This window comes from Geodermatophilus sp. URMC 63 (genome assembly GCF_053502565.1).
Genome location: NZ_CP199956.1, coordinates 4,250,723 through 4,306,681 on the forward strand (window position 1 = coordinate 4,250,723; position 55,959 = coordinate 4,306,681).

Here is a 55,959-nt window from a genome sequence, read left to right on the forward strand (position 1 = left end):
CTGGGCCACCAGGACCGGCTCCTCCCCCTCGCCGCCCCCGGGGAGCCCCGGAAGGGCCCCCAGCGCGGCGCCGCACAGCGGAGGGTCGACGGTGACGCCCTCGGGGAGGCTCCCCGACCACCCGGACAGGCCGGCGGTCCCCAGCTGCTCGAGGGTGACGCCCACGACGGTCGCGTCCGCGCCGAAGGCCGAGGCCGGCAGCAGTGCGTTCCGCAGGTCGTCGGTGCTCGCCGTGGCTGATGCCGTGCCCGATGCCGTGCCCGATGCCGTGCCCGATGCCGTGCCCGATGCCGTGGCGGACCCGGTGGCGGCCGCCGGGCTGACCGGGCTGGCGGCGTCCTCCGCGCCGGCGCAGCCGGCCGTCAGCAGCGCACCGGCCCCCAGGGCCGCCACCCACGCCGTCGGGACCAGTCCCCGCCACACCCTCGCCGTCATGGCGCCGATGCTCCTCCGCGCCCCCTGGTCCGTCGACCCGGCCGCGGGCCGGAACCCGGAGGGGCGCCCACGCGTTGCGAGACGGTCCGCCGCTCGCCGTCGCACCGGAGGTGCCGTCGTGCCGACCCTCTCGCTGTCCCTCCCCTCCCCCCTCGACCAGGCCGCGCGGCTGGTCGCCCTCGGCCTGCACGAGCGCGCGGGACTCCCCGCGGCCGAGCTGCAGGAGGCCGCCGCCGCGGCCGGCGACGGGCTGCTGGTGCTGGCGCCGGACGTCGTCCCCGCGTCGGCGCTGGTGCCGTTCGTGCGGTGGCGGGACCGGCCGGCGTTCGTCGTGGTGGACCTGACCGACCTCGACGACTTCGCACCCGTCACCGACGCCGTCCCTCCGCCGGCCCCGGCCTACCTGCTGCGCGACCCCGACCGCGGCGACGACTACCGCGGCTGCTCGCCGGAGGAGGCCCTGCCGCGGATCCGCGCGGCCGGCCGGACGCCGTTGACGGTGGCCGAGGGCCTGACCTGGCTGCTGCAGTGCCCGGACCTGCTGGAGCGGGGCGCCTGCACGATGACCGTCGGCTCGCGGCTGCGACGGGCCGACGGGTCACTGGACGCCCGCACGCCGGCGCTGTGGATCAGCAACGGCACCGGCCGCGACGGCCGGGAGCGCCGGGACAGCCCCAAGGTGGGCTGGTGCTGGGCGGGCAACCGGCACACCTGGCTCGGCATCGCCTCGGCGTCCGGCCGGGGGCCGCTGTCCTGACGCGCGAGATCTGCACACTCGCGCCCTTCCGGGGGCGGAAGGCCACGCGTGTGCAGATCTCGCGGGGACTAGGCGGAGGCGCCCACCACGTCGGCGGCGGTGCCGAGGTCGTCGGGGGCGCCCTCGCCGGGGTCGGGCACGTGGGTCTGCGGGGCGTGCGCGGGCTCGGGCTCGGCGAAGGCCTCCGGCGGCGGGCAGGAGCAGACCAGGTTGCGGTCGCCGTAGGCCTGGTCGACGCGCCGCACCGGCGCCAGGTAGCCGCGGGTGGTCAGCCCCGGCACCGGGAACACCGCGGCGCTGCGCGGGTAGGGGCGGTCCCAGTTCCCGGCCAGCATCTTCAGCGTGTGCGGGGCGTTGCGCAGCGGGTTGTCCTCGCGGTCGTACTCCCCGGAGGCCACCTGCTCGATCTCGCCGCGGATGGCCACCATCGCCTCGACGAAGCGGTCGAGCTCGGCCCGGTCCTCGCTCTCGGTGGGCTCGACCATCAGCGTGCCGGCCACCGGGAAGCTCATCGTCGGGGCGTGGAACCCGAAGTCCACGAGCCGCTTGGCGATGTCGTCGTTGGTGATCCCGGTGGTCTTGGTGAGCGGACGGATGTCGAGGATGCACTCGTGGGCGACCAGCCCGCCGGCGCCGGTGTAGAGCACCGGGTAGTGCTCGCGCAGCCGGGCGGCCAGGTAGTTGGCGCCCAGCACCGCGTGCTCGGTGGCCCGCTGCAGCCCGTCGGGGCCCATCAGCCGCAGGTAGGCCCACGAGATCGGCAGGATGCCCGCCGACCCCCACGGCGCGCCGGAGACGGCCGGGCCCTGCCCGCCGGTGTCGGCCAGGGGGTGCCCGGGCAGGAACGGCACCAGGTGCTCGCGGACGCCGATCGGGCCGACGCCGGGGCCGCCGCCGCCGTGCGGGATGCAGAACGTCTTGTGCAGGTTGAGGTGGCTGACGTCGGAGCCGAACCGGCCCGGGCGGGCCAGCCCCACCATCGCGTTGAGGTTGGCGCCGTCGACGTAGACCTGCCCGCCGGCGTCGTGCACCGCGGCGCAGATGTCGCGGATGTCGGTCTCGAACACCCCGTGCGTCGACGGGTAGGTGATCATGATCGCGGCCAGCCGCTCGGCGTGCTGCTCGATCTTCGCCCGCAGGTCGGCGACGTCGACGTTGCCCGCCTCGTCGCAGGCCACCACGACCACGCGCATGCCGGCCATGACGGCGCTGGCGGCGTTGGTGCCGTGCGCCGAGGACGGGATAAGGCAGACGTCGCGGTGGGACTCGCCGCGGGAGCGGTGCCAGCCGCGGATGGCCAGCAGCCCGGCGAACTCGCCCTGCGAGCCGGCGTTGGGCTGCACGCTGACCGCCGCGTACCCGGTGATCTCGGCCAGCCAGGTGCACAGCTCGTCGATCAGCTGCCGGTAGCCGCGGGCCCGCCCAGCCGGGGCGAAGGGGTGCAGCCCGGCGAACTCCGGCCAGGAGATCGCGGCCATCTCCACGGCGGAGTTGAGCTTCATGGTGCACGAGCCCAGCGGGATCATCGTGCGGTCCAGCGCCAGGTCCTTGTCCGACAGCGACCGCAGATAGCGCATCATCGCCGTCTCCGACCGGTGCGCGGAGAAGACCGGGTGGGTCAGGTAGGGCGTGCGCCGGCGCAGCCCGTCGGGCAGCGCGTCGGGGCCGTCGTCGTCGAGGGCCGCGTCGTCGGGGGCGACGCCGAACGCCGCGGCCACCTGCCGCAGCACCTCCGGCGTCGTCGTCTCGTCGCAGGCCACGGCCACCGTGTCGGCGTCGACCCGGCGCAGGTCGATCCGCCGCGCCGCCGCGGCGGCCACCACCTCGTCGGCGCGGCCGGGCACCCGGGCCTGCACGGTGTCGAAGAACGCCTCGTGGACGACGTCGACCCCGCCGGCGCGCAGCCACCCGGCCAGCGCCAGGGCGCTGCGGTGCACCCGGGCGGCGATCGCGGCCAGCCCCTCGGGCCCGTGGTAGACGGCGTAGGCGCCGGCCATGACGGCGAGCAGCACCTGCGCGGTGCAGATGTTGCTGGTCGCCTTCTCCCGGCGGATGTGCTGCTCGCGGGTCTGCAGGGCCAGCCGGTAGGCGACGTCGCCGTCGGCGTCCACCGACACCCCGACCAGCCGGCCGGGCAGCTGGCGGGCCAGGCCTTCGCGCACCGACAGGTAGCCGGCGTGCGGGCCGCCGTAGCCCAGCGGGACGCCGAAGCGCTGGGTGCTGCCGCAGGCGACGTCGGCGCTCCACTCCCCCGGCGCCTCGAGCAGGGTCAGCGCCAGCACGTCGGCGGCCACGACCACCGCCGCGCCCGCGGCGTGCGCGGCCCGCGCCAGCGCCCGGTGGTCGCGGACCGCGCCGCTGGCGCCCGGGTAGGACAGCAGGACGCCGAACGCGCCGGCCTCGGGCAGGTCGGCCGGCCAGCCGGCGGACAGGTCGGTGACGTGCAGGCCGATGCCCAGCGGCTCGGCGCGGGTCTCGAGCACCGCGAGGGTCTGCGGCAGCGTGTCGGCGTCGACGACGAAGACGGCGCCGGGCTTCGCGCGCCCGGCGCGGCGCACCAGCGTCATCGCCTCGGCGGCGGCGGTGGCCTCGTCGAGCATGGAGGCGCCGGCGACGGGCAGGCCGGTGAGGTCGGCGACCATCGTCTGGAAGTTGATCAGCGCCTCGAGCCGGCCCTGGCTGATCTCGGGCTGGTAGGGCGTGTAGGCGGTGTACCAGGCGGGGTTCTCCAGGACGTTGCGCTGGATGACCGCCGGGGTGACCGTGCCGGAGTAACCCAGGCCGATCATCGGGACGCTGACCTCGTTGGTCGCGGCCCGCTCGCGCAGCTCGGCGAGGACGGCGGCCTCGCCGGCGGCCGGCGGCAGGCGCAGGGTGTCGCGGTCGCGGACGGTCTCGGGGACGGTGGCGTCGACCAGCGACGACAGCGAGTCGTACCCGATGGTCTCCAGCATCGCGGCGGTCTCGGCCGCGCGCGGGCCGATGTGCCGGGCCGCGAAGGAGCCCGCGGGGTCCAGGGAGGTCAGCGACGGGAGGGGGCCTGCAGCAGCGTCCGCCATTACCGCGACGCTACCAGCGGCCCGCCAGCCACCCGCGCGACCAGGGAGGTCACCGACGGGGGGCGTCGGGGCACCTCCCGGCGCCCCGCCGTGCGGGACGCCCCTGCCGGGCTCAGGCGGTCGCGGCCCGGCGGCGGCGGCGCATCGACAGCTCGTCCTCGGCGGTGTGCAGCGGCGCGCCGTCGAGGCGTTCGGCGGGCAGCTCGGCCAGCTCGCCGGAGAGCTCGCGCAGCGCGCCGGAGACGGCGATGCCGAACACGCCCTGCCCGCCGGCCAGCAGGTCGACGACCTCCTCGGCCGAGGTGCACTCGTAGACCGTCGCGCCGTCGGAGAACAGCGTGACGTTGGCGAGGTCCTTGATCCCGCGGTTGCGCAGGTGGTCGACGGCCTTGCGGATGTTCTGCAGCGAGACCCCGGTGTCGAGCAGCCGCTTGACCACCTTCAGCACCAGGATGTCGCGGAACGAGTACAGCCGCTGGGTGCCCGACCCGGTCGCACTGCGGACCGAGGGGGCGACCAGGCCGGTGCGGGCCCAGTAGTCCAACTGGCGGTAGGTGATCCCGGCGGCGGCACACGCCGTGGGGCCGCGGTACCCGACCAGGTCGCTGTCGACCTCGTCGTAGTCCGTCGCACCCACGGCGGCGTCGCTGAAGAGCTGACCCTGGGAGCCCTCGCTCTGGTCGCTCACGTCAGCGTCCTCCTTCGCGTCCCGCCACGGGCGCGGCGGTCGTCCGGCGTCGTCTGCGTGGACCCCACGAGCAACACCGTCGTTGCCCGCGACCGTAAGCCGGGCCCCCAGGGCGGTCAACTGACGCGGGCGGCGTGTCGCCCCACTCACCCCGAGGAGGTGGTATCGGCGGTCCCGGGAGCGGTGTGCACCCGAGGCGGTGCAGGTGGGGACGCGTGTGACGGACGGGGCGCGTGGGACCCCACCCGTCCCGGGGACCGCGTCCCGGGACGGCGGCGCGCCGCGGCGCTCAGGCCCCGCCGGACCCGGACCCGGCGCCGAAGTCCTCGGGGGAGATCTGGTCGAGGAACTCGCGGAACTTCTCCACCTCGTCCTCCTGCTCGTCGGGGATCTCGATCCCGACCTCGTCGAGCAGGTCCTCCGCGCCGTAGATCGGCGCACCGGTGCGCACGGCGAGGGCGACGGCGTCCGAGGGGCGGGCGCTGACCACCCGGTCGTCACCGAAGACGAGCTCGGCGATGTAGATGCCGTCGCGCATCTCGGTGATGTTGACCGCCTCGAGCTCGGCACCCAGGGCCCGGACCACCTCGCGCAGCAGGTCGTGCGTCATCGGACGGGCAGGACGGACCCCCTGCTGCTCGAAGGCGATGGCCGCCGCCTCGACCGCACCGATCCAGATGGGCAGGTAGCGCTCGCCCTGCGTCTCCTTGAGCAGCAGGATCGGCTGGTTACCGGGCAGCTCGACCCGGACCCCGACGACTCTGAGTTCCTGCACGGTGTTGCTCCCTCAGCTGCGGCGGTACGGGTGGAGGCCGGCGCGGGCCGACGGTGTGGCCGGTCCGACGGCACGTCCACCGTACGCCGCAGTCACGGGCGCAGGAGGTCCCGGAGGCGTGCTTCCAGCAGGGCCCGGTGCAGCTGCGCCGACAGCGCCGAGAGCTCCGCGAGCTTCTCCGTCGCGCGCGCCCGGGCGTCCTCCGACCGCGACCGCAGGACCGGCGCGACGAGCTGCTCGACCAGGCCCGCTTCCCGCTCCGCCCCGGTCCGGAAGGCCCGCAGGTGGCGCGGCTCGAAGCCGTGCCGGGCCAGGCCCGCGGCGGCCTGCGCGATCGGCAGGTCACCGACCGGGTGACGGCCGTCGGCGTCGGGCACCAGCAGGCCGAACTGCACGCAGTCGGCCAGCTGCTCCGGCGCCATGCCCGCGGCGCGCGCGAACTCCTCCGGCGTCAGCGGAGGGACGACGTCGACCGCCGCCTCCCGCTCCGCGGGGTCCGGCCCCGCGGGCGGGCGCTCCTCGGCCGCCGGCGGCAGCGCGGGGCCGGTGCCGGGCACCGGCAGCCCGCGGTCGAGCGCGTCGAGGTGCTCCTTGATGACGCGCAGCGGCAGGTAGTGGTCCCGCTGCGCGGTCAGCACGTAGCGCAGGCGGTCGACGTCGGCCCGGGAGAACTTCCGGTACCCCGACGGCGTCCGCTGCGGGTGGACCAGGTCCTCGCTCTCCAGGTACCGGATCTTGCTGATCGTCACGTCCGGGAAGTCGTCGCGGAGAGCGGCCAGCACCGCGCCGATGGTCAGGCGGGGGGTGTGGACGCCGGCGGCGTCGTCCCCGGACGCGCTGGCACGCGCTCCGGGCACCGGCTCAGCGGGCGGCGGGCTCGCCGGTGCGGGGGCCGGTCAGGTAGACGAGGCGGAACTTGCCGATCTGCACCTCGTCGCCGCCGGCCAGCGTGGCCACGTCGACCGGCTCGCGGTTGACGTAGGTGCCGTTGAGGCTGCCCACGTCGTGCACCGAGAAGCCCCCGCCCTCGCGGTGGAACTCCACGTGCCGGCGGCTGACGGTCACGTCGTCGAGGAAGATGTCGCTGTCGGGGTGGCGACCGGCGGTGGTGACGTCCTGGTCGAGCAGGAAGCGGCTGCCGGCGTTGGGGCCGCGCTTGACCACCAGCAGGGCCGATCCGGCCGGGAGGGACTCCACCGCGCCCAGCTGCGCGTCGGTGGCCGGCTCGGCGACCTCGGGGACCTCACCGGAGTCCTCACCGCCGACCTTGGGGATGACGCTGGTCGACTCGCCGACCCGCTCCTGGGAGAGGGCGGCGCCGCACTGCGCGCAGAAGCGACTGCCCTCGGGGTTGTCGTGGCCACAACGAGTGCAGTGCACGTCTGTCTCCTCCGGTGCAGGGGGCACCGCCGCGGGCGAGGGGATGCCGCGGGCGGCCGGCGGACGACGGACCGGTCAGTCCGTCGCGGGTCGGCCGCCGTGCGGGGCACGGCGGGCCGTTGGTCATGGAACCAGCGGTCGTCCCGAGGGTCAACCGGACGTCGAGGCGGCGTCCCAGCTGTCCCACGGAGCTGGCCGGGGCCGGTTCCCGGGGCAGCATAGGCACCGCCCCGGGGGAGTCGGGGGACCCGGGGGCGGTCAGGACGCGTCGACCAGCGCCTGGTAGGAGGCGGCGTCGAGCAGGCCGGCGGTGGGGTCGCCGTCGTCCCCGGACGACACGGTGACCTCGACCAGCCAGCCGGCACCGTAGGGGTCGGCGTTGACCGTCTCGGGCGTGTCGGTGAGGGCCTCGTTGACCGCCGAGACGACCCCGGCGACCGGCGAGTAGACGTCGGAGACCGACTTGGTCGACTCCACCTCGCCGATCGGGTTGCCGGGGCCCACCTCCTCCCCGACCGCGGGCAGCTGCACGAAGACGATGTCGCCCAGCGCGTCCTGCGCGTGGTCGGTGATGCCCACGCGGACGACGGTCCCCGTGTCCCCGCTCCCCTGCACGAGGGCCCACTCGTGCTGCTCGGTGTAGCGGCGGTCGTCCGGGGTGGTCGTCATGCGGCGGTCTCCAGGGGGTGCCACGGCCTCCCTGCTGGGGCCCGCCGCGAGCCTGCGAGCGGTGAGGGGGCAGGGAGGTCCTTCGTCAGTCGGTCTGCGGCTGAGCGTATTGAGGCTCGTCCAGGGGCCGCAACGCGTCGACGACGACCCGGTCGCGCTGCTCGATGTCGACGGTGCCGCCCTGCCGGCCGACCCGGTCGACGACGCCGCCGGGGATGCTCATCGCCGTCTGCAGGTCCTGCGGCGAGCCGATGACCACGACGTCGTAGGGCGCGCTCACCGCCCGGCCGTCGACCCGCAGGGCGCCGGGGTCGCCGGTGACGGCGGTGGAGACGCCCACGCGGACGCCGTCGATCTGCATCGTCTCCGCGCCGGCCCCGCGCAGCTCCTGGACCGCGTCGAGCAGATCGGCGACCCGCACCCGCCCCTGTGGGTCGCGGATGGTCATCACCAGGCCCGGCCCCTCGGCCGCGACCGTGCCGTTGAGGACGGCGAGGGCGTCGGCGCGGTCGGCGGCCTCCTCGAGCGCGGCGGCCGAGCGGCTGTCGGTGTTGGACAGGTCGCGCAGGGCGGCGCGCTGGTCGGTGATCTGCTGGCGCAGCTGGTCCTCGCGGGCGTCCAGCGAGTCGAGGATGCCGACCAGCTCCTCCTCGCGGGCCCCCTCGAGGGCGCCGCCGGTGCCGGTGGCGCGCACCTGCACGGCGATGGCGAAGCCGAGCAGCAGCGTGAGGACGGCGATCAGCGCGGCGGCCACCCGGCGCTGCCGCCGGGGAGCCGCGGGCGGGGCGGCCGCGGCGTCGGCGGTCTGCTCCGCGGTCTGCTCCGCGGTGGGCTCCTCCGCGGTGGGCTCCTCGTCCGCGCGCACCTCCGCGGCGGGCTCCTCCGCGGCGGGCTCCTCAGGGGCGGGCGCCTCCGGGGCGGGGCCGGTGTCCTCGGCGTCCGGTCCGGGACGCGGGTCGGTGCTCATGCCCGGAACAGGTGCCGGCGGATGGCCGCGGCGTTGCCGAAGATGCGGATGCCCAGGACGACGACGACCGCCGTCGACAGCTGTGCGCCCACCCCGAGCTGGTCGCCGAGGAAGACGATCAGCCCGGCGACGACGACGTTCGACACGAACGACACGACGAACACCTTCGCGTCGAAGATCCGGTCGAGCCGGGCGCGTACGCCGCCGAAGACCGCGTCGAGGGCGGCGACCACCGCGATCGGCAGGTAGGGCTGCAGCCACACCGGCACGGTGGGGTCGAAGACCAGGCCGAGGGCGATGCCGACGGCCAGGCCGATGACGGGCAGCACGGCTCAGCCCCCCGTCGCCGTGGCGGCGGCCTCCGCCGGCTGGCCGGCGAAGGGGACGGCGGATCGCAGCTCGGGGACTCTCCCGGCGGGCACGGACAGCTCGTCCTCCTGGGCGAAGTCGAAGCGCAGGCCGAAGGACTCCGAGATGGCGGCCAGGGCGCCGACCTCGGGGCTGGCCAGGAACCGCGACCGGAGCTCGTCCGGGTCGCCGATGGCGCTGATCTCGTAGGGGTTGGCGACCGGCCGGAAGTCGACCAGCACCGCCTCCCCGGCGAAGCGGATGGCCGTGGTGGGCCCCAGCCGCTGGCCGTCGATGGCGATCGCCTCCGCGCCGGAGGCCCACAGTGCGTTGACCACCAGCTGCAGGTCGCCGTCCTGGACCCGGCCGCGGGAGTCCTGCTCGGCGGTGCCGCCCACCGGGTCGGCGTCGGCCTCGGCCTCGGCGTTGGCCAGCGTGACCAGCAGGCCGGGACCGGTCACCGCGACCAGCCCGGCGGCCTGCTCGGCGGCGTCGAGGTCCTCGATCGCGCGCTGTCCCTCGCTGCTGGCGGCCAGCGCCGCGTCCCGCGCGTCGGCCGTCTGCGCGCGCAGCGCCTCGAGCTCGGCGGCCAGCGCGTCGGTGCTGTCGGACTGTGCCTCGATCTCCCCGACCAGCGCCGCGCGGACCTCCTCGCGCCCCTGCGCGCCGGAGGCGGCCTGGTCGTAGGTGACGGCGGCGAGCAGGCCGGCCCCGACCATGGTCAGCGCGACGGCCGCGGACGCCAGCCGGGCGCGCCGGCCGGGACGGGGCGGCTCGCCGGCGGCGGCACGAGCGGCGCGCGCCTCGGCGGCGCGGGCGTAGGCGGGGTCGAGGGTCTCGGCGAGCACCTGGTCGAGCAGCGAGGCGCCCATCGAGCGCGGGCCGCCGGTCCCGCGGGGAGCCGGCCGGGTGGCGGTCACGGCGCGGGGCGGGCCGCGGTCGGCAGCGGAGCGGTCCGCTCGGCCCGCACCAGCCCGAGCACCTGGACGACGTAGAGGACGCCGGCCAGCACGTACAGCGCGCTGCCCCAGACGGTCAGCGCCCACGCGACCGGCGCGACGACGGCGACCCAGGCGCCGCCGCCGTCGGCCAGCAGCAGCAGCGGGAAGGCGTAGAGGAGGATGAAGGTGGCCGCCTTGCCCAGGTAGTGCACCTGCAGCGGCGGGTAGCCGTGCCGGCGCAGCACCAGCAGCATGACGGCGAGCACCAGCTCCCGGCCGACCAGGACCGCCACCAGCCACAGCGGCACCACGTCGCGCAGCACGAAGGCGACCAGCGTCGAGACGATGTAGAGGCGGTCAGCGGCCGGGTCGAGCAGCGCACCCAGCCGGCTGGACTGGCCCAGCACGCGGGCGAGCTTGCCGTCGGCCCAGTCGGTGACCCCCGAGGCCATGAGGACGACGACCGCCCAGCCGTCGGCCTGCGGGCCCAGCAGCAGCCACAGGAACAGCGGGACACCGAGCAGCCGCAGCGCCGACAGCGCGTTGGGCACCGTCCACACGCGGTTGGGCAGCTCGTTGCGGTCGGTGACCCGGGGCGTGCCGGTCGGCGGTCGCCCCGGGGACGCCGGGACGGCGGCCGAGCGCCCCTGCGACGACGTCACTGCTCCTCCACCCCGCTGCACACCGTGCCCGAGGCTAGTCGACGGACCCCGCCGCCCCCCGCGACTCGTCCGCTCGTGGTGGGGCGGCGGGTCCGTGGACTAGGCGGGCACGGCGACCAGGGAGGCGGGCGCCGGCTCGTGGCCCAGCGGACGCCGGGTGAACGAGCCGGTGCCGTGGCTGACCGAGCGCAGCGCCCCTGCATAGCCGAGCAGCTCCACCTCGGGCACCTCCGCCCGGACGGTGGTGCGGTCCCGGTCGGGATCGGCGTCGCTGCCGGTGACCCGGGCGCGGCGGCCGGACAGGTCGCTCATCACCGCGCCGACGTGCTCGCCGGGGACGACGACGGCCACCTCGCACCAGGGCTCGAGCACCTTCGTGCCGGCCGCGGCCGCCAGCTCCCGCACCGCCAGCGCCCCGGCGGACTGGAAGGCGGCGTCGGAGGAGTCGACCGAGTGCGCCTTGCCGTCGACGAGCACGAACCGGACGTCGACCAGCGGCCGGTCGTCGTGGACACCCTTGGCGGCCTGTGCGCGGATGCCCTTCTCCACGCTGCCGTGGTACTGGGAGGGGACCGCGCCGCCGATGACGCGCTGCTCGAAGGTGATGCCCGACCCCGGCTCGCCGGGCTCGGCCTCCACCACGACGACGGCGTACTGCCCGTGGCCGCCGGACTGCTTGACCAGCCGCCCGGTGGCCCGGGCCGGCCCGGCGAAGGTCTCGACCATCGGCACGCGCACCGGCACCGTCGACACCGCCACGCCGTGCCGGGTGCGCAGCCGCTCGAGCAGCACCTCGCCGTGGGCCTCCCCCACGCACCACAGCAGCAGCTGGCCGGTGTCGCGGGAGCGCTCCACGCGCAGCGTCGGGTCCTCGGCGGCCAGCCGGGACAACGCCGGGCCCAGGCGGTCCTCGTCGCTGCGGGAGGCGGCCTCGACCGCGACCGGGTGCTGCGGGACGGGGAGCTCCCACGGCGGGACCAGCCGCGGGTCGCCGGGTGAGGACAGCGTGTCACCGGTCTCGGCCGAGGTCAGCCGGGCCACCGCGCAGACGTCGCCGGCCGGGGCGGACGACACCGGCCGCAGCGCCGCGCCCAGCGGGGAGGACACCGCGCCCACCCGCTCGTCGGCGTCGTGGTCGGGGTGGCCGCGCTCGGCGCCGCCGTGCCCGGACACGTGCACCGGGGCGTCGGGGGTGAGGGTGCCGGAGAAGACCCGCAGCAGGGAGACGCGCCCGAGGTAGGGGTCGGTCGTCGTCTTGACCACCTCGGCCACCAGCGGGCCGTCGGGGTCGCAGCGGAGCGCCGGCGCCGGGGACCCGTCGGGCCGGGTGACCGGCGGGCAGCCGTGCTCGCACGGGCAGGGGAAGCCGTTGACCAGCAGGTAGAGCAGCGCGTCGAGGCCGATGCCCTGCAGCGGGGCCGCGCACAGCACGGGGTGGAAGTGGCCCCGGGCGACCGCGGTCTCCAGGTCGCTCATCAGATCGGCCTGGACCAGCTCGTCGCCGGCGAGGTAGCGCTCCATCAGCGCCTCGTCCTCGCTCTCGCCGATGATGCCCTCGATCAGCTCGCTGCGGAGGCGGTCGGCGTCGGGGGCCTGGGCGCCGGGCTGGAGCAGGTTGACCACGCCCGAGACGGCGCCGTCGGCTCTCCGCTCGACCAGGTGCACCGGGTAGACGCCCGCGCCCAACATCGTCTGGCAGAGCCGGACGGTCTCCTCGGCGTCGGCGCGGGCCCGGTCGAGCTGGGTGACCACGACCGCGCGGGGCATGCCGACCGCGGCGCACTCCTCCCACAGCTGCACGGTGGAGGCGTCCACGCCGCCGACGGCCGAGACGACGAACAGCGCGGCGTCGGCGGCCCGCAGCCCGGCCCGCAGCTCGCCGACGAAGTCGGGGCTGCCCGGGGTGTCCAGCAGGGTGATGCGGGTGCCGTCGTGCTCGACGGTGGCCACCCCGAGGGTGACCGAGCGCTGCTGGCGGACCTCGACGTCGTCGTTGTCGAGGCAGGTGGTGCCGTCCTCGACCCGCCCGGCGCGCGGCAGGGCGCCGGTGGCCACGAGCAGCGCCTCGGCGAGGGTGGTCTTGCCGGCGCCGGCGTGGCCGACCAGCGCCACGTTGCGCACCCGGGCGGGCTCGCGCGGAGCCGGCGCCGGGACGGTGTCCCTAGCCACGGGAGCCGCCCGGCCGCTCGTCCCCGGCCGGGCGGCCGGGCACCCCGCTCGGCGGATCGGTCCTGTCGACTGCTGGGTCGGGCACGGCGGCCTCCCGGGTCGGTCACGGGATGTGTCTCGGGTCACACCCTGCCCCCCGCCGCGCGGGCCCGGCAAGACCCCCGCTCGTGCGTCGCGACCGGGAACGGAAGCGGACGGCGGCAGCACCGGCGGTGGCGCCGCGGTGGCCGCACCGCCGGACGCGGCCGCGTGGTCCAGAGGGCGGTCACACTGGGCCGGTGACGAGCGCAGGCAGCGGCCACGCGGCCGGCCGGGACCAGGACGGCGACCGCGCGCACGCCGTCCCCCGGGAGGCCGCCGACGGGCCGCCGCCGTGGGTGGCCGCCTGCGGGACGCCGGTCGCCGTCGTCCAGGGCGCGTGGGCCGGGCCCCGCGGGCTCGGCTCAGCCCTCCCCTGCCCGGAGTGCCGGCGGCTCGTGCCCGCCTGAGCGGCCGCGCGGACCCGGGGGCGGCGGGGTGCCGTCCTCCCCCACCGCAGCACGTCCTCCCGCACCGCAGCGCGTCCTCCCCCACGGTGGGCAGTGAGGGAGGACGCGCCACGATCAGGTCACCTGATCCTGGCCGCCGGCGCCGGGGCGGGGTCCTCCTCGTCGTCGCCGTCGAACTCGGCCACCGTGGCGCCCGGCAGCCGGACGGTGACGACGGTCCGGCCGGGCACGCTCTCGACGCCGACCGTGCCGCCGTGCCCACCGACGACCGCCTGCACGATCGCCAGCCCCAGGCCGGTGCTGCCGCCGGCCCGCGAGCGCGAGGAGTCGCCGCGGGCGAAGCGCTCGAACACCCCGCCCAGCAGGTCGGCGGGGATGCCGGGCCCGTCGTCGGCGACCTCGAGCACCGCCGAGCCGTCCTCGGTGCGCAGCCGCGTGGTGGCGGTCGTGCCCGGCGGCGTGTGCGTGCGGACGTTGGCCAGCAGGTTGGCCAGCACCTGGTGCAGCCGGGCGGCGTCGCCGGGGACGAGGACCGCCGCACCGGGCAGGTCGACCCGCCAGCGGTGCCCCGGGCCGGCGGCGTGGGCGTCGCTGACGACGTCCATCACCAGGCCGGTCAGGTCGACGGTGCCGGTGACCAGCTCGCGGCCGGCGTCGAGGCGGGCGAGCAGCAGCAGGTCGTCGACCAGCCCGGACATGCGCACCGCCTCGGACTCCACCCGGCGCAGCGAGGCGTCGACGTCCTCGGGCAGGCCGCCGCGGCGGCGCACCAGCTCGGTGTAGCCGCGGATCGAGGTGACCGGGGTGCGCAGCTCGTGGCTGGCGTCGGCGACGAACCGGCGCAGCCGCGTCTCCGAGGCCTGGCGGGCGGTGATGGCCGACTCCACCGAGTCGAGCAGCCGGTTGAGCGCCGCCCCGACCCGGCCGACCTCGGTGCGCGGGTCGGTGTCGCCCGGCGGCACCCGGTCGGGCAGCCGGACCTCGCCGGTGGACAGCGGCAGCGCGGCCACCCGGCCGGCGGTGGCCGCGACCCGGTGCAGCGGCCGCAGGGTGCGGCCGATCACCGCAGCCCCGACGGCGCCGGCGGCCAGCAGCCCGAGCAGCCCGGCCGCGACCTCCACGGCGACCAGCCGCACCAGCGCCGCCCGCGCCGGGTCCAGGGGCAGGCCGGTCACCAGCACCTCCCCGCCCCCGGCCGGCGCCGCGACGACGCGGTAGTCCCCGCGGCGGCCGAGGTCGACGGTGCGCGGGGTGCCGTCGGCGGGCACCCCGGCCAGCGCCCGCGCCTCGCCGGCGGAGAGGCGCTCGCCGTCGCCGTCGCCGTCGATGACGGCGGCCTCGGTGACCGTGCCGTCCTCGACGCGGGCGCCGAGGGTGCCGTCGCCCTGCCCGGGGACCAGCAGGAAGTCCGGCCCGTCTCCGCCGAACCCGCCGTGCGGCTGCCCGTCCGCCGACGCCGACCGCGCCACCGCGGCGGCCAGCTGGGTGTCGACCTGCTCGATGCAGCTCACCGCGGACGGCGGCGGTGGCCGTGACCCCCACGACGGTGACCACCAGCGCCAGCGGCACGAGGAAGGCCCACAGCAGGCGGGTGCGCAGCGACCACCGCCGGGGGCCGGCTGCGGCACGGGGGGTCATGGCGACCACGGTCCGCGCCGGGGCTGGACGTTCCCTGGACGCCGGGATGGAACCGGCTGGCCGAGCGGCACGTCGCCGCGCCCGCGTCGTCGGCGCCTGTCAGGGTCGAGCCGTGCAGCCCACCCGCACCGAGGACCGTCCCGCCACCAGCTGGGGCCTGACGCAGGCCGAGGCGCAGGCCCGGTACCGCCGCGGTGAGGGCAACACCACCCCGCGCGGCTCGACCCGCGGCTACGCGCGGATCCTGCGCACCAACGTCTTCAACTTCTTCAACACGGTGCTGTTCACCATCGGCGCCGCGCTGCTGGCCCTCGGCCGCTACAACGACGCGGTCACCAGCGTCGGCCTCGGCCTGGTCAACGCCGCGATCAGCGCCGTCCAGGAGATCCGCGCCCGGCGCAAGCTCGACCGGCTGCAGCTGCTCTCCCGCGGGCGGGTCACCGTCGTCCGCGACGGGCGCGACGTCGAGGTGCTGCCCGACGACGTCGTCCGCGGCGACGTGCTGCACCTGCGCCCCGGCGACCAGGTCGTCGTCGACGGCCCGCTGCTCGAGGGCGCCGTCGAGGTCGACGAGTCCCTGCTCACCGGCGAGTCCGAGGCGCTGCCCAGGCGCGCCGGCGACGACCTGCTGTCGGGGAAGCTCCGTCGCCGGCGGCGAGGGCTGGCAGCTGGCCCGCGACGTCGGCGCGGGCAGCTACGCCAGCCGGCTGACCGCCGACGTCCGCCGGGTGAGCACCGACACCACGCCGCTGCAGCGGCGGATCGCCTTCGTCGTCCGCCTGGTCATGGTGCTGGTCGGGTTGATGAGCGCGACGATCCTGCTGCAGGCCGCGCTCGAGGGCTTCTCGCTGGTCCGGGTCGTGCAGACCACCGCGGTGCTGTCGGGGCTGGTGCCCTACGGCCTGTTCTTCCTCGTCGCGCTCGCCTACACCGTCGGGGCGGCGCGCAGCGGCCGCGACGGCGCGCTCGTGCAGCAGGTCAACGCCGTGGAGTCGATCAGCAACGTCGACGTCGTGTGCACCGACAAGACCGGCACCCTCACCACCGGCCGGCTCACGCTGGCCGAGGTGGCGCCGGTCGGGCCGGAGCCGGCGGCCGAGGTGGAGCGCCTGGTCGGGACCGCGGCGCGCAGCATGACCGCGGCCAACCTCACCACCGCCGCCCTGGCCGCGGCGCTGCCCGGCGAGGCGCGGCCGGTGCGCGAGGAGGTGCCCTTCACCTCGGCGCTGCGGTGGAGCGCGGTGCGCACCGACGACGGCGTCCTGGTGCTGGGCGCGCCCGACAGCCTGGCGCCGGCCTTCTCCGGAGCGCGCCTGCCCGGCGCGTCGCTGACCGACGCCGTCACCGCGCGGACGGGGCAGGGCCTGCGCGTGCTGGTCGCCGCCCGCCCCGTGGACCCCGCCGCCCCGCTGCGCGACGACGGCGGCCGGCCGCGGCTGCCCGCCCTGGAGCCGCTGGCCCTCGTCGTCCTCGCCGACGAGCTGCGCCCCGGCGTGCCCGAGACCGTCGCCCGGTTCGCCGCCGACGGCGTCGACCTCAAGGTGGTCTCCGGCGACGACCCGCGGACGGTGGCCGCGCTGGCCCGGCAGGCCGGCCTGGCCGCCGGCGACCCGGTGGCCGGCGCCGAGCTCGACGCCCTCTCCGACCCCGAGATCGACGCGCTCGTGGCGCGCACCGCGGTGTTCGGGCGGATCGCGCCGGAGCAGAAGGAGCGCCTGGTCACCTCCCTGCGCCGCCAGGGCCGCTACGTGGCCATGATCGGCGACGGCGTCAACGACGCCCGCGCGCTCAAGGCCGCCCAGGTGGGGGTGGCGATGCGCAGCGGCAGCGCGGTGACCCGCGACGTCGCCGACATCGTGCTCACCGACGACGACATCGGCGCGCTGGTGCCCGCCCAGCGCGAGGGTCGCCGGATCATCACCGGGATCGGCACCTCGATGCAGGTGTTCCTCGCCCGGGTCGGCACGCAGGGCCTGGTGATCGTCGCGGTCACGATGCTGGGGCTGGGTTTCCCCTACTCCCCCGCCCAGGTCGGGCTGACGCTGCTGACCGTCGGCGTCCCCACGCTGTTCCTCACCACCTGGGCCCGGCCCCAGCGGCCCGACCCGCACCTGCTGACCTCGCTGTGGCGGTTCGTCGTCCCGGCCATCGTGGTGACCGCGGCCGGCGGGGTGGCCGTGTACGCCACGCTCTACACCCGCCTGGTCGAGGTGGTCGGCAGCGGCCGGACCCCGGCCGAGGTCGTGGCCCAGTTCGAGAGCTACACCGGGGTCTCCTCCGGCGACGTCGGCTTCGCCGAGGCCGCCGCCACGATCGGCGCGCAGACGGGACTGTCGACCTTCGTGTCCTACGCGGCGTTCCTGCTCATCCTGTTCCTGCGCCCGCCGTCGCGGCTGCTCGCCTCCTGGACCCGGCCCGACGGCGACCGGCGGCCCGCGGTGCTCGTCGTCGTGCTGGTCGTGGCGTTCACCGGGCTGCTGTTCGTGCCGGCGGCGACCGACTACTTCGGGCTCACCCACGCCGCGCACCCGGTCTTCAACACGGTGCTGCCGGCGCTGGTCGTGTGGTTCGTCCTGCTGTCGGCCGCCTACCGGTTCCGCGTCCTCGAGCGGGCGCTGGGCGTCGCGCCGGCGGCCTGAGGTCAGGCGGGGACCCGCCCGAGGACGTCGTCGAGGGTGAGCCGCCGGGCCGCCCCGCGGTCGACGACGAGGACGTCGCCGGGACCGTGGGGCCCGGCCGCCGCGGCCCGCGCCTGCTGCCAGGCCGCCCACCGGGCGGCGTGCCGGCGCATCCGCGCGGCCGGGATCCGCCGTCCGCGGATCCGCTGGCCGGCCGCCGCCTCCTCCGGCGAGGTGTCGAGCAGGACCACCCGCACCGCGCGCCCGGCGCGCCGGGCGGCCCACAGCACGACCGCCCGCCACGGCCGGCTGGTCCAGGGGTCGGTGAGGACGACGACCGGGTCGAGGCCGGCGAGGGCGCGCAGCACGCGGACGCGGTGCCAGGCGTGCACCAGCGGCCGCAGCAGCGGATAGGGCAGCCGGACGCCGGCGCGGGTGAGCCGCTCGGCGACGTCCTCGGAGTCCAGGCCAGCCACACCGGGCACCTGCGCGTCGAGCACCTGCCGCAGCAGCGTCGTCTTGCCGCTGCCCGGCAGGCCGCCGACCACCACCAGGACGGCGGTGTCCGCCGGGGCGCCGGGCCCGGACGGGCGCGGCGGCTGCTCGATCGACACGGTCATCTGTCGTCCTCCCCGACGGCTCCGGTGCGCCGCCGTCCTCGGCGGGCGCCGGGCGGCCGCTGGGCGGTCACCGGGAGAACGAGCGGGAGCCCGCGAGCGTGCCCGCGGGCCCCGGTCGGGCCCGGGCGGCGGGACGGTGCGACGTGCGGTCCGGCGGGGTCGTCGCCGCAGCCCAGGCAAACCTCAGTTGGCTGGCGGGGCCTGCGCGGACCTGCCAGCCTGAGGCCATGACCTCTCTCCAGGACATGCCCCAGGTGCAGGACTGCGCGGTCAGCAGCTGTTCCTACAACGCCGAGCACAACTGCCACGCCGGGGCCATCACCGTGGGCGGCGACCACGCCCACTGCGGGACCTTCGTGGAGATCAGCTTCCGCGGCGGCCTCGGGCGCAACGGCCTGGTCGGCGCCTGCCACCGCTCGGACTGCCGGCACAACGACAAGCTCGAGTGCACGGCCCCGGGGATCAGCGTGGGCCCCGAGGCCGACGCCGCCGACTGCCTGACCTTCCAGGCCCGCTAGACCCCCCGGGCGCCTCCGCGGAGGCGGGCTCAGAGGTGGGCTAGGAGGCGAGCAGGTCCACGCCGAGCGGTTCGGGCGTGAGCCCGCCCGCCGGGTCCGCGCGCAGTGCGCCGTCGGCGACGGCGAGCGCGGCCACCGGGTCGGTGTCGTCGACCAGCACCGCGCGGCCCGCGGTGGCCACCGGGCGCAGCGCGGCCAGCAGGCGGCGCCGGTCGGGGGCGGGCAGGCCGTCGGTGAAGCGGTCGACGAGCACGATCGTCGCGTCCTGCCCGGCGACGGCCTCGATCGCCTCGAGCCGCTGCTGCACGCCGTCGCCGTCCCGGGCGGCCAGGCGCTGCACCCGCACCGACGCGTGCCCGGAGGCACAGCGGCCGCTCGCGTCGTCCAGCGCGTTCATGACGCCGCGGCGGGCGCCGGCCGGCCCCAGCAGCACGGTCACGTCACCGACCGGTAGTCGCAGTCCCACATCCGCCCCCTCGGGTTCCGGTGAGGCGAGGCTAACCTCAGGATCGGCGTTCCGTCCAGCCCCGGGACCGGGCGCAGGAACGGCCGAGCGGCGCCGCCCGGGGGACGGGGCGGCGCCGCTCGGCGTGCAGGAGGTCGGTCGGGAGGTCAGTCGTCGTCGCCGTCGCGGTCGCCCCACCAGCCGTGGGGGCCGCGGGGGCCGCCCGGGTCGGTGTCGGTGGAGTTGACCCGCTCGGTGATCCAGTCCTGGACGTCCGCGATGCGCTGGTCGGCCTGCTCCTGGGTGAGGTCGCCGTCCTGGACGGCCTCGTCGATGTGATCCCGCACGGACTGCACGAGGGCGGCGACGAGGTCGTCGACGGCCACGCCGTGGTCCTCCGCCACGCTGGCCAGGCTGGCGCCGTCGGCCTCCAGCGCGGTCTCCAGGTCGTCCTCGGACATGCCGAGGGTGTCGGCGGCGACCGAGAGGTCCACGCCGCGACCGGGACCGCCCCACGGACCGTGCCCATCCCAGGGGCCGGCGTCGCTGAGCGTGGTGGCCACCTGGTCGGCCTGGTCCTGGGTGATCGAGCCGTCGTCGACCAGGCCCGAGAGCGCGTCGCGGATGCGGTCCTCGACGGTCGTCTCGGTGGTGGTCGAGGAGGTGTCCTCCTCGGCCATCGCGGGGACGGTGACGGCCAGGCCGGTGAGGGTCAACGCACCGGCGGTGGCGGCGAGGACGAACTTCTTGCGCACGGGGGTCTCCTCGGTCGGGCAGCCGGCCGCTCCGGCCGTCGTCCCCATGGTGGGGGTCCTACCTGTGAGCCACCTGGCAACGCCCCATGGCCGAGCTGGGACCCGCCGCACGCGCCGTCCCGTCCCGGCGGAGGGCGTCGCCGCTCCCGGCCAGCGCGGGACCGCGCCGTCCGCCGGCCGGGGCCGGTGACCCGCTGCGTCCTGTGGGAGGTCCTGCTCGGTCCAACGAGAAGGAGTTGGGGATAACGGTCGATGTGACGGCCCGTCCGACTGCCAGGCAGCTCCCGGTCGCCTCCCCGGTCCGGGTCGGTGCCCGGGACGACCGTGAGGGCATGGACGCCGACCACCGCTCCTCCGCACTCCTCCTCGACCACCACCTCGACCACCACGTCGCGCCGCTCCGCGCCCTCGCGAGGCGGCCGGCCGGCGCCTGCTCCTGGGGACCGTGCTGGGCATGGCCCTCGCGGCCGCGGCGTCGCTGACCCTGGTGCCCGAGGGCACGGGCTGGGCGTGGGGCGCACCGCTGACCGAGCTGCGCTGGTACCTCACCGGGCTGACGTCGCCGGCCACGCCGCTGCAGCTGGTCGGCAACCTGCTGTTGATCGCCGTCCCCGCGGTGCTGGCCGTGCGGCTGTGGCCCGCGCTGGCGCACCCGGCCCGCCTGGCGGCCGCGGCACTCGCCGCCGGCGGCACGATCGAGGTTCTGCAGTTCCTCCCGCCTCTGGGCCGGGTGGTCTCCCCGGTCGACGCACTGCTCAACGCGGCCGGCGCGCTGGTCACCGGCGCCGTGGTCGCCGCCACCGACCGGGACCGACGGCGCGGACGACGGGGGGCGGCCACTCCTCGTCCGGACGGCACGTCGAACAGACGTGGTGGACGGACGACGTGTCTCGATATATCGTTAGCGTGTCGTTGACTGATCCCGAGGAGAATTCCCATGCCCCCCTTCCCCACCCCTGAGGGCCGTCCCGGCCCCTGGCACCCCCGACGCGGCGCCCACCAGCAGGGCCCGCACGGGCACTCCCCCCGCGAGCACAGCCCCCATGGTCGTGACCGCGGCTTCGGCGGCCCCGGCTCCGGCGGCCCCGGCTCCGGTGGTCCCGCCTTCGGCGGCCCCGGTGGCTTCGGCCCCGGCGGCTTCGGCCCCGGCGCTCCCGGCGGCTTCGGCTTCGGTCCGGGTGGTCCCGGCCGTGGCGGTCACGGCGGCCACGGTGGCCCTGGTGGCCCTGGTGGCCCCGAGGGCGGCTGGCGTGGCCGCCGCGGCGGCGGGCGCGGTCGCGCACCGCGCGGCGACGTGCGCACCGCCGTGCTGCTGCTGCTGGCCGAGCAGCCGATGCACGGTTACCAGCTCATGCAGGCCATCGCCGAACGCAGCGGCGGCCGCTGGACCCCCAGCCCCGGCGCGGTCTACCCGACCATCAGTGCGCTGGAGGACGAGGGCCTGGCCACCGTCACCGCCGAGGCCGGCCGCAAGCTCGTGACGCTCACCGACGCCGGGCGCGCCCACGTCGAGGAGCGCCGCGCGACCTGGCCCGACCCGTTCGGCGGTGCCCAGGGCGCCGCGGCCGGCCGGGACCTGCGCGGCCTGCTGGAGGAGGTGCACGGCGCGGTGCGCCAGGTGGGCCGCACCGGCTCGGAGGCGCAGCTCACCGCGGCCGCCGCCGTCCTCGCCGAGGCCCGCCGCGCGCTCTACCTGCTGCTCGCCGACGGTCCCGGCGCCACCGGCACGACCGGCGCGACCGGCGCGGCCGGCGCGGCCGGCGCGACCGGCGGCACGGAGGGTCCCGGGACGACCGGGACGACCGGGACGACCGGGACGCCGGACGCGTGACCCCGCCCCCGCCGCCGGCCCGGGAACTCCCCACGGGCCGGCGGCCGAGGCGGTGCCGTCCGCGGGCGCAGCGGTCCGGCGCGCGGGGTGGGGAGTGCGGGGTGCCGGGAGTCCCGGCCGGGTCCTGAGCTGCCCGACTGCGGCCGGTCCCTAGCCGAAGCGCACCGGCTGGCCGGTGGCCTCGAGCACCGACATCCACAGGTCGCCGAGCGGGTCGACGTGGTTGCGGCGGCTGACCGCCAGCCCCATCGGGATGTGCACGAAGCGCCGCCGCCGGCGGGCCACGATCACCTCGGTGCGCCCGGCCATCGCCGCGTGCACCGCGGCGTGCGCCAGGCGCAGGCAGTACGCGCTGTCGTAGGGGTTGGCCGGCACGCTGCGGATGGCGTAGCTCGGGTCGAAGTAGCGCACGTTGTTCTCCACCCCGTGCGCGTCGAGGTGCTCGATGACCCGCTTGCGCAGCAGCCGGCCGATGTCGCCGAAGCGGACGTTGCCCGAGGCGTCGCGGCCGGGCTCCTCCCCCTCCACGTGCTCCTGGCCGGCCCCCTCGGCGACGACCACCACGGCGTGCCCGCGCTCCTGCACCCGGTGGCGCAGGTGCTCGAGGAAGCCACGCTCACCGTCGAGCGCGAAGGGCACCTCGGGGATGAGCACGTAGTCGGCGTCGTCCTTGGCCAGGGTGGAGTAGCAGGCGATGAACCCCGAGTGCCGGCCCATGAGCTTGACCAGCCCGATGCCGCCGGGCGCCGAGCGGGCCTCGACGCTGGCCGCGTGGATCGACTTGGTGGCCTCCGACATCGCCGTCTGGAAGCCGAAGCTCTGGTCGATGTAGGGGATGTCGTTGTCGATGGTCTTCGGGATGCCGATCACGGCCACCTTCAGGCCGCGCTCCTCCACCACCTGCACGACGTCCATCGCGCCGCGGATGGTGCCGTCGCCGCCGATGACGAACAGGATGTTGATGTTGAGGCGCTCCAGCGCGTCGACGATCTCCTCGGGGTCCTGCTTGCCGCGGGAGGTGCCGAGGATCGTGCCGCCCTCGTCGTCGATGTGCATGACGACCTCGGGTGAGAGGTCGAGGACGTCCTCGCCGAACTCGGGGATGAACCCGCGGTAGCCGTTGCGGAAGCCGACGATCCGGCGGACGCCGTAGTGCCGGCACAGCTCGAGCACCAGACCGCGGATGACGTCGTTGAGGCCGGGGCACAGGCCGCCGCAGGTGACGATGCCGACGCGGGTCTTGGCCGGGTCGAAGTAGATCTTCTTGCGCGGGCCGCCGGGCTCGAGGCTGGGCAGCCGGTCCAGCGGCACCCCGCGGGAGGTGACCATCGAGATGGTGTCGTCGAAGAGGATCCGGTCCTCCTCGACCACGGAGTGCTGCGTCGTCTCCCGGTCCCCCAGCCGGGAGGCCAGCGGCGAGTCGATGCGGCAGGGGCCCAGCGTGCGGACGGCGAGGTCCGCGTGGTCGACCATGCGACGACGCTCCCACACGCCCCCAGTCGTCATGACGACTGGGGGCGTGTCGCCGTCACGGGTGGGTCAGATGGGGAACTCGACGCCCTGCGCCAGCGGCAGCTCGCCGGAGTAGTTGATCGTGTTGGTGGCCCGGCGCATGTAGCCCTTCCACGCGTCGGAGCCGGACTCGCGGCCGCCGCCGGTGTGCTTCTCCCCGCCGAACGCGCCGCCGATCTCCGCACCCGAGGTGCCGATGTTGACGTTGGCGATGCCGCAGTCGGAGCCGTCGGCGGCCAGGAACCGCTCGGCCTCGGCCTGGTCGGAGGTGAAGATGCTCGACGACAGGCCCTGGGGGACGTCGTTGTTGAGCGCGACCGCCTCCTCCAGCGTCCGGTAGGGCAGCACGTAGAGCACCGGCGCGAAGGTCTCCTGGCGCACGATGTCGGTCTGCCCGGGCATCCGCACCAGGGCGGGCTCGACGTACCAGGCGTCGGGCGCCTCCTCGGCCAGCCGCCGCCCGCCGCCGACGACGACCTCGCCGCCCTGCTGCCGGGCCGCCTCGAGCGCGTCCTGCATCGCCTTGTAGGCGGCGTCGTGCACGAGCGGGCCCACCAGCGTGCCGGCGTCGAGCGGCGAGCCGATCGGCAGCCCGCGGTAGGCCGCGGCGACCTTCTCGACCAGCGCGTCGACGACGTCGACGTGGGCGATCAGCCGGCGCATCGTCGTGCAGCGCTGCCCGGCCGTCCCGGCGGCGGAGAACACGACGCCGCGGGTGGCCAGGTCCAGGTCGGCCGAGGGCGTGACGATCGCGGCGTTGTTGCCGCCGAGCTCGAGCAGCGAGCGGCCGAAGCGGTCGGCCACCCGCGGCCCCACCGCGCGGCCCATGCGGGTCGACCCGGTGGCGCTCAGCAGCGCGACGCCCGGGGAGTCGACCAGGGCCTCGCCGACGTCGGCGCCGCCGAGGACGACCTGGCCCAGGTCGGCCGGCGCGCCGGTCTCGGCGATCGCGCGGTCCAGCAGCGCCGCGGCGGCCAGCGCCGACAGCGGCGCCTGCTCGGAGGGCTTCCACACCACGGGGTCGCCGCAGACCAGCGCGATCGCGGTGTTCCACGACCAGACGGCCACCGGGAAGTTGAAGGCGCTGATGACGCCGACGACGCCGAGGGGGTGCCAGGTCTCCATGAGGCGGTGGCCCGGGCGCTCGGAGCTGATCGTCCGCCCGTAGAGCTGGCGGGACAGCCCGACGGCGAACTCGCAGACGTCGATCATCTCCTGGACCTCACCGGCCGCCTCGGAGGTGATCTTGCCGACCTCGAGGCTCACCAGGGTGGCGAGGTCGGCCTTGTGCTCGCGCAGCAGCTCGCCCAGGCGGCGCACCAGCCCGCCGCGGACCGGCGCCGGCGTCGTCCGCCAGGTCCGGAACGCCGCCCCGGCCCGGGCGACCACCTCCTCGACGTCCGCGGCGCTCGACCAGCCGACCGAGGCCAGCGGCGCGCCGTTGACCGGCGAGGTCACCGGGTGGTCGCCGGTGACGGCGTCGAGGTCGACCCCGCAGCGGCCGGCGGCGTCACGCGCCAGGGCCTGCAGCTCCTCGGCGGTGGGCAGGGTGGTCACGTGCGGCTCCCTCGGGGTCGGGCCTCAGACGATGTTGAGCTCGGGCCGGACGCTCGCGGCGGCGAACCGCCGGACATCGAGCCCGGAGACGTCGACCAGCGTCTCGCGGCCCAGGTACAGGTCGCGCACCACCTCCCCCACGGCCGGCCCCATGAGGAAGCCGTGCCCGGAGAAGCCGGTCGCGTAGAGGAAGCCGTCCACGGCCTCCGCGCGGCCGATGAGCGCGTTGTGGTCCGGCGTCATCTCGTACAGGCCGGCCCAGCCGCTGGCGATGCCGACCCCGGCCAGCGCGGGCGCCCGCCGCTCGACCGCCTCCCCGAGGCGGGGCAGCCACGCGTCGGACCGGGTGAGCCGGAAGCCGGGCGTCTCGTCGGGGTCGGACATGCCCAGCAGCAGCCCCGCGCCCTCGCGGTGGAAGTAGAAGGAGGTGGCGAAGTCGATGGTGAACGGGGTGTGCGGGTCCAGACCCGGCACCGGCTCGGTGACCAGGATCTGCCGCCGCAGCGGGGTGACCGGCAGGTCGACGCCGGCCCAGGCGCCCACCTGCGCCGACCAGGCCCCGGCCGCGCAGACGACGGTGTCGGTGCGGATCGTCCCGGCGTCGGTGCGCACCGCCGTCACCCGCCCACCGGCGACGTCGATGCCGGTGGCCGCGCGGTGCGGCAGCACGGTGGCGCCGGCGCGGCGGGCCGCGGCCGCGTAGCCGAGGACGACCGACTCGGGCGTGCAGTGGCCGTCGGTCGGGGAGAACGCGGCGGCCAGCAGCCCCTCGCCGCTGATCAGCGGGGAGAGCTCCCGCGCCTCGGCGACGTCGATCACCCGGCTCGGGACGCCGAGGTCGTTCTGCAGGGCGACGGCGGCCTCGAAGTCCGCGACCGCCTCCGGGGTGGACAGCAGGAACAGGTAGCCGACCGGGGCGAAGTCGATGTCCTGGCCGAAGCGCGCCGGGAACTCGCGGAAGGTCTCCAGGCTGCGGGCGCCGAGGGTGACGTTGACCGGGTCGGAGAACATCGCCCGCACCCCGCCGGCCGCCCGGCACGTCGACCCCGAGCCGAGCGCGTCGCGCTCGAGCAGGACGACGTCGCGCACCCCGGCCCGTGCCAGCTCGTACGCCGTGGCCAGGCCGACCACCCCGCCGCCGAGGACGACGACCGACGCGGACGACGGCAGCTGCGGGCTCATCGGAGTCCTCCTGGCGAGCGGGTGCGGGAGACCCATCCTGGGTGCGCGGCGGCCGCCGCACCAGGCCCCGCGAGTGGGGGCCGCCGGACACCGGCGACGGAACGTGCACACACCGCGCTGGAGGGCCCCGGGAGACCACCGGGTGTGCACACCGGGGCAGCCGGCGTCCGACCGTGGCGTCGTCGGACAGGGCGGACCCGGAGTGGTCATCCTCCTGACCATGACGACCCTGTCGCTGGCCGAGGCCGAGGCCCACCTGTCCCGGCTGGTCGCGCGGGTGAGCGGGCAGCACGAGCGGGTCTACGTGACCGTGCACGGCAGGCCGTCCGCGGTGCTCGTGGCGCCCGAGGACCTCGAGTCGCTGGAGGAGACGATCGAGATCCTCGCCGACGCCGATGCGATGCGCCGACTGCACGCCTCCGACGAGGAACTGGCCCGCGGCGAGGTCGAGTTCCGCGAGGACCTCGACGCGGCGATGCGACGGCGGTCTCGCGCCCGTCCGTGACGGACGATCCGCCGGTCCACGCCCTGACCGTCACCCCGACCGCGCGACTCCAGCCCACCGAGCACCTCCCGGAGGCCGTCGCCGCCGCCGCGTACGAGTTCGTCACGGGGCCGTTGCGCGCCGCTCCCCACCGCGTCGGCGAGCCCCTGCGGCCCCCGCTGGACGACCGGGACAGCGCTCGTCGCGGCACCTAGCGCGTGGTCTACCGGATCGAGGACCGCCGCACCGTCACCGTGGTCGACGTGGCCCACCGGCGGGACGCGTACCGCACGGGACGCTGATCACCCGCCGAGGGCGGCGACGACCTCAGCCGCGGTGCACCGGTAGGAGAGCAGGCTGTAGTCGAGGCTCGCCAGCGACCGGCGCGCGGCGTCCTCGTCGACCACGCCGCACGCGTCGTCGACGACCACCGGCAGGAAGCCGAGGTCGGCGGCGTGCCGCGCGGTCGGCTCGATGCCGATCTCGAGGACCGCGCCGACGAGCAGCAGGGTGGTCACCCCGCGGTCGCGCAGCGCCGCCTCCAGCGGTGTCCCCACCAGCGCCGACATCCCCAGCTTGTCGAACACCGGCTCGCCGCCGGCCGGGGCGAAGCTCCGCGGCGAGGCGGGTGTGCGCGGCGTCGGGCGGGAAGGCGGCGGTGACGGCGTCGGCGCGGTCCCGCCGCTGCCAGGCCATCGCGGTGCGCAGCGCGGCGACGCCCAGGTGCGACGGCGGCAGCGACACGTGCCGCACGTAGAACACCGGCACTCCGGACGCCCGGGCGGCGCGGAGCACGTCGGTGATCCGCGCGGTCAGTCCCTCGCGGTCGCGGACGTGGGCGAGGATGCCCACCTGCGCGTCGTACACGAGGACCGCGCTGGTGGCCGGCCGGCACATCTCCGCGACCGTCTCGGGGACGTCCATGCCGAAGGCCCGCTGCATGCGGGGAGCCTGGCAGTGCCCGGCGGCTCCCGCCAGGGTCGGCGGGACCGGCGTCCCGGTGGTAGGCACGGAGGCGGTCAAGGCGGGGGAGGCGACGTGCAGGCGGTGGTCTACGAGCGCACCGGCGGGCCCGAGGTGCTCACCGTGCAGGACGTGCCGGACCCCGTGCCTGGGGACGGCGAGGTGCTGGTCGACGTCGAGGCCGTGGGCGTCAACTTCCGCGACGTCTACGAGCGGGAGGGCCGCCCGCCCTACACCGCCTCCCCGCCCGCGGTGGTGGGCGCCGAGGGCGCCGGCCGCGTCGTCGGCACCGGCGAGCGGGTGGCCTGGCTCGGCGTCCCCGGCAGCTACGCCGGCCGGGTGGCCGCCCCGCGGGACGCCCTGGTGCCCGTCCCCGACGGGGTGGGCGCCGAGGTCGCGGCCGCGGTGATGCTGCAGGGCTGCACCGCCCACTACCTGGCCGCCGACTCCTCCCCCGTGGCCGAGGGCGAGTGGGTGGTGGTGCACAGCGCCGCCGGCGGGGTCGGCCTGCTGCTCACCCAGCTGGTGCGGCTGCGCGGCGGGCACGTGCTGGCGACGACGTCGACCGAGGACAAGGCCGAGCTCGCCCGGCAGGCCGGCGCCGACGAGGTCGTCGTCGGCTACGACGGCTTCGCCGAGCGGGTCCGCGAGCTCACCGGCGGCGAGGGCGCGGCCGCGGTCTACGACGGCGTCGGCCGGACCACGTTCGCCGCGGGGCTGCGGGCACTGCGGCCGACCGGGCGGATGATCGTCTACGGCGCCGCCAGCGGGCAGCCCGAGCCGCTGGAGGTCGCGCAGCTCGCCGCGCACGGCTCGCTGTACGTGCAGCGGCCCACGCTGGCCACCTACACGCGCACGCCGCAGCTGCTGCGGGAGCGGGCCGGCGCGGTCCTGGACCTGGTGGCGGCCGGCCGGCTCGACGTCCGCATCAGCGCCCGGTTCCCGCTGGCCGAGGCCCGCCGGGCGCACGAGGACCTCGAGGGCCGGCGCACCACCGGCAAGGTGCTGCTGCTCCCCTGACCGGCGGCCGCTCCTGACCGACGGCCGCCCCTGACCGACGGCTCAGCCGGCGAGCGGGACGATCCGCCAGCGCGCGTCGAGGGCGGCGGCGTCGTGGGTGACCAGCAGGACGCTGCGCCGCTCCCGGGCCAGCAGCGCCAGCACCCGCGCGGACAGCGCGGGGTCCAGGTGGGCGGTCGGCTCGTCGAGCAGCAGCACGTCGGCCGGGCTGAGCAGGGCGCGGGCCAGGCCGACCCGCGCCCGCTCCCCCGCCGAGAGGCGCTCGCCGGAGTCCCCCAGCCAGCCGTCGAGGCCCACCGTGTCGAGCAGGGGCCCCAGGCCGACGTCGTCCAGCGCGGCGGCCAGCTCGCCGTCGGTGGCGCCGGGCCGGCCCAGCCGCAGGTTGGCCGCCAGGCTCCCGGCGAGGACCTGCTGGTCCTGCGGCAGCCAGGCCATCCGGGAGCGGACGTCGGCCAGGGCCGGCCGGCGCAGGTCGGTGCCGCCGAGGGTGACCCGGCCGGCGTCGGGGTCGAAGGAGCGCAGCGCCAGGGCGAGCACGGTGCTCTTGCCCGCCCCGCTGCGGCCGGTCAGGGCCACCTTGGCGCCGTCGGGCACGGTGAGGTCCAGGCCGGCGAGCGCGGGCCGCGCCGCCCCGGGATGGGTGAGGGTGACGCCCTCGAACTCGAGCGCCGACCCGGGCGGCAGCGGCACGGGCGTGTCCGGGTCGGTCACCGCCGGCGGCTGCTCGCCGAGGGCGCGCACCCGGCTCGCGGCGGCGCGGGTGCCGCCCGCGGTGCTCCACGCGGCCCCCAGCCCCCCGACCGCCTCGAAGGCGCCGAGCACCCCGAGCGCGCAGGCGGCCAGCAGCAGCGGGCCCGTCCCGCCGGAGGCGACGTCGCGCCCGACCAGCCACAGCGCCGCGACCAGGCCCAGCCCGGGGACCCCCTCCCGGCAGGCCGTCGTCAGCGCGGTGAGGCGCGCCGCGGCCCGTTCGGCGCGCTCCTGACGGTCGAGGTGCGCGTCCAGGCCGCGCAGCGCGGTCGCCCCGCCGTCGCCGGTGAGGTGGTCGGCCAGGCCGCGCACCAGGTCGAGGGTGTCGGCGGCGACGTCGGCGTCGGCCCGGGCGGCGGCCACCGCGGCCCGCCGGCCGGCCCGCGCGGCCGCGGCCGGGACGGCTCCGCCCAGGACCAGCAGCAGCACGGCCAGGACGGCGGCGGTGGGCGGCGACACGACGGCGGTGAGCGCGACCGCCGTCCCCCCGGCGACGACGGCCACGCCGGCGGGCACGAGCAGGCGCGCGACGACGCCCTGCAGCTCGTCGACGTCGGCGCGCACCCGCGACAGCAGCTCGCCGCCGCGGGCCCCGGTGAGCGCGGCCGGCGCCAGCGGGACCAGCCGCTCGAGCAGGCGCGCGCGGACGCCGGCGACCAGCCGCAGGGTGACGTCGTGGGTGACCAGCCGCTCGGCGTAGCGCAGCGCGGCCCGGGAGACGCCGAACAGCCGCACCCCGGTGATCAGCGGCATGAGGACCAGCAGCGTCGAGGGCCGCTGCGCCGCGCCGGTGATGAGGGCGCCCGAGGTGGCCAGCAGCGCCGCGCCGCACAGCACCGTGAGCGACCCCAGCACGACCGCCAGCGCCAGCCGCGGGCCGCGGGCGAGCGCGAGCACCTCCCTCACCGCGGCACCGCCTCCTCGCGCACCGCGCCGTCCTCGACGGCCACGACCCGCTCGTGCAGCGCCAGCGGCGCGCTGCGGTGGGTGACGGTGACGACGGTGCGCCCGGCCGCGACGTCGGCCAGCGCGGCGAGCACCTCCTGCTCCCCCGCGGGGTCGAGCTGGCCGGTGGGCTCGTCGAGCACCAGCACGGCGGCGTCCTTGACGTAGGCGCGGGCCAGCGCCAGCCGCAGCCGCTCACCGCCGGAGAGCCGGGCGGCGTCCTCCCCGAGCGGGGTGTCCACGCCCTGCGGCAGCCGGCCGACGACGTCGAGCAGCCGGGCGCGCGCCAGGGCCTGCTCGACGTCGGCGTCGGTGGCGCCGGGCCGGCCGAGCCGCACGTTGTCGGCCACCGTGCCCGGCAGCAGCCAGGGCCGCTCGGGCACGTGGGCCACCACCGCCCGCCACGCGTCGGGGTCGAGGTCGCTCAGCGGGACGCCGTCGACCAGGACCGCGCCCTCGTCGGGGACGGCGAACCCCAGCAGCACCCGGACGAGGCTGGTCTTGCCCGCACCGCTGGGACCGACCAGGGCCGTCCGCGAGCACGGGGGCAGGTCCAGGTCGACGCCGGCGAGGGCCACCCGGTCGCCGTGGCGCAGGGTGACGCCGCGCAGCTCGACGTGCGGGACGCGGGAGGGGACCGGGCGGGTGCCGCGGGCCGGCCGCGGGGTGTCCAGCAGCGCGAGCACCCGCTCGGCGGCCGGCCCGCCCTCCAGGCTCGCGTGCCGGTCGGCGCCGAGCGCGCGCAGCGGCGCGAAGAACTCCGGGGTCAGCAGCAGCACGAGCAGGGCCCGCTGCAGGGTCAGCTGCCCCTCGAACAGCCGCACGCCCACCGTCACCGCGACCAGCGCCGTGCACAGCACCGCGCCGAACTCCAGCACGAACCCGGACAGGAAGGCGGTACGCAGCAACCGCATCGTGCTGACCCGGTGGGCCTCGCTGACCTCGGCCAGCCACCGGGCGCTGGTCCGCGCCCGGCCGAAGGCGACCAGCGTCGGCAGCACCCGCAGGGTGTCGACCAGCGCCGACCCCAGCCGCGCCAGGGTCTCCCACTGCGCCCGGGCCGCCCGCTCGGCGAAGGTGCCGGTCAGCCACAGGAACAGCAGCACGAGCGGGCCGGTGAGCAGCAGCAGCCCGCCGCTGGCCGGGTCGAGCACGAGCACCGTGGCGGCCACCAGCGGCGGGACGACGGCGGCGGTCACCGCGCCGGGCAGCAGCCGCCCGACGACGCCGTCGAGCCGGCCGACGCCCTCGGTGACGGTGGTGACCAGCTCCCCGGCCCGCTCCCCGGCCACCGCGGCCGGCCCGAGGGCCAGCAGCGTGCGCAGCAGCGCCGCCCGCAGCGACCGCCGCACCCGCGCCGAGGTCGCGGCGGCGGCCCGGTCGCGCAGCCCGAGGACGCCCGCGCGGGCCAGCCACGCCGCGCCGATCCCGCCGAGGACGCCGGCCAGGCGCCCGGGCGTCGCCGCCCCGGTGGCGACCGCGGCGACGAAGTCCGCGACCAGCGCCCACTGCAGCACCAGCAGGGCCCAGGTCAGCAGCCCGAGCAGGGCGCAGCCGACGGCGAGCCGGCGGGGGCCGGGCAGCCGCAGCAGGCGTCCCGCGGGACCGCGCGCCATCAGGAACCGGTGCCCCTCAGTAGCCGTGGGTGAGGGCGCCCTCGTCGGGGCGGACCCGCTCCCGGAAGACGTAGTAGTTCCAGATCTGGTAGCCGATGATCAGCGGCAGGAAGATCCCGCCGACCCAGGTCATCAGCACCAGGGTGTAGTGCTGGCTGGCCGACTCCTCCAGCGTCAGGCCGAAGTCCGGGTCGATGGTCGAGGGCAGCACCTCGCCGCGGGTGAACAGCGCGATGAACACCGTGACCGTGGCGAACAGGACGGTCAGGCCGCTCATCGTGAAGGCCAGCGTGTCCCGGCGGCGCGACAGCGCCAGCCAGATGGTGGCCAGCGTCAGGAAGGCCGCGACCGGGAAGAGCCAGGAGGCGAACCCGAAGTCCTCGAAGAGGTCCTCGGTCACGTAGCCCATGACGACGAACGCCACGATCGCCACCGTCGCCAGCGCCCCCCACCGCAGCGCCGCCGTCCGCGCGCGGTTGTAGAGGACGGTGTCCCGGTGCAGGCGCAGCAGCAGGAAGTTCGCGCCGTGCAGCGTGAACAGCAGCAGCGTCGAGAGGCCGCCGACCACGGAGAACGGGGTGAACATCTCGGCGAAGCCGCCCTGCACGCGGCCCTCCCGGCCCACCGGCAGCCCCTCGATGATCTTGGCCATGATGACGCCCCACAGGAACGAGGGGACGACGCTGCCGGCGAAGGACATCCAGTCCCAGAAGTCGCGCCACCGCTTGCTGTCGACCTGGTTGCGGTACTCGAAGGAGACCCCGCGCAGCAGCAGGGCCAGCAGGATCAGCACGAACAGCGGGTACATGCCGCTGAACACCGCGCCGTACCAGACGGGGAACGTGGAGAACATCAGCCCGGCGGCGGCGATGACCCACACCTCGTTGCCGTCCCAGAACGGCCCGATCGTGCCGGTGAGCGCCCGCTCCTCGGCCTCCGTCCGGGCCAGCGTGGGCCGCAGGACGTCGACGCCGAAGTCGAAGCCCTCCAGGAAGAAGTAGAGGGTGAAGGTGAACGCGATCAACCAGAACCAGAGCGTGACGAGGTCCACCGTCAGTTCCTCCTCTCGTACCCCTGGTGCCCGACGCTCTCGTAGTCCGGGGCCGGCGCGGCCACCAACTGCGCCTCCGGCTTGCGGTGGATGCCGGCCCGGGCGGTGACGCTGAGCAGGTAGATGTCCAGGCCGATGAGCGCGAGGTACACCGCCCACAGGCCGATCAGGCCGGCGAGCACCTCGCCGGGGCTGTTGGCGCTGACGCCCTCGGTGGTGGTGAGCTCGCCGTAGACCATGAAGGGCTGGCGACCCATCTCGGTGACCATCCAGCCGGTGAAGTTGGCGATCCAGGGCAGCGGGATGAACAGCACCAGCGCCCGCAGGTACCAGCGGGTGGTGTCCAGCCCCTGCCGTCGCCGCCACCAGAGGAACAGCCCGAGGAACGCCGTGGCCAGCAGCAGCGACCCGATGGCGACCATGATCCGGAACGACCAGTACACCCAGGTGACCGGCGGGATGTAGTCCCCCTCGCCGTAGGCCTCCTGGTACTGCTCGTTGAGCGGGATGAGTCCCTCGTAGCGGCCCTCGAGGCTGTTGTAGGCCAGCACCGACCCGACGATGGGGATCTCGATGTTGAAGGAGTTCTCCTGCTTGTCCTCGTCGATGAAGGCGATCAGCGACCAGGGCGCCGGTGAGTCCGACGTCTCCCACTGCGCCTCCATCGCGGCGAACTTCATCGGCTGGTCCTCGCGGGCGACCTGGGCCTCGGTGTGGCCGCTGACGATGGAGAAGACGGTGCCGATGGCGGCGAAGACGAGCCCGACGCGCAGCGACCGGGCGTAGACGTCGGTGTCCTGCCGGCGCAGCAGGTGGAAGGCGCTGATGCCGAGGACGAAGAACCCGGCGACCACCCAGGCGCTGCCCTGCACGTGGGCGAAGTACAGCCAGGCCTTGTAGTTGAAGACCACGGCGGCGAAGTCGGTGAGCCGGGCCTGCCCGTCGACCACCTCGTACCCGACGGGGTGGTGCATCCAGGCGTTGGCCAGCACGATCCAGAAGGCGCTGATCTGCGTGCCGATCGCGACCAGCCAGATGCTGCCCAGCCGCATCCAGGGCCGCAGCCGGTCCTTGCCGAACCACCACAGCCCGATGAAGGTGCTCTCGAGGAAGAACGCCATGAGCACCTCGAGAGCCAGCGGGACGCCGAAGATGTTGCCGACGAAGTCGGAGTACTCGCTCCAGTTCATCCCGAACTGGAACTCCTGCACGATCCCGGTGACGACGCCCACGGCGAAGTTGATGAGGAACAGGTGACCGAAGAAGTTGGTCATCTTCCCGTAGACCTCGCGCCGGTCGGCGCGGACGTGGGCGATCGTCTCCATCACCGCGATGAGGAACGCCAGGCCGACGGTCAGCGAGACGAAGAAGAAGTGGAAGATGCTCGTCGACGCGAACTGGAACCGCGAGAGCTCGACGACGTCCAAGGGCGGGCCTCGTTCCGTGTGACCGGGCGCCCGGTGGGGTCACGGGGCTGGTACGGGGAGGCGGACGTCCGGGAGGCCAGCGTGGCACGCGCCGGACCGGGGGGCACCGCGAACGTGCTGGCAGACCGGGCCGTTCCACTCGGGCCCCGGACTGCCGATGAGACGGGCATGCGCTCCAGCCACGTCGCCACCCACGTCGCCACCGCCCTCGCTGCCTTCACCGCCGGCGTGACCGCCTCGGCGGCCCTGCGCCGGGTCGCCGCCCGTCGCGGCGCGCCGGCCGTCACCGCACCGGCCGTCACCGCACCGACTGTCACCGCACCGACCGTCACCGCACCGACCGTCACCGCCGTCCCCGGTCCCGGCGCCGTGGCGGTCCCGGACCGCGACGCCGTCGTCCTCCCCTTCACCCGGCCGGCCCCCGCCGCGCGCCCGGCGCCGGCCGCCCCGGCTGCCCCGGCTGCCGCGCGCCCGGAGCAGCCGGCCGCGCCGGCCCGGTGCGGGGACAGCGGCGGCCGGACCCGGGCCGGTGCGCCCTGCGCGGCACGTCCCTCCTCCGGTGGCCGCTGCCACCACCACCCGCTGGCCGCCTGACCCTCCGGGCGCGGCGGGGCCGGACCGGCCGGGGCCGCGGGGTGTGCACACGCCGCGGCCCGGCGGGCCGACGACCGCGACCCGTGCACACGCCGCCGTCCCGTCAGGGGCCCAGAGCGCGCCGACCGGCTCCGGAGGCGGCATGGTGGTCCCGTGCGCGCCGCGGTGGTCACCGCCCTGACCGGCCCGGACGCCGTCGAGGTCCGGGACGTGCCGGAGCCCGAGCCGGCCCCGGGCCAGGTGCTCGTCGACGTCCACGCCGCCGGGGTCGTCTTCCCGGACGTGCTGCAGACCCGCGGGCAGTACCAGCTGCGGCCGCCGCTGCCGTTCGTCCCGGGCTGGGAGGTCAGCGGCGTCGTCCGCGCGGACGCCGGCGGCTTCCGGACCGGTGACCGCGTGGCGGCGCTGCCCACCCTCGGCGGCTTCGCCGAGACCGTCGCCGTCGACGCCGCCATGGTCTTCCCGCTGCCGGGCACGGTGTCCCTCGACGCCGCGGCAGCGGTGCCCCTCAACCACCTGACGATGCACCTCGCGTTCTCCCGCCGCGCCCGGCTGCAGCGGGGCGAGACCGTCCTGGTGCACGGCGCCGCCGGGGGCCTGGGCGGCGCCGCCTGCCGGCTCGCCGCGGTCGCCGGGGCGCGGGTGGTGGCGGTGGTGTCCAGGCCCGCGCGCGGCGCGGTCGCGCGGGCCTGCGGCGCGCACGAGGTGGTGCCGGCCGACGGCTTCCTCGAGGAGGTCCGCCGGCTGACCGGCGGCCGGGGCGTGGACGTCGTCGTCGACCCCGTCGGCGGGGACCGCGCCCCCGACTCGCTGCGCGCGCTGGCCCCCGAGGGCCGGCTGCTCGTGCTCGGCTTCACCGGCGGCGCGATCCCCACGGTCGGGGTGGACCGGTTGCTCTCGTCCAACACCACCGTGGTCGGGGCGGCCTCGGCGGAGTTCTGGCGGGCCGAGCCCGACCTCCCCCGGCAGCACTGGCGCGAGCTGCTGCCGCTGCTGGAGTCCGGGGTGGTCGACCCGCCGATCGGGGCGGTGCACCCCCTGGAGGAGACCGCCCGGGCGATCCGGGATCTGGACGAGCGGCGCGCGGTCGGGCGGGTGCTCGTCCGCGTCCGGGAGCCGTGACCCGAGGGAGGTGGCGCGGGTGACCCACTGGTTCGAGGACTTCTCCGCCGGGCAGGTGTTCCTCAGCCAGGCGCGCACGGTGACCGAGACCGACGTGGTGACCTTCGCCGGCTGGAGCTGGGACACCAACCCCGTGCACACCGACGCCGTCTCCGCCGCCTCCGGCCGCTACGGCGAGCGGATCGCGCACGGCGTCCTCGGGCTGTCGGTGGCGCTGGGGCTGACCTCCCGGATCGGGGTGTTCGAGGGCTGCTCGATCGCGCTGCTGGGCATCGACGACTGGCGGTTCCGACGGCCGCTGCGGATCGGCGACACCGTGCGGTGCCGGGTCGAGGTCCTCGACACCCGGCTCACCAGCCGGGGCGACGCCGGCATCCTCCGGCGGCGCCTCGCCCTGCTCGACCAGGACGACGCGGTGCTGCAGGACGGCGAGATCGGGCTGATGGTCGCCCTCCGCCCGGCCCGCTGAGCCGGCCCGGACACGCGACCGGCGCCCCCTCCCGGGTGGGGCGGGGGCGCCGGTCGGTGGATCAGCCGGCCAGGTCGCTCGCCAGCTCGCCCTCGAAGGCCTCCTGGACGACCTCGGCGCCGCCGGGGACGTCGGCCGGCCGCAGGACGATGCTCTGCGTGCTCGGCGACACCCCGCTCTCGAACCCGTTGATCGGCACCAGCAACCCGCCGGTGTCGACGTCGGAGAGGTCGTTGAAGGCGTTGAGCACGCCCTCGCGGGTCAGGTCTCCGTCGTCGCAGGCCGAGTCGAGCACCTGCTTCATGACGTCACCCATGGCGTACCCGAAGATCGCGCCCAGGCTCGGCGTCGTGTTCGGGTAGGCCGCCTGGTACTCCTGCAGCAGGTCGGGCTGGGAGTCCCACGAGGTGATCGGCGAGGACACGTACAGGTGGTCCTTGAGCCACTGCGCCGAGGGGCCCTGCAGCAGGCCCGGCGCGAACACCGGGTTGTTGCCCAGGATCGGCACGTCGAGGCCCTGGGCCTGGGCCACCGCGGCCACCGAGGCGGTCTGCGCCGGGGCGACGGTCAGGACGATCGCCTTGACGCCCTCGGCGGCGAACTGGGTGACCTGGGCGGACATGTCCTGGTCGCTGGACTTGATCTGCGCCTCGACCACCTCCAGGCCGCGGGCCTCGGCCACCGCGCGGGTGCCGGCGAGGCCGTTCTCGCCGTACTCGCCCTCGAAGTAGATGTGCCCGACCTTGTCGCCGTCCTTGAGCAGGCCCTGGTCGAACAGGTACTGGTAGCCGTTGGCGATCTCGACGTCGTAGGTGGCGCCCAGGACGCCGGTGCCCGGGATCTCGGTGAGCGTGCGGGCCCAGGCCGACGGGAAGTTGACGATCTGGTCGCTCTCGTAGTCCGCGGCCAGCGCGGTGTTGATCGGCGAGCCGATCGTCTGCTGCATGGCGAGGATGTTGGGCTCCATGCCGGAGTACAGCTGCACACCGGTCTGCGGCGCGTAGGTCGTGTCCTGGACGTCGAGCTCGACGTCGTAGGTGTCGCAGACCTGGTTGTCCTGCCAGTACAGCGTGTTGCCGTTGGTGATGTCGGTGCCCAGCGCCGCGAAGACGCCGGTCAGGTCGGTGAGCACACCGAGCCGGATGGTGGTGCCCTCGACGCCGACGTCGGTGGCGACGTCCCCCTCGCCACCTCCCCCGCCGCCGCTGCTGCCGCCGCTGTCCGGTGCCTTGGTGCTGCAGCCGCTGACCGCGACGACGACCGCAGCGGCCAGGACGGTGGCCCCCCGTAGACGCATTCCTGCTCTCATGTGGTGCTGCTCCCTTGCGCTGGTGGATCGGACGGGTCGGGGACGGTGGTGCTCGGTCCCGAGGCCGCGGAGGCGCTCGGGGATCCGCGGCCGGGTCTGCGACCCCGGCGGCGGAAGCGGTTGGCGAACCCGGCCAGGCCGCCGGGCTCGAAGAGGACGACGAGGACGATCGCCAGGCCGAAGAGGTAGCGGGCGGCGATGCCGGCGTTGATGCCGCCCTCGCCGGGGGCGCTGACCAGCGGCAGCACGTCGGCGAACTGCTGTAACACCAGCGGCAGGGCGGTGACGAAGGCCGCGCCGAGCGCCGCGCCGGCGACCGAGCCCAGCCCGCCCAGCACGATCATCGCCAGGTAGAGGATCGACACGGTCAGGCCGAAGGACTCCGGCGCGATGCTGCCGATCGACAGCGCGTACATCACGCCGGCGAGCCCGGCGTACATCGAGCTGACGAGGAACACCCGGGCCTTGTAGGCCTGCACGTTGACGCCCATGACCGAGGCGGCCACCTCGCTGTCGCGCAGGGTCTGCAGCGCCCGGCCCGGCCGGCTGCGCAGCAGGTTGCGGGCGAAGAGGTAGGCGGCCAGGGCCAGGACGAGGCCGAGGTACCAGAGCCGCTCGGCCTCCCGGAAGGGGACGCCGAGGACGTAGAGCTGCGGGTCGTCGTTGCCGAAGCTGAACCCGAACAGCGAGAACTCCGGCACCGAGCGGCCGTTGAAGCCACCGGTGACCGGCGTCCAGGTGTTGAGCACGTGCACGCCGATGAACACCAGGCCCAGCGAGGCGACGCCGAGGTAGATGCCGCGCAGCCGGGCCGCGATCGGGCTGAACAGCAGACCGGCCAGGCCGGCGAGCAGGACGCCGACGACCATGCCGACGACCGGCGGCAGCTCGAGCCCGCGCAGCGCCGCCCGCGTGCCCAGGCCGCCGGACTCACCGGAGACGTACGTGTAGCTGACCGCTCCGACCGCGAGGAAGAACGCGTGCGCCAGCGACAGCTGCCCGGTGGTGCCGACCAGCAGGTTCAGGCCGATCGCGCCCACGATCGCCCCGGCGACGGCGAAGCCAGTGCGCAGCCAGAACTCCTCGACGTAGAGCGGGAGGACCAGCAGCACGACCAGGAGCGCGAGGAGCAGCAGCGGCCGCAGGAACCACAGCGGCGAGCGCCGCGGCCGGGACGCCGCGGCCGCGGCCGGGGCGCGGGAGGCGCCGGCCGGCGCGGAGAGGGTCTCAGACACGGGTCAGCTCCTTGGTCCCGAACAGGCCGGACGGGCGGACCAGCAGCACGATGATCATCACGACGTAGGGGGCGACCTCGCCGAAACCGCGGCCCAGGAAGGACAGCTGGTCCTGGTAGCCGGCCGCGAGCGCCTCGGTGATGCCGATGAGCAGCCCGCCCACCAGGGCGCCGCCGGTGGAGTCCAGCCCGCCGAGGATCGCGGCGGGGAAGGCGCGCAGCGCGACGGTGTAGGCCGCCGCGCTCACCCCGGGGGTGGGGGCGCCGACGAGGAACAGCGCGGCGACGGCGGCGAGGACGCCGGCGACCACCCAGGCCAGCGCGGAGACCCGGCCCTGGCGGATGCCCATGAGCGCCGCGGCCTCGCCGTCCTCGGCCGACGCGCGCATGGCCACGCCCCAGCTGGAGTACTTGAAGGCGGCGAAGAACGCGACGATGAGCACCGCGGCGACGCCCATCGCGATCAGCCGGTTCTCGCTGATGCCGATGCCGCCGATGCGCACCGACTCGCCGCCCCACGGGTGCGGCACGTTGAGGATGTCCGGGCCGATCCGCCGGATGAGCTCGGTGAGCAGGATGATGTCGACGCCGATGGTGACGATGGCCAGGCTGATCACCGGGGCGCCGCGGAGCCGGTTGATGATGAACCGCTCGACGAGGAACGCGGCGAGCGCCGTGACGAGGATGCCGGCCAGCACCGCGGGGAGGAAGCCGAGGCTGTCCGACGTCCGGGCGATGGTGTAGGCGCCGAGCAGCAGCAGCGAGCCGTGGGTGAAGCTGACGACCTCGCTGGCCTTGAAGATGATCACGAAGCCGAGCGCGATGAGCGCGTAGATGGCGCCCAGCGAGATGCCGTTGAGCAGCAGGGACAGGAACTGGGTCACGACGGGCTCCCCGTGGCCTCGGTGGGATGGGCGGCGACCGCGTCGGCGGGAGTGTCCTCGATGCCCGAGCCGAGGTAGGCGCGGATGACCTCGGGGTCGGACTGGACCTCCGCCGGGGTGCCGTCGGCGATGCGGCGGCCGAAGTCCAGGACGGTCACCCGGTCGGCCAGGGACATCACCATCCCCATGTCGTGCTCGACGAGGATGACCGAGATGCCCAGGCCGGCGCGGATCTCCCGGATCGCGTCGGCCATCCGGACGGTCTCCTGGGCGTTCATGCCGGCCACCGGCTCGTCGAGCAGCAGCAGCCGCGGCTCGATGCACAGCGCCCGGGCCACCTCGACCCGTTTCTGGTCGCCGTAGGAGAGCACGCCCACGGGGGTGTGCATCTTGTCGCCGAGGTCGAGGAACTCCGCGATCTCCCGGATCCGCGCGCCGTGCACCTTCCCCTCCCGGGTGGCCCGGGGCAGCCGCAGCCCGGAGGACAGGAAGCCGGCCCTGGTGAGGTGGTGGCGACCGAGCATGAGGTTCTCGGCGACGGTCTGCGCGCCGGACAGCGCGATGTTCTGGAAGGCGCGGGCCACCCCGACGCCGGCGATCTGGAACGGCCGCATGGCGCTCAGGCGCGCCTCGCCGAAGCGCACCTCCCCCTCGGTGGCCCGGTAGACGCCGGAGAGGACGTTGAACAGCGTCGACTTGCCGGCGCCGTTGGGGCCGATGACGGCGTGGATCGAGCCCGGCGCCACGGTGAACGAGACGTCGTTGAGCGCCCTGATCGCGCCGAAGGCGACGCTGACGTGCTCGACCTCGACCGGCGGGACGTCGGACCGGACCCCGCCGTCGGCCACCTGCGGGCCGCTCACGCCGACCACCGCGACAGCGTGCGGCGCGGCGCCTGGCCGGTCCGCTGCTCGGGTGCGGCGCCGGTGTGCCCGAGGTAGAGCCGCTGCACCTCGTCGGTGCGGGCCAGCTCCCGGGCGTCGCCGGACAGCGACACCCGGCCGACGTCGAGGACGTAGGCGCGGTCGGCGACGCCGAGGGCCATGGTGGCGTTCTGCTCGACGAGCAGCACCGAGGTGCCCTGGCGGTTGATCTCGGCGACCACCTCGCCGATCTGGCCGATGACGCGCGGCGCCAGGCCGAGGGAGGGCTCGTCGAGCAGCAGCAGCCGCGGGCTGGCCATCAGGGCGCGGCCGATGGCGAGCATCTGCTGCTCGCCGCCCGACAGGAGCCCGGCCCGCTGGGAGGCCCGCTCGCGCAGCACCGGGAAGAGGTCGTGCACGCGGGCGACGGCCGCGGCCTTGGCCGACCGGTCGCGGTTGCCCATCCCGCCGGCGCGCAGGTTCTCCTCGACCGTGAGCCGGCCGAAGACGCGCCGCCCCTCGGGTACCTGGACGACGCCGGCCCGCACGATCTGGCCGGGGTCGCGGCGGGTGAGGTCGAGATCGCCGAAGCGCACCGTGCCGGCGTCGACGCGGCCGCGGTGCAGGCGCAGCGTCCCGGACACGGTGCGCAGCAGGGTGCTCTTGCCGGCGCCGTTGCTGCCGAGGACGGCGACCACGGCACCGTCGGGCACCTCCATGGACACGCCGCGGACGGCCTCGACCGCACCGCCGTAGGTGACCTGCAGCGAGTCGACGGTCAGCACGGGCTGACCTGGGGTGACGGGGACCACATGCGGCGGAACGATAAGCGGCTGGTCAGCCACGGGTGGGTGAGGACGCGGAACCGTGATCTGCCGGTGATACGGACCCGGACCGTCCGCCATCCCGCGGCGGCGGGTGTCGCGACCGTGGCGCGGAGTGCGCGGCCGTGCTGCCGGCGCGCGGGACCCGCGCGTCCGGGCACCAGCGCGGTCGTGGTCGCTCCGCCGAACGGGGGAACGGAGCTCCCGGGCGGGCCGGAGGTCCCACTAGCTTGTGCCCCGGGTCACGCGGGAGCGTCCCGGTGCGACCGCAGCGGGCCACAGGAGGAAGGGACGACCGTGTTCGACGAGGACCTGACCGCCACGATCGCCCGGTCCCGCCGGCACGCCCTGGGCGACCTGCTGCGCCGCTCGGCGGCCCGCACCCCGGGGAAGACGGCCCTGCGCTACCGCGAGCGGTCCCACACCTACGCCGAGCTGGACGCGGTCGTCGACCGCACGGCGAACGCGCTGACCGCGCGGGGCGTGGCCCGGGGCGACCGGGTGGCGCTGCTCTCGCACAACGACGACGGCTACGTGGCGCTCACCTTCGCCCTGGCGCGGCTGGGCGCGATCGCCGTCCCGGTCAACTTCATGCTGCAGGCCGGCGAGGTGGCCTACATCCTCGAGCACTCCGGGGCGACCGGCGTGGTCGTGGAGTCCGCGCTGCTGCCGGTGGCCCGGGAGGCGCTGGAGCTGTCCGGGCGGGACCGGGACGTGCGGGTGCGCGGCGTGCTCGGCAGCGGCGGGTCGGTGCCGGAGGGCTGGGAGCCGGTCGAGACGTGGACGGCGCACGCCGACGCCACGCCACCGGACGTGCCGGTCGCCGACGACGACGTCCTGCAGCTGATGTACACCAGCGGCACCGAGTCGCGGCCCAAGGGCGTGATGATGACCAGCCGCAGCCTCGTCACCCAGTACGTGAGCTGCATCGTCGACGGCCGCTACGGCGCCGACGACGTCGCCCTGCACGCGCTGCCGCTGTTCCACGTCGCCGCGCAGCACTGCTTCCTCAACCCGAACCTCTACCTCGGCGGCACCAACGTCGTCCTCGACGGGCCCGACCCGGCCACGGTGCTGGAGACGATCGAGCGCGAGGGGATCACCAGCCTGTTCTGCCCGCCGACGGTGTGGATCGGGCTGCTGCGCTCCCCCGACTTCGACCGGCGGGACCTGTCCTCGCTGGCCAAGGGCTACTACGGCGCGTCGATCATGCCCGTCGCCGTCGTCGAGGAGCTGCGCCGCCGGCTGCCGGGGATGGCGCTGTTCAACTTCTACGGGCAGACGGAGATGTCCGCGCTCGCCCTGGTCCTCCCCCCGGAGGACCAGCTGCGCAAGCCGGGATCGGCCGGCACGGCCTGCATCAACGCCGAGACCCGCGTCGTCGACGACCTCGACCGGCCGGTGGGCCCCGGCGTCGAGGGCGAGATCGTGCACCGCAGCCCGCACGCCACCGCCGGCTACTGGAACGACCCGGAGAAGACCGCGGAGGCCTTCCGGGGCGGCTGGTTCCACAGCGGCGACCTCGGCGTCGCGGACGAGGACGGCTACATCACCGTCGTCGACCGCAAGAAGGACGTGATCAAGACCGGCGGCGAGAACGTGGCCAGCCGCGAGGTCGAGGAGGTCCTCTACAGCCACCCCGCGGTGGCCGAGACCGCCGTCTTCAGCATCCCCCACGAGCGCTGGATCGAGGCCGTGGCCGCGGTGGTGGTGCCGCGGGACGGGCAGACGGTGGACACCGCGGAGCTGATCGCCTTCTGCCGCGAGCGGCTGGCCGGGTTCAAGACGCCGCGCTACGTCGCCGTCGCCGACGCCCTGCCCAAGAACGCCAGCGGCAAGATCCTCAAGCGGGAGCTGCGGACGACGTACGCCGGTCTCGCCGGGTGATCCGCCCGGGCCTCCCCGCCGGCGCGCCGCGCCGACGAGGGGTCTGCGCAGGCCGGGTGCGGAACCGTCGGTTACCGTCGGGTAGGTGTGGCGCGGGCCACACGCCCGCGCGATCGAGGGGACCGACCTGTGCTCTACACCGCCTACGAGTGGCAGCAGCGGCTGACCGCTCCGGCCCGGACGTCGTCAGCGCTGACCGTGCGGGCCCTGGAGGCACTGCCGACCCCGCTGGCCGGGCTGCCCGGTCCCCGCCGGCTGCGGGCCGCCTGCCGGATCGTGGCCGAGGCCCGGCCCACCCACGTCCGCCCCGACTGGGGCATCGACGCGGTGGAGGTCGACGGCCGGCCGGCCGAGGTGGTCGTGGGGTCGGCGCTGTCGACGCCGTTCGCCGACGTCCTGCACTTCGCCAAGCCCGGGGTCACCGGCCAGCCGCAGGTACTGGTGGTGGGGCCGATCTCCGGGCACTTCACCACGCTGCTACGGCCCACCGTGCGCACGCTGCTGGCCGACCACGACGTGTACGTCGTCGACTGGCACAACGCCCGCGACGTCCCGGTATCGGCGGGCCGGTTCGGGCTCGACGAGTACGTCGACCACGTCCTGCAGGCGCTGCGGCTGCTGGGCCGCGACACGCACGTCATGGCCGTGTGCCAGCCGGCGCCGCTGGTGCTGGCCGCGGTCGCCGTGCTGGCCGCCGCCGACGATCCCGCCCAGCCCCGCAGCGTCACGCTGATGGCCGGGCCCATCGACACCCGGGTCAACCCCAACCGGGTCAACCTCAACGCCGGCCGGCACTCGCTGTCGCGCTTCGAGCGGCTGCTCACCACCACGGTCCCGGCCCGCCACGCCGGCGCCGGCCGCCGCGTCTACCCCGGGGTCACCCAGCTGACGGCGTTCATGTCGATGAACCCGCGCCGGCACGTGGGCGCCCACCTGCGGATGTACCGGGCGATGGTCGCCGGCGACGAGGCCGCGGCCGCGACCACGCGCGCCTTCTACGACGAGTACGGCGCGGTGATGGACGTGCCGGCCGAGTTCTACCTCGAGACGCTGCAGCGCGTGTTCATGGAGCACGACCTGCCCCGCGGCGTCTTCACCTGGCGCGGCCAGCGGGTGGACCCGGCGGCCATCACCGACACCGCCCTGCTCACCGTCGAGGGTGCCCAGGACGACATGTGCTCGCCGGGGCAGACCGAGGCGGCGCACGGGCTGTGCACCGGGATCCCCCCGGAGCGCCACCGGCACCACCTGCAGGAGGGCGCCGGCCACTACGGCGTCTTCGCCGGGAAGCGCTGGGAGGCCGAGATCTACCCGGTCTTCCGCGCCTTCGTCGCCGAGCAGGAGCGCGCCCGGACGGCCACCGCGGCCCGCTGAGGCAGCAGGACGCGACAGGGGGTCGTGCCCGGGTCCCCCCGGGCACGACCCCCTGTCGCGTCGCGTCGGCCGCCGGTGGATGGCCGTCAGTGGATGTGCGAGCCGCCGTTGACGTCGTAGGTGGCCCCGGTGACGTAGCCGGTCTCCTCGCGGCACAGGAAGGTGATCAGGTCGGCGACGTCGGCGACCCGGCCGTTGCGGCCGACGGGGATGCCTGCGACCAGCTGGGTCTTGCGCTCGCCCTCCAGCGCGCCGCCGGTGATGTCGGTGTCGATCAGCCCGGGCGCGACGGCGTTGACCGTCACGCCGTGCGGGCCGAGCTCGCGGGCCAGGGCCCGGGTGAAGCCGAGCTGGCCGGCCTTGGCGGCGGAGTAGGCCACCCCGCCGAAGACGCCGCCGCCGCGCTCGGCCGAGACCGAGGAGAGGAAGACGATCCGGCCGAAGCCGCGCTCGGCCATGCCGGGCGCCAGGCGGCGGGTCACGTTGAACGCGCCGCGGATGTTGACCGCGAAGATGCGGTCCCACTCCTCGCCGCTGACCTCGAGGAACGGCGTGGGCGAGGTGATGCCGGCGTTGTTGACCAGGGCACCGACGGGGGGCAGGGCGCCGGCGAGGACGCCGAGGGCGGCGTCCACGGAGGCCTCGTCGGTGACGTCGCAGCCGATGCCGACGGCCTGGACGCCGTTGCGGTCGGCCACCTCGTGGGCGGCGTCCTTGGCGCTGGCCTCGTCGAGGTCCAGGACGGCGACGTTCCAGCCGGCGACGGCCAGGGTGTGGGCGGTGGCGCGGCCGATGCCGCGCTTGGAGCCGGCGCCGGTGACGACGGCGGTCTTGTCGGAGACGGACACGGTGTCCTCCAGAGTGGGTCGAGGGGTGGGGGTCAGGCGGTGGCGGGGGCGGGGTCGACGGCGAGCGCATCGGACGGGTCGGCGGCCGGGCGCTGCCCGGTGGCGCCGCCGAGCTCGGCGCGGACCCGGGCGACGACGGCGTCGGTGGACAGGCCGTAGCGGTCGTGCAAGGTGGGCAGCGCACCGGCGGCGAGGAACTCGTCGGGCAGCGCGATCGGCACCACGCGGGTGCCGGCCCCGGCGAAGGCGAGCGTCGAGGCGACGGACTCGGCGAGCCCGCCGACCACGGTGTGGTTCTCCAGCGTGACCACGAGCCGGTCGGTGCGGGCGGCCCGCAGCACCGCCTCGGTGTCCAGCGGCTTGATCGTCGGCACGTGCAGCACGGCGACGTCGACGTGGTCGGCCTCGAGCCGGGCCGCGGCCTGCAGCGCCCGCATGGTCATCAGCCCGGTGGAGATGAGGACGACGTCCCGCCCGGTGCGCAGCTCGGCGGCCTTCCCGAGCTCGAAGCGGTAGTCGTACTCGTCGAGCACCGTGGGCACCGCGCCGCGCAGCAGCCGCAGGTAGGTGGGGCCGGGTGCGTCGGCCAGCGCCGGCACGGCCTGCTCGATGTCGACGGAGTCGCAGGGGTCGACGATGCTGAGGTTCGGGCAGCCGCGGAGGATCGCGAGGTCCTCGGTGGCCTGGTGGCTGGGCCCGTAGCCGGTGGTGAGGCCGGGCAGGGCGCCGACGACGTTGACGTTGAGGTTCGGCTCGGCGATGTCCAGGCAGAGGAAGTCGTAGGCCCGCCGGGTGGCGAACACCGAGTAGGTGGAGGCGAAGGGCACCAGCCCGACCTCCGCCATCCCGGCCGCCGTCCCGAGCAGCGACTGCTCGGCCATGCCCATCTGGAAGAAGCGGTCCGGGTGGGCGTCGCGGAAGACGTGCATGTCGGTGTACTTGGCGAGGTCGGCCGACAGCCCGACGATCTCGGGCCGCTCCTCGGCCAGCCGGTCGAGGGCGTGGCCGAACGGTGCGCTGGTCGTGCGCTGACCGGGGTCGGCGAACGAGGCGATCATCGCCGAGGTGGTGAGCTTCTTGCGGGGGGCCGTGCCGGTCATCGGGTCAGTCCTTCCTGCAGCTGGTCGCGGGCGATCTGCCACTCGTGCTCCTCCACCCGCATGAAGTGGGCCTTCTCGCGGTTCTCCAGCAGCGGCACGCCGCGGCCGATCCGGGTGTCGCAGATGACGACCGAGGGCGAGCCGCGGTGCTCGCGCACCTCGTCGAAGGCGTCGACGAGTGCGGCGACGTCGTTGCCGTCGACGCGGACGGCGTGCCAGCCGAAGGCGCGCCACTTGTCGGTCACCGGCTCGGTGCGCAGCACGCCGGCGGTGGGGCCGTCGGCCTGCAGCGCGTTGACGTCGACGATCGCGGTGACGTTCTCCAGTCCGTGGTGGGCGCAGGCCATCGCGGCCTCCCAGGTCGAGCCCTCGTCCAGCTCGCCGTCGGAGAGCAGGTCGACCACCCGCGCCCCGTTGCCCTGGTGGCGCAGCCCGAGGGCCATCCCGGTGGCCACGGCGAGCCCGTGGCCGAGCGAGCCGCCGGAGATCTCCACGCCCGGGGTGTAGGAGGCCATGGCCGACATCGGCAGGCGCGAGTCGTCGGAGCCGTAGGTCTCCAGTTCCTCGGCCGGGAGGGTGCCGGCCTCGGCCAGCGCGGCGTAGAGGGCGATGGCGTAGTGGCCGATGGAGAGCAGGAAGCGGTCCCGGTCGCGCCAGTGCGGGTCCTCCGGGCGGTACCGCAGCTGATCGGTGTAGACGACGGCGAGGACGTCGGCCACGCCCAGCGCCTGGCCGATGTAGCCCTGCCCCTGCACCTCCCCCATGTCGAGGGCGTTGCGGCGGATCCGGTACGCGGCCTGGCGGATCCGCTCGATCCGCTCGGCGCGGTCGTCGGTGCGGGGTGCCACCTGGGGTGTGCTCAGCGAGGTCATGAGGTGCTCCTCCTCGGGTCAGTCGGTCGTCGAGTCGGCCGTCGGCCGGCGCTCGGACGTCGCGGGACGGGGGGTGGGGACGGCGGACGGCGTCCGGAGGCTGCGCTCCAGGGCGGCGACCTCCTCGCGCTCGGCCGGCCCCCAGGTCTCGCGGGTCAGCAGCGCGGCGACCAGACCCAGCAGGCCGTAGCCGCTGAACAGCAGCGCCGGGCCGATCCAGCCGTACCCGGCGTAGAGCGCGGTGGTGATCAGCGGGGTGAAGCCGGAGACGACGGCCGAGAGCTGGTAGGCCAGCGAGGCGCCCGTGGTGCGGGTCTTGGTGGCGAAGAGCTCGGAGAACCAGGCGCCCTGCACCCCGGCCAGCATGTTCTGCAGGACGGCGTAGCTGACGACGAACGCGACGACGATCGCCACCGCGGCGCCGGTGTTGACCACCAGGAACAGCGGGATGCCCCACAGCAGGTGCAGGCCGGTGCCCAGGAGGTAGACCGGGCGCCGCCCGATCCGGTCGGTGAGCGCGCCCCAGCAGGTGGTGGCGACGATGCCGATCCCGGCGGCGATCATCGTCGCGGTGAGGGTGACCGGCCGGTCGGCCAGCCCCTCGGTGGCGATGTAGGACAGCATGAACGTGACCGACACCGCGTAGCCGGCGGTCTCGGTGATCCGCAGGCAGAAGGCCCGCAGGATGTTGCGCCAGTCGTCGCGGAGCACCTCGAGGAGCGGGTTCTCGGAGATCTCGCCCTCCTCCTTGAGCTCCTCGAACTCCGGGGACTCCTCGACCTTGAGCCGGATGACGATGCCCACGACGATCAGGACGGCGCTGAGCAGGAACGGCACCCGCCACGCCCAGGAGCCGCCCAGCGGGACGCTGGCGAGGAAGGCGAGGTTGGCCAGCAGCAGCCCGACCGGGAAGCCGGCCTGGGTGATGCCGGTGTAGAGGCCCTTCTTCCGCCAGGGGGCGTGCTCGAAGCACATGAGGATCGCGCCGCCCCACTCGGCACCGAACGCCAGGCCCTGCACGACCCGCACGACCACCAGCAGGATCCCGGCCCAGATGCCGACCTGCTCGTAGGTCGGCAGGGCGCCGATGAGGACCGTCGCGATGCCCATGAGCAGCAGGGAGCCGACGAGGACCGGCTTGCGGCCGATCCGGTCGCCGAGGTAGCCGCCGATGATCCCGCCGAGCGGGCGCACCGCGAAGCCGATGCCCAGCGTGGCGAAGGACAGCAGCGTGCCCGACAGCGGGTCCTCGGCGGGGAAGAAGGCGGTGTTGAAGTACAGCGCGGCCGCGATGCCGAAGCCGATGAAGTCGTAGGTCTCGATCGTCGCCCCGACGGAGCAGCCGACGGCGACCTTCTTCTTCGTCGGTGTGCCCTCGATCGGGTGCCAGCTGGCGACGTCCTCGAGATGTGGATCGCGGACGGGTGGATGCCGCTCGGTCACGGTGACCTCCAATGGCCGGGTGTGCGTCGGATCCCCGTTGAGCGTCAACTGTTGACAGTCAACTGGCGACTAGAGTGGGTGGTGCGGGTCACGGTGTCAAGGGTCACCTCCCGGGAGCTGCGTCCGCGCAGGTGAGGGCGGCGGCCAGGAGGGGGGCGACTCCTGCAGGGGTCGCCGCGATCAGCGGGAGGAGGCGCGGAGGACGGTCGGCCCCGTCCCGGGTCCCGCCGCGAGCTCGCGAGCGGTGGGGAGCAGGGGGTCCTTGCTCAGGAGGAGGAGGAGGCCCGGGCGAAGTGGTCCGCGGCACCGGCCATGTGCTCGTCGACGACCTGCACGGCGGCCTCGACGTCCCCGCGCTCGATGGCCTCGACGATCGGGACGTGCCGGTCGCGGCTCATCATCGGCGCCTGCAGGGCCGCGCCGTTGAGGATGGCCACGCGCATCCGGCCCTCGAGCCGCTGCCAGGCCTCGACCAGCATGGAGTTGCCCGACAGCTGGCAGAGCAGCAGGTGGAAGGCGAGGTCCGCCGCCATCCGCGCGGCGGGCTCGTCTGAGTCGCAGAGCCGTTCCACGGCCGCCCGCAGCGCCTCCGCGGCCGACGCCCGCCGGGGCGAGGCGATGACCTCGCGGACCGCCAGCCCCTCGAGCGCGGCGCGGACCCGGAACAGCTCGTGGACCTCGGCGGGGGTCAGGCTGTTGACCCGCAGCATGCCGCGGGTCCCGGCGGTGACCAGCCCCTCCTGCTGCAGGTGCCGCAGCGCCTCGCGCACCGTGCCCCGGCTGACACCCAGCGAGCCGGCCAGCTCGACCTCGCCGAGGTGGTCCCCCGGCCGGTACCGGCCCGAGAGGATGGCCGACCGCAGCGCCTCGAGCGAGCGCTCGCGCAGCGTGCTGCGGTCCAGACTCGACAACGGCTCGGCGCTCACGACACCTCCAGGCTCGACCGCAGCATAACTGTCGACTGTCGACCATCCCGGTCCCCGATCCGGCGGGTCCCGTCCGCGGTGGGAGGGAGCTGGTACGGAGGGCCGCGCGCCACCCGCCGTGCCAGGCTCCGGACATGGCCTTCGACCTCCACCGAGCCGACGGCGAAGTCATCCGCTTCGACGACGCCGCCCGGTTCAGCTTCACCGCCACCGGCCACCTCGTGATCTACGACGCGAGGGGCAACAAGACCCTCTTCAGCCACCACAGCTGGAACTGGATCGAGGAGCCGGTCCCCCCGCCCCGGACGTGAGCGCGCCGGCGCGGGTGCGGCTCCGGCCCGCGGACCGCCGCCGGTGGACGACGTCCCGTTCCCCGCCGAGCGGGCGCCGTCCCCGTGCGGGAGCGCGTGGCCGGTCGTCCCGACCCCCGGCGGCGCGGGCACGTCCGCACGGCCGGCGGACCCCGCGCCCGACCGATCCCCCGAGCGCCCCACGACCCCAGGAGGCCCCGTGCCCGACACCGCGACCACCGGCACCGACCTCGACGACCTGCGCGCCCGCACCCGCGCGCTGTGTGCCGGGTTCCCCGACGCCTACTGGCGCGAGACCGACCGCGACCGCCGCTACCCGCGGGAGTTCGTCGACACCCTCACCGCGGCCGGCCTGCTGTCGGTCCTCGTCCCCACCGAGTACGGCGGCGCGGGGCTGGGCGTGACCGCGGCGTCGGTGGTCATGGAGGAGATCAACCGCTCCGGCGGGCACTCCGCCGCCTGTCACGCGCAGATGTACACGATGGGCGCCCTGCTGCGGCACGGCAGTCAGGCGCTCAAGGACACCTACCTGCCGCCGATCGCCTCGGGCGAGCTGCGGCTGCAGGCCTTCTCGATCACCGAGTCCGCCGCCGGCTCCGACACCACCGCCATCGAGACCACCGCCACCCGCGACGGCGACGACTTCCTCATCAGCGGGCACAAGAACTGGACCAGCCGCATCGCGGAGTCCGACCTGGCCCTCGTGCTGGCCCGCACCAGCGAGAAGGCCGCCGACCGGATCCGCGGGCTCACCCTGTTCCTCCTCGACCTGCGGCAGGTGCGCGCCGAGCAGCCCGGGACCCTCGAGGTCTCCCCGGTGCGCACGATGTTCAACTACGCGACCAACCAGGTCACCTACCGGGGCGTGCGGGTGCCGGCCGACCACGTCGTCGGCCAGGTCGACGCCGGCTTCCGGTACGTCATCGACGGCTGGAACGCCGAGCGGATCCTGCTGGCGGCCGAGGCGATCGGCGACGGCTACTGGTTCGTCGAGCGGGCGGTCGCCTACGCCACCGGGCGGGAGGTCTTCGGCCGCCCGATCGGCGCCAACCAGGGGGTGCAGTTCCCCATCGCCGACGCCTACATGGAGGTCCGCGCCGCCGACCTGATGCGCTACGAGGCCGCCCGGCTCTTCGACGCCGGCGAGCCCTGCGGCGCCGAGGCCAACATGGCCAAGCACCTGGCCTCCGAGGCCAGCTGGGCGGCGGCCAACACCGCGCTGGACACCCACGGGGGCAACGGCTTCGTCGACGAGTACGACGTCGAGCGCAAGTTCCGCGAGACCCGCCTCTACCAGGTCGCGCCCGTGGCGAACAACATGGTCAAGGCCTTCGTCGCGACCAAGGTGCTGGGACTCCCCCGGTCCTACTGAGCCCCGCCGGGTTCCGCCCGCCGGGTCAGGAGCCCCGGGTCAGCGGCCGAAGAACAGCCGGACGGCGGTGCCCGCCGGACCGGACCGCACGGCGGCGTCGTCGGCCAAGCTCCAGGCCAGCCACATCCCGTGCGGCCCCTCGGCCGTGGCGGGCGGCACGAAGCCCAGCGTCTCGTCGGGCAGGCCCGGCCCGGCGTCGCTGACCTCGATGACGAGGGTGTCCGCGTCGGTCCAGGTGGCCACCTCGGCGAAGGCCGCCACCTGCAGAGCGTTGGTGACCAGCTCGTGGCCGGCCGGGACGACGTCGCCGAGCCGGGCCCGCCGGTCGGGCGGCACCGCCGCGCTCATCGCGCGGCGCGCCTGCACCGGTGTCGTGACCACGTGGACGGCCGCGTCGGCGGGGCGCGGCGTCCACGGCGGCTGCACCTCGCGCAGGAAGCGCACCGGGTCGGCGTAGGCCGGCTGCGGTGCCGGCGCGCTCCCGTCCCAGGTGAGCGGGTGCGTGCGGGCCACGGCGGCGAGGGTCGCGGCCGGCAGCCGCTGCGCGTCGTGCAGGCACAGGCTGTAGTACGGCAGCGCGCCGTAGCAGCGGTTGGCCACCGCCTCGAAGCGGCTCCACCCCCGGCCGTCGTGGTCGTGGGCGGACCACACCGGCTCGGCGGCCAGCCGCCAGCGCGGCGCGCGGGCCCGCAGCGCGCGCAGCTCGCGGTCGTAGGCCTGCAGCGTGGCGTGCCCGCCCCGCCACCAGGTCTCCGCGGACGCGAAGGTCGTCAGCCGGCCGAGGTCGTCACCCAGCTGCTCGGCGAGCAGCGACCGGACCCGCTCGCCGGCGACCACGAGCACCGGCTCCCCGCGGCGGAGCCCCTCGTCCACGAAGGGCACCACCCGGTCGACGAGCTCGGCGTCGGCGGCGAAGACGAACCCCTCGTGGGCCAGGCCCGTGCCGTTCCAGTCCCCCGTCGGGCGCACCGTCCTCACGCCCCCTCGGCCTCCAGGCCGAAGAGGTCCAGGCCGAAGAGGTCGAGGCACCGCAGGACCGCCCGCCGCGCCCCGGTCATCCGCACCCGGGTCCCCCGCGCGGCCAGCTCGCGCACCGCGCCCTCGAGCGCGCGGGCGCCGGCGACGTCGAGGAAGCGCAGGTCGGTGAGGTCGAGCACCAGCTCGCCGGGAGTGCCGCCGGCGACGTCGGTCAGCGCGGTGGCCACGTGCGCGGCCTCGGTCCGGTCGACCTCCCCGTGCAGCGCCAGGGTCGTCCCCCGCCCGGACAGGTGCGCCAGCGGCTCGCGCCCGCCCAGGTGCTGCGCCGGGTGCAGGACGGCGACCGGGCCGAGCACGTCGTGGCCCGCCGCGGCGTCGTAGAGGCACAGCGCGGTCATCGGGACCTCGTCCACGAGCACGTCGGCGAGCTGCTCGTAGGCGTGCAGCTGCCGGAGGGCGGGCCGCCCGGCGGCGGCCAGCGCGCTGATGTCCGCGGCCACCCGCAGGCCGCTGCGCCCGCCGTCGAGGGCCGCCCGCACCGTGTCGCGGTAGCGCCGAACCTGCTCGGCGGGGACCAGCTCTCCGCCGGCGGCGTAGGCGTCCTCGAGGGTGCGCAGCTGCAACTGCCCGCTGTCCAGCAGCTCGTCGCGGCCGGGCAGCCCGTCGGTCGCGGTGAGCAGGACCGGCCGGGACGCGCCGACGAGCAGCAACTGCTCGCCGAGGCGGCGTCCCTCGTCGAGGAAGGGCACCACCGCGGCCGCGAGCCCGGCCGCGTCGGGAAAGGTCCAGCAGACGTGGTCCCCCGGCAGCAGACCGGTCGGGGAGTCCAGCTCCCGTGGGACGGTCACGGGGCCGACGGTACCGGCCGGGGTCGGTGCTGTCAGGGTCCCGGACGAGCGCCGTGCGCACCGCGCGGGTGTGTGTCACATCCGCGGACGCGGCGGTGCTGTAGGGATGTGGACGTCGTCAGGCAGGTACCCGTGGCCCTGAGGACCCCCGGCGTGCGCGGGACCGCGCCGGGGCGCGCCGAGCGGAGGGACGGGGCCGTGGCAGGCAGGGACGGCGCCCCCCGGGCAGACCTCGAGCAGGTCTTCCGCGACGGCTACCCCCGGGTGGTCGCCGTCGCCGCCCGCGTGCTCGGCTCGCGCGACGAGGCGGAGGACGTCGCCCAGGAGGTGTTCCTCTCCTGGGCGCGCTCGTCGGTGCCGACCGCGGAGGCGCCGGGCTGGCTGGCGGTCGCCGCCGCCCACACCGCGCTCAACCACCTCCGCTCGGGCCGCCGCCGCGCGGCGCGGGAGGAGGCCGCCCACGCCGGGGCGGGCCGGGAGCCGCTGGCCCCCGACGTCGCCGACACCGTCGTCGTCCGCGAGGAGCGCAGCCGCGTGCGGGCCGCGCTCGCCCGGCTGCCCCGGCGGCAGGCCGTCGCGCTCGTCCTGCGCCACAGCGGCCTGAGCTACGCCGACGTGGCGGCCGCCCTCGACCTCTCCCCCGGCAGCGTCGGCACGACCGTGCGACGCGCCGAGTCCGCCCTTCGCGAGGAGTTGACCCCTGATGCGTCACCCCACTGACGGCACGCTGCGCCGCCTGCTCGACGAGCCGGCCGGCGTCCCCGACGACGACCGCGCGCACGTCGCCGGCTGCCCGGAGTGCCTGCGCGGCCTGGCCGCCGCCCGCGCGGACGCCGCGGCCGCCGGCGCGGCCCTCTCGGCGCCGCCGGCCCCCGACGTCGACCTGGCCTGGCGGCGGTTCTCCGCGACCGCCGCCGCCGACGCCCGGGGCCGGGCTCCGGCACCCGCCCGCGCCGGGCGCTGGCGCCGGGCGGTCCGCAGTCCCGTCGCCGCGGCCCTCGGCGTCGCCCTCGTCCTGGGCGGCGCCGGCGCGGCGGCCGCCGGCGACTGGCTGCAGGTCTTCCGCACCGAGGAGGTCGCGGCGGTCCCGGTCACCACCGCCGACCTGGTCGGGCTGCCCGACCTGTCCGCCTACGGCGACCTGCAGCTGGTCACCGACCCCGACGTCCGCGAGGTGCCCGACGCCGCGGCCGCGCAGGCCGCGACCGGGCTGGACGTGCCGCAGGTCGCCTCCCTCCCCGCCGGGGTGACCGGCGAGCCGGCCTACACGGTGGGCGACCAGGCGGTCGCGGAGTTCACCTTCTCCGCCGACCGGGCCGCCCAGGCGGCCGCCGCGGCCGGCGAGACGCTGCCGCCCCCGCCGGCCGGGCTCGACGGCAGCGTCTTCCAGCTGCGCGCCGGCCCGGGCGTGGCCGCGGTGTGGTCGGAGGCGCGCGGCGTGCCCGCCCTCGTCGTCGCCCGGGTGACCGCGCCCACCGCGTACTCCTCCGGGGTGCCGTTCGAGACCGCCCGCGACTACCTGCTGTCGCTGCCGGGGCTGCCGGAGGAGCTGGCGGAGCAGCTGCGGGGCTTCGCCGGCGACGGCACCACGCTGCCGCTGCCGGTCCCGGCGGAGTTCGCCACGTCGTCCACCGCGGACGTCGGCGGGCACGAGGCCACCGTCCTGGCCTCCCGCGACGGCACGATGACCGGCGTCGTCTGGGTCACCGACGGGGTGGTCACCGGGGTCGCCGGCTCGCTGGACGAGGACGAGGTCCTCGCCGTCGCCCGGGCGCTGGGGTGAGCACCGGCACCGCCGCCCCCGCCGGGGAGGAGCTGCTCGCCGGGCTGCCGCCCTCCCCGGCGGTGTGGTGCAGCGGGCTGCGCAAGCGGTACGGACGGCGGACCGCCGTCGACGGCGTCTCCTTCGCGGTGGGCCGCGGCGAGGTCCTCGGGCTGCTCGGGCCCAACGGTGCGGGCAAGACCAGCGTCATCAAGATGCTGCTCGGGCTGGTGCGCCCGGACGCCGGCGAGGTGCTGCTGCTGGGCCGGCGGGCCCGCGACCCGCGGGCCCGCGAGCGGGTCGGCTACCTGCCCGAGCTCTTCCGCTACCAGCCGTGGCTGACCGCGGCGGAGGTGCTGGCCCTGCACGTGCGGCTGGCCGGCGCCCGCGTCCCGGACGACGAGCAGCGGGCGTGCCTGGCGCTGGTCGGGCTGGCCGAGCGCGCCCGCGACCGGGTGGGCGGCTTCTCCAAGGGCATGCAGCAGCGGCTGGGGATGGCCGTGGCGCTGGTCGCCCGCCCGGAGCTCGTCGTCCTCGACGAGCCGACCAGCGCGCTGGACCCGCTGGGCCGGGCCGACGTCCGCGACGTCGTGCTGTCCCTGCGGGAGCGCGGCGTGGCCGTCCTGCTCAACTCGCACCTGATCGGCGAGGTGGAGCGGGTCTGCGACC

General features: G+C 75.7%; 54 protein-coding genes and 3 pseudogenes (2 of these 57 only partly in view). 20 read left to right on the plus strand and 37 right to left on the minus strand.

Annotation, left to right across the window (positions count from 1 at the left end; all coding sequences use genetic code 11):
* On the minus strand, positions 1-435 hold the 5' portion of the coding sequence (locus ACWIZO_RS20710; protein ID WP_448639515.1) for a hypothetical protein. 366 nt of this gene lie to the left of the window's left edge; 435 of the gene's 801 nt are visible here — the first part of the coding sequence; it begins with the start codon at positions 433-435; its stop codon lies off the left edge, out of view.
* 118 nt (positions 436-553) lie between these two features.
* Here ACWIZO_RS20710 and ACWIZO_RS20715 point away from each other — a divergent pair, with 118 nt between their 5' ends.
* Positions 554-1,192 (plus strand): DUF5701 family protein, encoded by a 639-nt coding sequence (locus ACWIZO_RS20715; RefSeq protein ID WP_448639516.1) that lies wholly within the window; start codon positions 554-556, stop codon positions 1,190-1,192.
* A 68-nt stretch (positions 1,193-1,260) separates the two neighbouring features.
* Here the strand turns inward: ACWIZO_RS20715 and gcvP are convergent, their stop codons facing one another.
* The 11 genes from gcvP to ACWIZO_RS20770 form a co-directional block, all read right to left on the minus strand.
* Positions 1,261-4,251, minus strand: a complete 2,991-nt coding sequence (gcvP, locus tag ACWIZO_RS20720; RefSeq protein ID WP_448639517.1) for an aminomethyl-transferring glycine dehydrogenase — start codon at positions 4,249-4,251, stop codon at positions 1,261-1,263.
* A 112-nt stretch (positions 4,252-4,363) separates the two neighbouring features.
* The gene (locus tag ACWIZO_RS20725) at positions 4,364-4,939 is read right to left on the minus strand and encodes a MerR family transcriptional regulator (protein WP_448639518.1); all 576 of its coding nucleotides are present in this window, start codon (positions 4,937-4,939) and stop codon (positions 4,364-4,366) included.
* A gap of 289 nt (positions 4,940-5,228) precedes the next feature.
* Positions 5,229-5,714, minus strand: a complete 486-nt coding sequence (locus tag ACWIZO_RS20730) for a bifunctional nuclease family protein (protein ID WP_369208901.1) — start codon at positions 5,712-5,714, stop codon at positions 5,229-5,231.
* Positions 5,715-5,806: 92 nt separating this feature from the next.
* Positions 5,807-6,571, minus strand: a complete 765-nt coding sequence (gene ftsR, locus ACWIZO_RS20735) for a transcriptional regulator FtsR (protein WP_448639519.1) — start codon at positions 6,569-6,571, stop codon at positions 5,807-5,809.
* Between the two features lie 4 nt (positions 6,572-6,575).
* Positions 6,576-7,094, minus strand: coding sequence for an oxoglutarate dehydrogenase inhibitor Odhl (gene odhI, locus ACWIZO_RS20740; protein ID WP_446760639.1), 519 nt, complete (start codon positions 7,092-7,094; stop codon positions 6,576-6,578).
* A 258-nt stretch (positions 7,095-7,352) separates the two neighbouring features.
* Positions 7,353-7,763 carry a glycine cleavage system protein GcvH gene (gene gcvH / locus ACWIZO_RS20745; protein WP_446760640.1) on the minus strand — a complete coding sequence of 137 codons (411 nt, stop codon included), beginning with the start codon at positions 7,761-7,763 and terminating at the stop codon, positions 7,353-7,355.
* A gap of 85 nt (positions 7,764-7,848) precedes the next feature.
* Entirely contained in the window at positions 7,849-8,730 is an 882-nt protein-coding gene (locus ACWIZO_RS20750) for a DUF881 domain-containing protein (protein WP_448639520.1), read from the minus strand.
* Positions 8,727-9,059, minus strand: coding sequence for a small basic family protein (locus tag ACWIZO_RS20755; RefSeq protein WP_448639521.1), 333 nt, complete (start codon positions 9,057-9,059; stop codon positions 8,727-8,729). Before ACWIZO_RS20755 ends, ACWIZO_RS20750 begins: the two co-directional genes overlap by 4 nt.
* Positions 9,060-9,062: 3 nt before the next feature.
* Positions 9,063-9,998, minus strand: a complete 936-nt coding sequence (locus ACWIZO_RS20760; RefSeq protein ID WP_448639522.1) for a DUF881 domain-containing protein — start codon at positions 9,996-9,998, stop codon at positions 9,063-9,065.
* Positions 9,995-10,681 (minus strand): CDP-alcohol phosphatidyltransferase family protein, encoded by a 687-nt coding sequence (locus ACWIZO_RS20765; RefSeq protein WP_448639523.1) that lies wholly within the window; start codon positions 10,679-10,681, stop codon positions 9,995-9,997. Before ACWIZO_RS20765 ends, ACWIZO_RS20760 begins: the two co-directional genes overlap by 4 nt.
* Positions 10,682-10,780: 99 nt before the next feature.
* Positions 10,781-12,850 carry an elongation factor G-like protein EF-G2 gene (locus tag ACWIZO_RS20770; RefSeq protein ID WP_448639524.1) on the minus strand — a complete coding sequence of 690 codons (2,070 nt, stop codon included), beginning with the start codon at positions 12,848-12,850 and terminating at the stop codon, positions 10,781-10,783.
* 278 nt (positions 12,851-13,128) lie between these two features.
* Here ACWIZO_RS20770 and ACWIZO_RS20775 point away from each other — a divergent pair, with 278 nt between their 5' ends.
* Entirely contained in the window at positions 13,129-13,338 is a 210-nt protein-coding gene (locus ACWIZO_RS20775; protein ID WP_448639525.1) for a hypothetical protein, read from the plus strand.
* 119 nt (positions 13,339-13,457) lie between these two features.
* Here the strand turns inward: ACWIZO_RS20775 and ACWIZO_RS20780 are convergent, their stop codons facing one another.
* Positions 13,458-14,849 (minus strand): sensor histidine kinase, encoded by a 1,392-nt coding sequence (locus tag ACWIZO_RS20780; protein WP_448639526.1) that lies wholly within the window; start codon positions 14,847-14,849, stop codon positions 13,458-13,460.
* A 173-nt stretch (positions 14,850-15,022) separates the two neighbouring features.
* Here ACWIZO_RS20780 and ACWIZO_RS20785 point away from each other — a divergent pair.
* Both ACWIZO_RS20785 and ACWIZO_RS20790 read left to right on the plus strand, forming a co-directional pair.
* Positions 15,023-15,541: pseudogene (locus ACWIZO_RS20785) on the plus strand (P-type ATPase); the annotation flags it as partial.
* Between the two features lie 103 nt (positions 15,542-15,644).
* Entirely contained in the window at positions 15,645-17,615 is a 1,971-nt protein-coding gene (locus ACWIZO_RS20790; RefSeq protein WP_448642982.1) for an HAD-IC family P-type ATPase, read from the plus strand.
* Between the two features lie 2 nt (positions 17,616-17,617).
* On the opposite strand, the gene ACWIZO_RS20795 is transcribed toward ACWIZO_RS20790, so the two are convergent.
* On the minus strand, positions 17,618-18,214 hold the full coding sequence (locus ACWIZO_RS20795) for an AAA family ATPase (protein WP_448639527.1): 597 nt from the start codon (positions 18,212-18,214) through the stop codon (positions 17,618-17,620).
* A gap of 227 nt (positions 18,215-18,441) precedes the next feature.
* Here ACWIZO_RS20795 and ACWIZO_RS20800 point away from each other — a divergent pair, with 227 nt between their 5' ends.
* Positions 18,442-18,732: a DUF1540 domain-containing protein gene (locus tag ACWIZO_RS20800; protein ID WP_446760650.1), complete on the plus strand. Its 291-nt coding sequence runs from the start codon at positions 18,442-18,444 to the stop codon at positions 18,730-18,732.
* A gap of 40 nt (positions 18,733-18,772) precedes the next feature.
* Here the strand turns inward: ACWIZO_RS20800 and ACWIZO_RS20805 are convergent, their stop codons facing one another.
* Positions 18,773-19,171 carry a hypothetical protein gene (locus tag ACWIZO_RS20805; protein ID WP_448639528.1) on the minus strand — a complete coding sequence of 133 codons (399 nt, stop codon included), beginning with the start codon at positions 19,169-19,171 and terminating at the stop codon, positions 18,773-18,775.
* Positions 19,172-19,344: 173 nt separating this feature from the next.
* The gene (locus tag ACWIZO_RS20810; protein WP_448639529.1) at positions 19,345-19,932 is read right to left on the minus strand and encodes a hypothetical protein; all 588 of its coding nucleotides are present in this window, start codon (positions 19,930-19,932) and stop codon (positions 19,345-19,347) included.
* 454 nt (positions 19,933-20,386) lie between these two features.
* Between ACWIZO_RS20810 and ACWIZO_RS20815 the strand changes: the two genes are divergently transcribed.
* Complete coding sequence (locus ACWIZO_RS20815; RefSeq protein WP_448639530.1) at positions 20,387-20,848, plus strand: VanZ family protein; 462 nt, start codon at positions 20,387-20,389, stop codon at positions 20,846-20,848.
* A gap of 378 nt (positions 20,849-21,226) precedes the next feature.
* Positions 21,227-21,763 carry a PadR family transcriptional regulator gene (locus ACWIZO_RS20820; protein WP_448639531.1) on the plus strand — a complete coding sequence of 179 codons (537 nt, stop codon included), beginning with the start codon at positions 21,227-21,229 and terminating at the stop codon, positions 21,761-21,763.
* A gap of 150 nt (positions 21,764-21,913) precedes the next feature.
* On the opposite strand, the gene ACWIZO_RS20825 is transcribed toward ACWIZO_RS20820, so the two are convergent.
* The 3 genes from ACWIZO_RS20825 to ACWIZO_RS20835 all read right to left on the minus strand — a co-directional run bounded on the left by ACWIZO_RS20825 (position 21,914) and on the right by ACWIZO_RS20835 (position 26,014).
* Positions 21,914-23,236: an ATP-dependent 6-phosphofructokinase gene (locus ACWIZO_RS20825; protein ID WP_448639532.1), complete on the minus strand. Its 1,323-nt coding sequence runs from the start codon at positions 23,234-23,236 to the stop codon at positions 21,914-21,916.
* Positions 23,237-23,302: 66 nt separating this feature from the next.
* On the minus strand, positions 23,303-24,832 hold the full coding sequence (gene amaB, locus ACWIZO_RS20830; protein ID WP_448639533.1) for an L-piperidine-6-carboxylate dehydrogenase: 1,530 nt from the start codon (positions 24,830-24,832) through the stop codon (positions 23,303-23,305).
* A gap of 24 nt (positions 24,833-24,856) precedes the next feature.
* The gene (locus ACWIZO_RS20835; protein ID WP_448639534.1) at positions 24,857-26,014 is read right to left on the minus strand and encodes an NAD(P)/FAD-dependent oxidoreductase; all 1,158 of its coding nucleotides are present in this window, start codon (positions 26,012-26,014) and stop codon (positions 24,857-24,859) included.
* Positions 26,015-26,234: 220 nt separating this feature from the next.
* On the opposite strand from ACWIZO_RS20835, the gene ACWIZO_RS20840 reads away from it, so the two are divergent.
* Both ACWIZO_RS20840 and ACWIZO_RS20845 read left to right on the plus strand, forming a co-directional pair.
* Positions 26,235-26,519: a type II toxin-antitoxin system Phd/YefM family antitoxin gene (locus tag ACWIZO_RS20840; RefSeq protein ID WP_448639535.1), complete on the plus strand. Its 285-nt coding sequence runs from the start codon at positions 26,235-26,237 to the stop codon at positions 26,517-26,519.
* Positions 26,516-26,713 carry a hypothetical protein gene (locus ACWIZO_RS20845; protein WP_448639536.1) on the plus strand — a complete coding sequence of 66 codons (198 nt, stop codon included), beginning with the start codon at positions 26,516-26,518 and terminating at the stop codon, positions 26,711-26,713. Before ACWIZO_RS20840 ends, ACWIZO_RS20845 begins: the two co-directional genes overlap by 4 nt.
* A gap of 87 nt (positions 26,714-26,800) precedes the next feature.
* Here the strand turns inward: ACWIZO_RS20845 and ACWIZO_RS20850 are convergent.
* A pseudogene (locus tag ACWIZO_RS20850) lies at positions 26,801-27,088 on the minus strand (cysteine hydrolase family protein); the annotation flags it as partial.
* A gap of 25 nt (positions 27,089-27,113) precedes the next feature.
* A pseudogene (locus tag ACWIZO_RS20855) lies at positions 27,114-27,440 on the minus strand (isochorismatase family protein); the annotation flags it as partial.
* Positions 27,441-27,536: 96 nt separating this feature from the next.
* On the opposite strand from ACWIZO_RS20855, the gene ACWIZO_RS20860 reads away from it, so the two are divergent.
* The gene (locus ACWIZO_RS20860; RefSeq protein ID WP_448639537.1) at positions 27,537-28,481 is read left to right on the plus strand and encodes a quinone oxidoreductase family protein; all 945 of its coding nucleotides are present in this window, start codon (positions 27,537-27,539) and stop codon (positions 28,479-28,481) included.
* Positions 28,482-28,523: 42 nt separating this feature from the next.
* Here ACWIZO_RS20860 and cydC read toward each other — a convergent pair whose 3' ends face one another.
* The 4 genes from cydC to ACWIZO_RS20880 are packed head-to-tail and all read right to left on the minus strand — an operon-like array spanning position 28,524 to position 34,270.
* A complete protein-coding gene (gene cydC / locus ACWIZO_RS20865) occupies positions 28,524-30,137 on the minus strand; it encodes a thiol reductant ABC exporter subunit CydC (RefSeq protein ID WP_448639538.1) in 1,614 nt (537 codons plus the stop codon).
* Complete coding sequence (gene cydD / locus ACWIZO_RS20870; protein ID WP_448639539.1) at positions 30,134-31,792, minus strand: thiol reductant ABC exporter subunit CydD; 1,659 nt, start codon at positions 31,790-31,792, stop codon at positions 30,134-30,136. Before cydD ends, cydC begins: the two co-directional genes overlap by 4 nt.
* Positions 31,793-31,808: 16 nt before the next feature.
* Positions 31,809-32,843, minus strand: a complete 1,035-nt coding sequence (cydB, locus tag ACWIZO_RS20875; protein WP_448639540.1) for a cytochrome d ubiquinol oxidase subunit II — start codon at positions 32,841-32,843, stop codon at positions 31,809-31,811.
* A gap of 2 nt (positions 32,844-32,845) precedes the next feature.
* The gene (locus ACWIZO_RS20880) at positions 32,846-34,270 is read right to left on the minus strand and encodes a cytochrome ubiquinol oxidase subunit I (protein ID WP_448639541.1); all 1,425 of its coding nucleotides are present in this window, start codon (positions 34,268-34,270) and stop codon (positions 32,846-32,848) included.
* 168 nt (positions 34,271-34,438) lie between these two features.
* Here ACWIZO_RS20880 and ACWIZO_RS20885 point away from each other — a divergent pair, with 168 nt between their 5' ends.
* The 3 genes from ACWIZO_RS20885 to ACWIZO_RS20895 all read left to right on the plus strand — a co-directional run bounded on the left by ACWIZO_RS20885 (position 34,439) and on the right by ACWIZO_RS20895 (position 36,455).
* Positions 34,439-34,864 (plus strand): hypothetical protein, encoded by a 426-nt coding sequence (locus ACWIZO_RS20885; protein WP_448639542.1) that lies wholly within the window; start codon positions 34,439-34,441, stop codon positions 34,862-34,864.
* Between the two features lie 153 nt (positions 34,865-35,017).
* Positions 35,018-35,986, plus strand: a complete 969-nt coding sequence (locus tag ACWIZO_RS20890) for an NADPH:quinone oxidoreductase family protein (RefSeq protein ID WP_448639543.1) — start codon at positions 35,018-35,020, stop codon at positions 35,984-35,986.
* Between the two features lie 19 nt (positions 35,987-36,005).
* Positions 36,006-36,455 carry a MaoC/PaaZ C-terminal domain-containing protein gene (locus ACWIZO_RS20895; RefSeq protein ID WP_448639544.1) on the plus strand — a complete coding sequence of 150 codons (450 nt, stop codon included), beginning with the start codon at positions 36,006-36,008 and terminating at the stop codon, positions 36,453-36,455.
* Between the two features lie 61 nt (positions 36,456-36,516).
* On the opposite strand, the gene ACWIZO_RS20900 is transcribed toward ACWIZO_RS20895, so the two are convergent.
* The 5 genes from ACWIZO_RS20900 to ACWIZO_RS20920 are packed head-to-tail and all read right to left on the minus strand — an operon-like array spanning position 36,517 to position 41,530.
* Positions 36,517-37,752 (minus strand): ABC transporter substrate-binding protein, encoded by a 1,236-nt coding sequence (locus tag ACWIZO_RS20900; protein WP_448639545.1) that lies wholly within the window; start codon positions 37,750-37,752, stop codon positions 36,517-36,519.
* 8 nt (positions 37,753-37,760) lie between these two features.
* Positions 37,761-38,999 (minus strand): branched-chain amino acid ABC transporter permease, encoded by a 1,239-nt coding sequence (locus ACWIZO_RS20905; protein ID WP_448639546.1) that lies wholly within the window; start codon positions 38,997-38,999, stop codon positions 37,761-37,763.
* A complete protein-coding gene (locus ACWIZO_RS20910) occupies positions 38,992-39,882 on the minus strand; it encodes a branched-chain amino acid ABC transporter permease (RefSeq protein WP_446760669.1) in 891 nt (296 codons plus the stop codon). Before ACWIZO_RS20910 ends, ACWIZO_RS20905 begins: the two co-directional genes overlap by 8 nt.
* Complete coding sequence (locus tag ACWIZO_RS20915) at positions 39,879-40,745, minus strand: ABC transporter ATP-binding protein (RefSeq protein WP_448639547.1); 867 nt, start codon at positions 40,743-40,745, stop codon at positions 39,879-39,881. Before ACWIZO_RS20915 ends, ACWIZO_RS20910 begins: the two co-directional genes overlap by 4 nt.
* Positions 40,742-41,530: an ABC transporter ATP-binding protein gene (locus ACWIZO_RS20920; protein WP_448639548.1), complete on the minus strand. Its 789-nt coding sequence runs from the start codon at positions 41,528-41,530 to the stop codon at positions 40,742-40,744. The genes ACWIZO_RS20915 and ACWIZO_RS20920 overlap by 4 nt, the downstream gene beginning before the upstream one ends.
* A 336-nt stretch (positions 41,531-41,866) precedes the next feature.
* On the opposite strand from ACWIZO_RS20920, the gene ACWIZO_RS20925 reads away from it, so the two are divergent.
* On the plus strand, positions 41,867-43,456 hold the full coding sequence (locus ACWIZO_RS20925; RefSeq protein ID WP_448639549.1) for an acyl-CoA synthetase: 1,590 nt from the start codon (positions 41,867-41,869) through the stop codon (positions 43,454-43,456).
* Between the two features lie 129 nt (positions 43,457-43,585).
* Positions 43,586-44,830 (plus strand): polyhydroxyalkanoate depolymerase, encoded by a 1,245-nt coding sequence (gene phaZ, locus ACWIZO_RS20930; protein ID WP_448639550.1) that lies wholly within the window; start codon positions 43,586-43,588, stop codon positions 44,828-44,830.
* Positions 44,831-44,916: 86 nt separating this feature from the next.
* On the opposite strand, the gene ACWIZO_RS20935 is transcribed toward phaZ, so the two are convergent.
* The 5 genes from ACWIZO_RS20935 to ACWIZO_RS20955 form a co-directional block, all read right to left on the minus strand.
* Positions 44,917-45,678 (minus strand): SDR family NAD(P)-dependent oxidoreductase, encoded by a 762-nt coding sequence (locus tag ACWIZO_RS20935; RefSeq protein ID WP_448639551.1) that lies wholly within the window; start codon positions 45,676-45,678, stop codon positions 44,917-44,919.
* Between the two features lie 32 nt (positions 45,679-45,710).
* Positions 45,711-46,778, minus strand: a complete 1,068-nt coding sequence (locus tag ACWIZO_RS20940) for a transketolase family protein (RefSeq protein ID WP_448639552.1) — start codon at positions 46,776-46,778, stop codon at positions 45,711-45,713.
* Positions 46,775-47,650, minus strand: coding sequence for a transketolase (locus tag ACWIZO_RS20945; RefSeq protein ID WP_448639553.1), 876 nt, complete (start codon positions 47,648-47,650; stop codon positions 46,775-46,777). The genes ACWIZO_RS20940 and ACWIZO_RS20945 overlap by 4 nt, the downstream gene beginning before the upstream one ends.
* A gap of 18 nt (positions 47,651-47,668) precedes the next feature.
* Entirely contained in the window at positions 47,669-49,093 is a 1,425-nt protein-coding gene (locus ACWIZO_RS20950) for an MFS transporter (protein WP_448639554.1), read from the minus strand.
* A 266-nt stretch (positions 49,094-49,359) separates the two neighbouring features.
* A complete protein-coding gene (locus ACWIZO_RS20955) occupies positions 49,360-50,019 on the minus strand; it encodes a GntR family transcriptional regulator (protein ID WP_448639555.1) in 660 nt (219 codons plus the stop codon).
* 134 nt (positions 50,020-50,153) lie between these two features.
* Here ACWIZO_RS20955 and ACWIZO_RS20960 point away from each other — a divergent pair, with 134 nt between their 5' ends.
* Both ACWIZO_RS20960 and ACWIZO_RS20965 read left to right on the plus strand, forming a co-directional pair.
* On the plus strand, positions 50,154-50,330 hold the full coding sequence (locus ACWIZO_RS20960; RefSeq protein WP_446760679.1) for a hypothetical protein: 177 nt from the start codon (positions 50,154-50,156) through the stop codon (positions 50,328-50,330).
* Positions 50,331-50,529: 199 nt separating this feature from the next.
* Positions 50,530-51,702: an acyl-CoA dehydrogenase family protein gene (locus tag ACWIZO_RS20965; RefSeq protein WP_448639556.1), complete on the plus strand. Its 1,173-nt coding sequence runs from the start codon at positions 50,530-50,532 to the stop codon at positions 51,700-51,702.
* Between the two features lie 39 nt (positions 51,703-51,741).
* Here ACWIZO_RS20965 and ACWIZO_RS20970 read toward each other — a convergent pair whose 3' ends face one another.
* Both ACWIZO_RS20970 and ACWIZO_RS20975 read right to left on the minus strand, forming a co-directional pair.
* Positions 51,742-52,680, minus strand: a complete 939-nt coding sequence (locus tag ACWIZO_RS20970) for an anti-sigma factor RsbA family regulatory protein (RefSeq protein WP_448639557.1) — start codon at positions 52,678-52,680, stop codon at positions 51,742-51,744.
* Positions 52,677-53,528 (minus strand): MEDS domain-containing protein, encoded by an 852-nt coding sequence (locus ACWIZO_RS20975; RefSeq protein WP_448639558.1) that lies wholly within the window; start codon positions 53,526-53,528, stop codon positions 52,677-52,679. The genes ACWIZO_RS20970 and ACWIZO_RS20975 overlap by 4 nt, the downstream gene beginning before the upstream one ends.
* A 198-nt stretch (positions 53,529-53,726) precedes the next feature.
* Here ACWIZO_RS20975 and ACWIZO_RS20980 point away from each other — a divergent pair, with 198 nt between their 5' ends.
* The 3 genes in view from ACWIZO_RS20980 to ACWIZO_RS20990 are tightly spaced (each overlapping or abutting the next) and all read left to right on the plus strand, a layout consistent with a single transcriptional unit that may run on beyond the window.
* Positions 53,727-54,248 (plus strand): sigma-70 family RNA polymerase sigma factor, encoded by a 522-nt coding sequence (locus ACWIZO_RS20980; RefSeq protein ID WP_448639559.1) that lies wholly within the window; start codon positions 53,727-53,729, stop codon positions 54,246-54,248.
* Positions 54,232-55,311 (plus strand): hypothetical protein, encoded by a 1,080-nt coding sequence (locus ACWIZO_RS20985; protein ID WP_448639560.1) that lies wholly within the window; start codon positions 54,232-54,234, stop codon positions 55,309-55,311. Before ACWIZO_RS20980 ends, ACWIZO_RS20985 begins: the two co-directional genes overlap by 17 nt.
* On the plus strand, positions 55,308-55,959 hold the 5' portion of the coding sequence (locus tag ACWIZO_RS20990) for an ABC transporter ATP-binding protein (RefSeq protein WP_448639561.1). 314 nt of this gene lie beyond the right edge of the window; 652 of the gene's 966 nt are visible here — the first part of the coding sequence; its start codon is at positions 55,308-55,310; its stop codon lies beyond the right edge, outside the window. Before ACWIZO_RS20985 ends, ACWIZO_RS20990 begins: the two co-directional genes overlap by 4 nt.

Coding starts and splice junctions, on each gene's coding strand:
- ACWIZO_RS20960 (WP_446760679.1), top strand. CDS start 50,154: ATGGCCTTCGACCTCCACCGAGCCGACGGCGAAGTCATCCGCTTCGAC.
- ACWIZO_RS20900 (WP_448639545.1), bottom strand. CDS start 37,752: ATGCGTCTACGGGGGGCCACCGTCCTGGCCGCTGCGGTCGTCGTCGCG.
- ACWIZO_RS20815 (WP_448639530.1), top strand. CDS start 20,387: ATGGCCCTCGCGGCCGCGGCGTCGCTGACCCTGGTGCCCGAGGGCACG.
- ACWIZO_RS20840 (WP_448639535.1), top strand. CDS start 26,235: ATGACGACCCTGTCGCTGGCCGAGGCCGAGGCCCACCTGTCCCGGCTG.
- ACWIZO_RS20750 (WP_448639520.1), bottom strand. CDS start 8,730: ATGAGCACCGACCCGCGTCCCGGACCGGACGCCGAGGACACCGGCCCC.
- ACWIZO_RS20800 (WP_446760650.1), top strand. CDS start 18,442: ATGACCTCTCTCCAGGACATGCCCCAGGTGCAGGACTGCGCGGTCAGC.
- gcvP (WP_448639517.1), bottom strand. CDS start 4,251: ATGGCGGACGCTGCTGCAGGCCCCCTCCCGTCGCTGACCTCCCTGGAC.
- ACWIZO_RS20940 (WP_448639552.1), bottom strand. CDS start 46,778: ATGACCGGCACGGCCCCCCGCAAGAAGCTCACCACCTCGGCGATGATC.
- ACWIZO_RS20945 (WP_448639553.1), bottom strand. CDS start 47,650: ATGACCTCGCTGAGCACACCCCAGGTGGCACCCCGCACCGACGACCGC.
- ACWIZO_RS20825 (WP_448639532.1), bottom strand. CDS start 23,236: ATGGTCGACCACGCGGACCTCGCCGTCCGCACGCTGGGCCCCTGCCGC.
- cydD (WP_448639539.1), bottom strand. CDS start 31,792: ATGGCGCGCGGTCCCGCGGGACGCCTGCTGCGGCTGCCCGGCCCCCGC.
- ACWIZO_RS20885 (WP_448639542.1), top strand. CDS start 34,439: ATGCGCTCCAGCCACGTCGCCACCCACGTCGCCACCGCCCTCGCTGCC.
- ACWIZO_RS20985 (WP_448639560.1), top strand. CDS start 54,232: ATGCGTCACCCCACTGACGGCACGCTGCGCCGCCTGCTCGACGAGCCG.
- gcvH (WP_446760640.1), bottom strand. CDS start 7,763: ATGACGACCACCCCGGACGACCGCCGCTACACCGAGCAGCACGAGTGG.
- ACWIZO_RS20795 (WP_448639527.1), bottom strand. CDS start 18,214: ATGACCGTGTCGATCGAGCAGCCGCCGCGCCCGTCCGGGCCCGGCGCC.
- ACWIZO_RS20835 (WP_448639534.1), bottom strand. CDS start 26,014: ATGAGCCCGCAGCTGCCGTCGTCCGCGTCGGTCGTCGTCCTCGGCGGC.